Here is a 54,958-nt window from a genome sequence, read left to right as displayed (position 1 = left end):
TCATCATGAACAGCCCCTCCCCTTCCCAGGACGACCTGCCGCTGCAGGACACTCGCTATCGGCGCATGGGCCTGATCATCCTGCTGGTCGCCTTCGGCGGCTTCGGCAGCTGGTCGGTAATGGCCAGCCTGGCGGTCTCGGTGGTGGCTCCAGGCTCGGTGTCGGTAGAGAGCTTCACCAAGACGGTGCAGCATCTCGAGGGTGGCATCGTCGAGCAGATCCACGTCGAGGATGGCAGCCAGGTCGAGGCCGGCGCACCGCTGATCACCCTGGATGACACCCAGGCGATGGCCCAGAGTCGTATCGTCGAGACCGAGTACCTGATCGCCCGCGCCAGCGAAGTACGCCTGCTGGCCGAACAGTCCGGCGCCGAAACGCTGGTCTTCCCCCAGGCCCTGATCGATTCGGACAACGCCCGGGTACAGGCGGTGCTGGAGGTTCAACGACGGCTGTTCGAGGTACGCCGTGACTCGCTGGAGGGCACCCTGGCGGCACTCGACCAGCAGATCCTCCAGCTCGAGGAGCAGATCACCGGCCTCGAGGAGACCCAGGTCATCACCCAGCGACGAATCGACTCCCTCAACGGCGATGTCGCCAACCACCGCAAGCTGTTTCGTGATGGCTTGATCAGCAGCCAGCGCATGCGCGAGATGGAGCGCGAGAGCCTGGAGTACCAGAGCGACAACGCTCGTCACGTCTCCGAGGTGGCCAGGCTCAGGGCCCAGATCAGCGAGAACACCCTGAACAAGCAGATTCGCCTGCAGGAGTTCCAGCAGCAGGTCGGCGAGGCGCTGCGCCAGGTGCAGGCCGAGGTGGCGGACGCTGAAGAACGCCTGGTGGCGCTGAACGATACCTTGAAGCGCACCCAGATCACCGCCCCGGTAGCGGGCACCGTGGTCGGGCTCAAGGTGCATACCCTGGGCGCGGTGGTGCGCGGCGGCGACCCGCTGATGGACCTGGTGCCCATGGGCGACGGCTTTATCGTCGAGGCCAAGGTGGCCAACCACGACGTCGACCATCTGTACCTTGGCCAACCGGCGGAAATCCGCTTCAGCGCCTTCAACCAGCGGCTGTCCAACGTCATCGACGGTGAGGTCGTCCACGTCAGCGCCAACAGTTTCGAGGACGAGGCGACGCGCCAGCGCTACTACAAGGTACGCATCCAGGTCACCGAACTCGGCGAGAAGGACATGACCGAGAATATGCGGCTGATGGCCGGCATGCCGGCAGAGGTGATGATCCGCACCAGCGAAAGAAGCTTCGCCAGCTATGTGGCGAAACCGATCGTGGACATGCTGGCCCGAGCGATGCGGGAAGAGTAACTAGTGAGACCGCCTTTTCACGCGACACCCTTGCGCGCGTGAAAGGCGGAACACCAAGGATCACCGACCTCGCATCAGGCGTTGAAGCGAATCGTCCCGATCCGCGACACCTCGTAGCCGCCAAGGCTTTCCGCCTGGTCCCGTAAACGCTCACCCCGGGCGAAGGCGAACAGCCGCTGCAGGGCATCGCTGAAATAGCTGCGTCGCCGCAACAGCAGGTCGAAGGACTCCTGGTGCAGGGGCAGGAAATGAAGCCCCTGGCGCCTTGCTGCGGCCTCCACACCAAGCCCAACGTCCGCCCTGCCCTGGGCAACGGCAAGCGCCAGGTCGTCCTCGCTTGTCGCCGGATGCTCCAGCATATCCAGCTGTTCCATCTCGATGCCCTGCCGCTCCAGCAGCCAACCCAGCAAGCGGTGGGCGCCGGCACCTTCGGGTCGCCGACCGATACGTAGCCCCGGCCTTGCCAGGTCACCCAGGCCTTCGAGGCCAAGCGGGTTGCCCGGCGCCAGCATCAGCCCCTGGGTACGCCTGGCCCAGTGCACCACCACCAGGTCACGCATGCCACCGAGGCCAAGCTCCGAGGGCACATTGTAGCGCCCCGCCCCGTCCAGCAGATGAGCCCCCACCACCATGGCCTTGCCCGCCATCAGCCGCTGGATGCCGTCGCCGCTGCCCAGGCAAAGGCTCGCCAGGCCACAGCCGCTCTCGCGCATGGCCCAGTCCAGCAGCGGGTCCTGACTACCGGCCATCACCTCCAGCGGCTCGGTCGCGGAAGACTGGTCCCCCTCCAGGTGGTTCATCAGCCACAGGTCGATGGCGTGGCGTGGAAACAGCAGTTTGCCGGTGGCACGGGTGCAGGGAATCTGCCCCTGGCGGACCAGATCGTAGACCTTGCGTGGCTTCAACCGCAGATAGTCGGCCACCTCTGCGGTGGTGAGGTAGCGAGGCAGGACGGGTTCGACCATCGGGTTACCTCCAAAAGGTGTAGAGGGTCACTTTGCAGGAAGTGGTCTATGGCTGCATATATTACGGCCATGGGGTGCGCGCCGCAGTAGATCATCACATCATGCCGGTAGACCGGAAAACGGCAAGCACCCGACGCCCCCAAATCGACCGAGACACGATGACCGACTCTGCCTTCCTTACTGCCCTTGAACTCGTCATCGGTCTGGACGCCGACCTGCTCGACATCGTCGGGTTATCGCTGAAGATCTCGCTGACCGCTGTCGCCATCGCTGCCCTGCTGGCCTTTCCATTGGGGGCGGCGCTGGCGCTGTTTCGCTTTCCAGGCCGAGCCCCTCTTATCGTCACCCTCAATGCCCTGATGGGCCTGCCGCCGGTGGTGGCGGGGCTCGCCGTCTATCTATTGCTGTCCCGGGCAGGGCCGCTGGGTTCACTAGGGCTGCTGTTTACCCCCACCGCCATGGTCGTGGCCCAGGTCATCCTGGTGCTGCCGATCCTGGCGGCCCTGACCCGTCAGAAGGTCGAGGAGCTCCACGGCGAGTACGCCGAACAGCTCGCCTCCATCGGGGTTTCTCGGCGGCGCCGTATTCCGACCTTGCTGTGGGACGCCAGGCTGTCGCTGATCACTGTGGTGCTGGCCGGCTTTGGCCGCGCCAGCGCCGAGGTCGGGGCGGTGATGATCGTCGGCGGCAACATCGACGGCGTCACCCGGGTCATGACGACGGCCATCGTGCTGGAGACCAGCAAGGGCAACCTGCCCCTGGCGCTGGGCCTGGGTATCGTGTTGCTGACACTGGTGGGGGTCATCAATGCACTGGCGCATCTGCTGGGCGAAGCGACGCGGAGGCAGCTCGGATGACCCATCTGACCCTTTCGGTGCCGGCCACGACGCCACGCCTGAACTTCGATCGCGTCAGCTACGCATCCCGTGGGCAGACGCTGCTGGGGCCGCTGTCGCTGAACCTGGAGGGCCATCGCCGCACCCTGATCATGGGGCCCAACGGCGCCGGCAAGAGCCTGCTGATGCGCCTGGCCCATGGTCTGCTGCAGCCGACGTCGGGGCGCCTGGTGTGGGAAGGCGCGGCGCCACGCCAGGCCATGGTGTTCCAGCGCCCGGTGCTGCTCAGACGCTCGGCCCTGGCCAACCTCGAGTATGCCCTGGCGGTGCAGCGGGTGCCGCGGCGTCAGCGTCGCGAACGGGCCAGGGAGGCGCTGGCGCGGTTTGGTCTGGAGGCACTTGCCCGGCGACCGGCCAGGGTACTGTCCGGCGGCGAACAGCAGCGCCTGGCGCTGGCCCGGGCCTGGCTGCTGTCGCCCGAGGTGCTGTTTCTCGATGAGCCCACCTCGGCCCTGGATCCCGCCGCCATTCGCGCCGTGGAGGCCGCCATCGGCGACTTTCACCGCCAGGGGGTACGCATCGTGATGACCAGCCATGACCTTCATCAGGCCCGCCGACTGGCCGACGAGGTGATCTTGCTGCACCACGGCAGGCTGGTCGAACAGAGCCCTGCAGCGACCTTCTTCGACGCCCCGGTCACCGCCGAGGGCCACGCCTTTGTCCACGGCGAGCTGCTCGATTGAGCGGCCTGCCCCATCCAGAAGTCCGATCAACCCACGCAAGGAAGGCCCCCATGACAAGATATCAAGCCTCCACTCCTGCCAGTGCTCTGCTCTCCGGCGCCCTGCTGGTCGCCGGTCTGGCGGTGTGCGCAACCAGTGCCCAGGCCGAGGATGAGCCCCCTTTTATCACCCTGGCCTCCACCACCTCGACCCAGAACTCGGGGCTGTTCGATGCCATCATCCCGAGCTTTACCGAGGACTCCGGCATCGACGTCCGTGTGGTCGCCGTGGGCACCGGACAGGCCTTCGAGATCGCCAGGCGCGGGGACGCCGACAGCCTGCTGGTGCACGACACCGCCGGCGAGGAAGCCTTCGTGGCGGACGGCTACGCCACCGAGCGCGCCGACGTCATGTACAACGACTTCGTGCTGATCGGCCCGGCCGAGGATCCCGCAGGCATCCGTGACGCCGACAGCGCAGCCGAGGCGCTCAACCTGATCGCCGACAACGCGTCGCCCTTCGCCTCCCGTGGCGACGACAGCGGCACCAACCGGGCGGAGCTGCGGCTGTGGGAGTCGGCGGGGGTCGAACCCGGCGGCGACTGGTACCGTGAACTGGGCAGCGGCATGGGGGCCACCCTCAACACCGCGGCGGGCATGGGTGCCTACGTGATGTCGGATCGTGCCACCTGGGTGGCCTTCGACAACCGTCAGGATCTCGAGCTGCTGTTCGAAGGAGACGAGGTGCTGTTCAACCAGTACGGCAGCCTCAAGCTGTCGCCCGAGCGCCATCCGGAGCTCAAGCACGACCTGGCCGACCAGTGGCACGACTGGCTGTTGTCCGAGGCGGGCCAGCAGGCCATCGGCGACTTCGAGGTCAAGGGACAGCAGCTGTTCTTTCCCAACGCCGACGGCGAGTAATCGCTGGCTTGCGCTGAAGCCGGCGGCCGCGCCCGAGGCAGCAACGTCAACTGACCAGGGTCGTAGCGGGGTCATATATCTCGGTCTAGGCTGATACATGGATTGACGCGAGACGGGCGAAGGCACGCGATCGGCGTGCTTCGTTCGTCCCCATGACCGACAAGGACCCTCAATGCGAGCTCGCATCCTCTCTCTGTGCCACTGCCCGATCCCCCGCCAGGACCACCAGCACGGTGACAAGGTCGATGCCAAGATCATCAACCTGACGCCGGTGCTGGGCATGCGCGACCTCGGCTGTCGCCGAGTCACCCTGGCACCTGGCTGCCACGCCTGGCCTTTCCACTTCCATCACAACAATGACGAGATGTTCATCGTGCTCAAGGGCAAGGGCAGCGTGCGTCTGGGTGAGAAACGCTACCCCATCGTCGAGGGGGAGCTGATCGCGGCCCCCGCCGGCGACGCCGACTGCGCCCACCAGATCATCAACGACTCCGACGAACCCCTGACCTACCTGTGTATCAGCAGCATGAACGCACCGGACGTGATGGAGTATCCCGACTCAGGCAAGTTTGGTGTACTGGCCGGCAGCGCTCCGGGCGGCGACAAGGCCGAGCGCAGCTTCGAACACTACGGCATGCGCCAGGACGCGGTGGACTACTGGCAGGACGAAGGTTGATGGGACGGGCGTGCCTGGCGGCAGATGGCTCACCCTCGCCGTATCGCTCCATGCCTCGTGCCAGGCGCGCTTTCTCGGACGTTGCCGGTCTCGTGCCTGAATCTGGCCTGGCATTGAACCACTGCCATTATCCTGATCTCGATCTGAACCGCACGGCCACCCTGTTCACCCCATCGCCCTGACCCGAAGGCGTCGTCTGGCGCTTCTGGTGGCGACCCACTGCCGGGCGAGTGCCGCTCGTCTACCCGCACCTATCTACCAACTTTGGTCGCAAGCATCACAAGCTGCACTTTACGTTAACGTAAACCTTGCCTAGTCTTCTTGTCATCCCGTGAACGCTCACCGCCTGCGGTGCCGTTTCACCTCGTCACCAACACCATCAATAAAGATGGTCCGGCCCCCTCCTGGCGCCGTATCGACCATCAAGGATGCCCCGGAGCCCATCATGTTCAGCCCCTACACGCCTCTCGATTTCGGCCTCGACGAAACCCTGGTCATGCTGCGCGACCAGGTCAATGCCTTCGCCCGCGACGAGATCGCCCCCCGCGCCGGCGAAATCGACGAGAAGAACGAATTCCCCGCCGACCTGTGGCAGAAGTTCGGCGACATGGGCCTGCTCGGCATCACCGTGTCCGACGAGGACGGCGGCACCGGCATGGGTTATCTGGCCCACTGCATCGCCATGGAAGAAATCTCCCGGGCCAGCGCCTCGGTGGGCCTGTCCTACGGCGCCCACTCCAACCTGTGCGTCAATCAGCTGAAGATCAACGCCTCCGCCGAACAGAAGGCCAGGTACCTGCCCAAGCTGATCTCTGGCGAGCACGTAGGGGCGCTGGCCATGTCGGAGCCGGGCGCCGGTTCCGACGTGGTGTCGATGAAGCTGCGCGCCCGCAAGGACGGCGACCGCTACATCCTCAACGGCAACAAGATGTGGATCACCAACGGCCCCGATGCCGACGTGCTGGTGGTCTACGCCAAGACCGATCCCGACGCCGGCTCCAAGGGCATGACGGCCTTTATCATCGAGAAGGGCTTTGCCGGCTTCTCCACCGCCCAGAAGCTCGACAAGCTCGGCATGCGCGGCTCCAACACCTGCGAACTGGTGTTCGAGGACTGCGAAGTCCCCGCCGAGAACGTGCTGGGGGAGGTCGGCAAGGGCGTGCGCGTGCTGATGAGTGGGCTGGACTACGAGCGCACCGTGCTGGCTGCTGGCCCCATCGGCATCATGCAGGCGGCGATGGACGTGGTGGTGCCTTACATCCACGAGCGCAAGCAGTTCAACCAGTCCATCGGCGAGTTCCAGCTGGTCCAGGGCAAGGTTGCCGACATGTACACCACCCTGAACGCCTGCCGCGCCTACCTCTACACCGTCGCCGCCGCCTGCGACCGCGGCCAGACCTCGCGCAAGGACGCCGCCGGGGTGATCCTCTACTGCGCCGAGAAGGCCACCCAGGTGGCGCTGGACGCCATCCAGCTGCTCGGCGGCAACGGCTACATCAACGAGTACCCGACCGGGCGCCTGCTGCGTGACGCCAAGCTCTACGAGATCGGTGCCGGCACCAGCGAGATCCGGCGCATGCTGATCGGGCGTGAGCTGTTCAACGAATCCAAGTAAGGGGAGCCGGTCATGGCGATTCTGGACACCAAGATCAACCCGCGCTCCGAGGACTTCCAGGCCCGGGACGCGGCCATGCGCGCCGAAGTCGGCAAACTGGCCGAACTGACCGCTGCCATCCGCCGTGGCGGTGGCGACAAGGCCCGTAGCCGGCACGAATCCCGCGGCAAGCTGTTCGTGCGCGACCGCATCGACCACCTGCTCGACGAGGGCTCGCCCTTCCTCGAATTGTCGGCGCTGGCCGCCCATGAGGTGTATGACACCGAAGTGCCGGCGGCCGGCATCGTCACCGGCATCGGCCGCGTTTCGGGCGTCGAGTGCGTGATCGTCGCCAACGACGCCACCGTCAAGGGCGGCACCTATTTTCCGCTGACGGTGAAAAAGCACCTGCGCGCCCAGGAAGTCGCGCGCAAGCATCGCCTGCCCTGCGTCTACCTGGTCGACTCCGGCGGTGCCTTTCTGCCGCGCCAGGACGAGGTATTCCCCGACCGCGACCACTTCGGCCGGATCTTCTACAACCAGGCCACCCTGTCGGCGGAGGGAATTCCCCAGATCGCCGTGGTGATGGGCTCCTGCACCGCCGGTGGCGCCTATGTGCCGGCCATGGCCGATGAATCGATCATCGTGCGCGAGCAGGGCACGATCTTTCTCGGCGGCCCGCCGCTGGTCAAGGCCGCGACCGGCGAGACCATCAGCGCCGAGGACCTGGGCGGCGCCGACGTCCATACCCGGATCAGCGGGGTCGCCGACCACTACGCCGACAACGACGCCCACGCCCTGCAGATCGCCAGGCGCTGCGTGTCCCGCCTGAACTGGCAGAAGCGCGGCGAGCTGGCGATGGCCGCTCCGCGCCCGCCCAGCCTCGACCCCGAGGAGCTCTACGGTATCGTCGGTACCGACCTCAAGAAGCCCTTCGAGGTGCGCGAGGTCATCGCGCGGATCGTCGACGGCTCCGACTTCGACGAGTTCAAGCGCTACTACGGCGATACCCTGGTCACCGGCTTCGCCCATATCCACGGTCATCCGGTGGGCATCGTCGCCAACAACGGGGTGCTGTTCTCGGAGAGCGCGGTCAAGGGCGCCCACTTCATCGAACTGTGTGCCCAGCGCAAGATTCCGCTGGTGTTCCTGCAGAACATCACCGGCTTCATGGTCGGCTCGAAGTACGAGCACGAGGGCATCGCCAAGCACGGCGCCAAGCTGGTGACCGCGGTGTCCTGCGCCAAGGTACCCAAGTTCACGGTGCTGATCGGCGGCAGCTTCGGTGCCGGCAACTACGGCATGTGCGGCCGCGCCTTCGAGCCCAACCTTTTGTTCATGTGGCCCAACGCCCGCATCTCGGTGATGGGCGGCGAGCAGGCCGCCGGCGTGCTGTCCCAGGTCAAGCGCGAGCAGATCGAACGCGCCGGCGAGTCCTGGTCCGCCGAAGACGAAGAGGCCTTCAAGAAGCCGACCCGCGAACAGTACGAACACCAGGGCCATCCCTACTACGCCAGCGCCCGACTGTGGGACGACGGCGTGATCGACCCGGCCCAGACCCGCGATGTACTGGGCCTGTCGCTGGCCGCCGCGATGAATGCCGAGATCGAACAGACGCGCTTCGGCGTCTTCCGCATGTAATGCCCTCAAGGATGGATCCCATGTCAGACATGTCCCAACTACGGATCGACGCCCGGGGGGTTGCCTGGTTGACCCTGACCCGCCCCGAGGTGCACAACGCCTTCGACGACGCCCTGATCGGCGAGCTCAACGCCCACCTGGATCAGGTACGCCAGGCCGCCGACAGCGGCGAGGTACGAGTACTGGTGCTGGGTTCAGAGGGCAAGAGCTTCTCCGCCGGCGCCGACCTCAACTGGATGAAGCGCATGGTCGACTACAGCGTCGACGACAACCTGGCCGACTCGCGTGAGCTGTCTCGCCTGATGCACGGCCTCGACAGCCTGCCCTGCGTGACGGTGTGCCGGGTCCAGGGTGCGGCCTTCGGTGGCGCGGTAGGCCTGGCCGCCTGCTGCGACATCGTGATCGCCTCCGACAGAGCCAAGTTCTGCCTGTCCGAGGTGCGCATCGGCCTGTCGCCGGCGGTCATCAGCCCCTACGTGCAGCGCGCCATCGGCAGCCGTCAGATGCGCCGCTACGCGCTCAGCGCCGAAGTCATGGACGCCGACACCGCCCAGCGACTGGACCTGGTCCACCGGGTGGTCGCCGCAGAGGAACTCGACGCCGCCATCGACGCGATGCTCGACACCCTGCTGGCCACCTCGCCCCAGGCCAGTCGAGCGACTAAGGCCCTGCTTGCGGAAGTCGTCAGGGACACCGACAGCGACGCCACCCGCGAGCGCACCTGTCAGGTCATCAGTGAGCTGCGCACCAGCGCCGAAGGCCAGGAGGGACTGGCGAGTTTCCTCGAGAAGCGCCGTCCGGCCTGGACCGACACCTCCTCTTCCGCCAGCCCCCCTTCATCCACCAACAAAAAAGGGAGCGCCTCATGAGCTCGAATCCGTCAGACCGCCAGCCGCGCTTCGACACCCTGCTGGTGGCCAATCGTGGCGAGATCGCCTGTCGTGTCATGGCCACCGCCCGGGCCATGGGCCTGAAGACGGTGGCGGTGTACTCCGACGCCGATGAAGGCGCGCGCCACGTGCGCGAAGCCGATGAGGCGATCCGCATCGGTCCGGCGCCGGCCCGGGAAAGCTATCTCGATGTCGACAAGGTCATCGCGGCGGCCCGCCGCAGCGGCGCCGGCGCCATCCATCCCGGCTACGGTTTCCTGTCGGAAAACGAGGCCTTCGTCAGCGCCTGCGAAGACGCCGGTATCGTCTTCGTCGGCCCGCCCGCCTCCAGCATCAAGGCCATGGGCGACAAGTCCGCCGCCAAGGCCCGCATGATGGACGCCGGGGTGCCGCTGGTGCCGGGCTACCACGGCGATGATCAGGACGACGACCTGCTCAAGCGCGAGGCCGACGCCATCGGCTATCCGGTGCTGCTCAAGGCCAGCGCCGGTGGCGGCGGCAAGGGCATGCGCGTGGTCGAGAACGCCGACGAGTTCCAGGCGGCCCTGGACGGCTGCCGACGGGAGTCCCGCGCGGCCTTCAACGACGACCGCATGTTGATCGAGAAGTACCTGACCCAGCCTCGCCACGTCGAGGTCCAGGTGTTCTGCGACAGCCACGGCGGCGGCGTCTACCTGTTCGAGCGCGACTGCAGCGTGCAGCGTCGTCACCAGAAGGTGCTAGAGGAAGCCCCTGCACCGGGCATGACCCTGCAACTGCGCCAGGCCATGGGCGAGGCGGCGGTGCGCGCGGCCCAGGAGATCGGTTACGTCGGCGCCGGCACGGTGGAGTTTCTGCTCGACGCCTCACCGGGGCAGGACGGCTCCTTCTATTTCATGGAGATGAACACCCGCCTGCAGGTGGAGCACCCTGTCACCGAGATGATCACCGGGCAGGACCTGGTCGAGTGGCAGCTGCGCGTGGCCATGGGCGAGCGCCTGCCGCTGAGCCAGGATGAGCTGACCATCAATGGCCACAGCTTCGAGGCGCGGCTTTACGCCGAGGACGCCGACCAGGACTTCCTGCCCGCCACCGGCCTGCTCAGCCACTTTTCGCTGGACCTCGAGGGCGCCTCGCTGGACCCGGCCAGGGTGCGCCTGGACAGCGGGGTCGAAAGCGGTGACATGGTGTCGATGCACTACGACCCCATGCTGGCCAAGCTGATCACCCACGGCCCCGACCGCGCCTCGGCGCTGGCGACCCTGAACCGCGCCCTGGCGGCGCTGGACGTGCGTGGTGTGGTCACCAACCGCGGCTTCCTGCAGCGCCTGGCCACCCACCCGGACTTCCAGGCGGCCAACCTCGATACCCGCTTTATCGAGCGCCACGAGGACAGCCTGTTCGCCTCCCGCGGCCTCGACCAGGACAGCCTGGCCAGCGCCGCCCTGGTGGCGCTGCATCAGCTGTCTCGGGAGTGCGAGAGCGACTCGCCCTGGGACCGCCACGACGGCTTTCGCCTGAACGGCCCGCGCCAGATCCGTATCGCCCTGTGCGACCCGCGCGAGGCGCTGGACGCCGAGCCTGCGAGCCTGGCGCTGGTCGAGGGACGTCATGGGGCCAGTGACGACGCCTGGCAGCTCAGCATCAGCGGGGCCAATCGCGACGAGGTCCAGCAGGTATCGGCGAGCCTCACCGATCTGCCCGGCGACGCCGTGGCGATCACCCTGGACGGCCACCGCCGCCGCCTGCAGGCGCGCCTGGTGGGCGAAGGCAAGGAGCGCAACGAGATCGTGCTGTCGAGCCCCGAGGGCGAGGTCCGCCTTTACTGGCGGCGTATCGACGCCATCGACCACGGCCAGCACGAGGTCGAGTCGACCCTGACCGCGCCCATGCACGGTACCGTGGTGGCGCTGCTGGTTGCGCCCGGTGCTGCCGTTGCCAAGGGTGACGCCCTGATGGTGATGGAAGCGATGAAGATGGAGCACACCCTCACCGCCCCGGCCGACGGCGCCGTGGCCAGCTTCCACTTCGCCGCCGGCGACACCGTCGGCCAGGGCGACGTGCTGCTGGAGTTCGACGCCGGCGCGTCGTCAACAGAGGCGCAGTCAGAGACACAGCCCGAAACCGAGCAAAAGGAGTCCCGCTGATGGCCCTTCCCGCCAGCGTTCGCATCGTCGAAGTCGGGCCTCGCGACGGCCTGCAGAACGAGCCGGACCCGATCACCACGGCGACCAAGCTCGAACTGGTCGAACGCCTGGCCAAGGCCGGCCACCGCCATATCGAGGCGGCCAGCTTCGTGTCGCCCAAATGGGTGCCACAGATGGCCGACCACCGCGAGGTGATGACCGCCCTGATGCGAGAGGGCAAAGGCCAGCCAGGGGTGCGCTATTCGGCGCTGACTCCCAACCTCAAGGGACTGGAGGCGGCCATCGAGTGCGGCGTCGATGAGGTGGCGGTGTTCGGCGCGGCCTCGGAGTCGTTCTCGCAAAAGAACATCAACTGCTCCATCGCCGAGTCGCTCGAGCGCTTCGCCCCGGTGGTGGAACGCGCCCGCGATCAGGGGATCCAGGTGCGCGGCTATGTTTCCTGCGTGCTCGGCTGCCCCTACGAAGGCGAGATCGCGCCAGAACAGGTGGCGGCGGTCGCCCGGGCGCTGGACGAGATGGGCTGCTACGAGGTGTCACTGGGCGACACCATCGGCACCGGTACCCCAATCAACGCCCGGCGCATGCTCGAGGCGGTGGCCCGTGACGTTCCGGTCGAGCGTCTGGCCGCCCACTTCCACGACACCTATGGCCAGGCGCTGGCCAATCTGGCCGCGGTACTCGAGGACGGCATCCAGGTAATCGACAGCTCGGTGGCGGGCCTCGGGGGCTGCCCCTACGCCAAGGGCGCCAGCGGCAATGTCGCCACCGAGGACGTGGTCTACCTGCTTGAAGGCCTGGGCATCGAAACCACGGTGGACCTCGAGCGCATCGCCGCCGTGGGCGACTGGATCACCCGCGCCATCGGGCGTCCCAATCGCTCCAAGGCCGGTGTGGCGGTGGTTGCCAAGGGCTGACCAATGCCGAGGGGGAAGGCAAGAGAGGAAGGAACGGGGCCAGCGCGGTTCTCTCCTTTCTTTTCTCTCCCTTCCCTCTCTTTCCTCCCCCTCCCCATGCCTTCCGCTTCCTTTCCATCCCGCGACATACATCGCATCGTGCTATTCTCAGTGTCAGTCCATGAGAGGAACAGGACATGAGCGCACAGGGCCAACGCATTCTCGAGCAGATTCAGCAGCAGCTGCAGCAATCTACCGAGGCGGCAGAGACGGCAGGCTGGGATGACGTGGATATCACTGCCTCGGGTACCGTGGTGGTGCGCAGGTACGCCAGCAAGGACGCCGCCGAGCTCGAGCGCCAACGCATCGACCAGAGCTTCCCCCTGGCTTCCCACGAAAGCCAGTAGCAGCGTAGCCGCCCACCATGATCGGGCTGCTCATCTTTCCCGTGCTGGTGTGTGGCTATATCTACCTCAGCGAAAGCCCTGCCGAGCGCATCCGTATCAGCCTCTACCATGGCTGGTCGCTCTACATTCGTGCCGCGCAGTTCGGCATTCTTATTGTCGCGGTGGTCGCCTTGCTGTTCGGCTATCTGCTGCCGTGGCTCGGTGTACTGATCGGCAGGCTGACAGGCATCACCCTCCTTCCTCACACTCACCTGTTCATGCTGCTCGCCCAGCTGATGGCAAGCGGACTCTACTCTGCAACGCCTCCTCCTCCCGCCACCATGGCATCGCTTCAGATTGCGTCCCTGTCACTGTGCTCAATCGCCTTTACCTGGTCCATTGCCTGGTCATGCCAGCGATTCACCTGGCTGGGAGCAACGCGGCTACAACAGGCGCGCCGCCACCATGTGGTGAAGCTGCTGCGAGACCAGGCGCCTATCGAGCACCACCTTGTCACCATCATGACCCAGGCCAAGATCGACCTGGCCCACAACGCGGCTATTCTCGAGGCCCGAACCGGACTGTCCGACAACCTGCGCAAAGGCACGATCGATCGACACGACCGGATGAGCCGGTCGTCCTTGCTGGAGACGCTGAAACAGCTTAAATATCGCAAGATCACCTATGCTCTGGTGACCCTGGAAAATAACAAGGTCTACATCGGCCTACCGACCATCGTGCCGGAACCGGACGAGGAGAGCGTGGTATCCAATGCGATTCGTCTGATACCGCTGCGCTCGGGCTACCGTCATGAACAGAACAAGCAGGTGATCCTTACCACCCAGTATGACTTCGACCTGGCCGCGCCAAGAGCGGAGTTCGAAGTCTCGCTTCAGCGCGACAAGATCATCAGCGTTTCCGGCTTCACGTTCAATCTTCGTCACCCGTCCTCGGCGTCCGTGCGGCCGGCGTCGACCGGCCCGCGGGCTGACGCGAACACTTCCCCGCCCTCGGTAGTGCGAAGGCTCCTTCAATGCCTGCGTGGCGCGGCCCCCTGAGTCTCCGGGCAACTGTGCCGATCGGGTCGCAAGCGTTTACAGGGTTGGTTGTGAATGCAGCGGGCGCCGCCTAGCGTTATGCCTTGTAGGAAAAGTGCCTGCGCTCGCCGACGTTACCTCGCCAGCCTGGCAAGCAAAGCACTGACTGCACCGATTCGACCACAGGGAAGCCCTCATGACCCCCGTTCTCGTCTTCTGCCTGATCGCGGCGCTCGGTATCGGCGCCCAGTGGCTGGCCTGGCGCTGGAAGGTGCCGGCCATCGTTCTGCTGCTGCTGAGCGGCGTACTCATCGGCCCGGTAACCGGTGTGCTCGACCCACGCTCGGTATTCGGCGAGTTGCTCGAACCGCTGATCGCGGTCGCCGTGGCGATGATCCTGTTCGAGGGTGGCCTGACGCTGAACCTGACACGGCTGAAGGGCGCGGAGCTTGCGGTGAAGCGCCTGGTGTTCTTCGGCGGCCCGCTGGTCTGGCTGCTGGCGACCCTGTCGGGTCACTACATCGGTGGACTGACCTGGGCATCGGCCTCGGTGCTTGGCGGCATCCTGATCGTCACCGGCCCCACCGTCATCATTCCCCTGCTGCGCCAGGCCAGCCTCAAGCGGCGTCCGGGGGAAATCCTGCGCTGGGAGGCGATCCTCAATGACCCGGTGGGCGCCCTGGCGGCGGTGCTGGCCTTCGAACTCGCCATCGTTCTCAACTCCTCTCACTCGCTGTCGATGACCCTCGGCCATATGGCGCTGGGCATCGCGGTGGCGAGCGCGGTGGGACTGGCCACCGCCTGGGGCCTGATCCGCGCGATCAAGGGCGGCCATATCCCCGAGTTTCTCAAGGTGCCGGTGATCATCTTCTTCGTCATGGCCACCTACGCCCTGCCCAATGCGCTGCTGCATGAAAGCGGCCTGCTGGCGGTCACCGTGATGGGCGTGGTGATCGGCAATTCGTCGCTGTCGTCGCTGGACGAGATCCGCCGCTTCAAGGAGAACATCACCGTACTGCTGGTCTCCGGGGTATTCATCCTGCTGGCCGCTCAGGTGGACCTGGGCACCCTGGCCACCCTGACGACCCGCGAGATCCTGTTCGTCGCGGTGGTACTGCTGCTGGTCCGCCCGCTGGCGGTCTTCATATCGTTGATCAAGGTCGACCTGCCCTTCGGCGAGAAGCTGATGGTCGGCTGGATCGGTCCACGCGGAGTGGTCGCGGTGGCCATCGCCGGTCTGTTCGGCGCGCGCCTGGTCGACATCGGCATCGAGGACGCCGCCCTGCTGTCGCCATTGGCCTTTGCCATCGTCGCCGTCACGGTGCTGCTTCACGGCTTCTCGCTGCAACCCCTGGCCCGTCGCTTCAATCTTCAGTCCACCGATACCAAGGGGCTGTTGATCATCGGCGCCAACCCCTTCACGGTCGCCCTTGCCGAGGCCATCCAGTCCACCGGGCGCCCGGTGCTGATCGCCGATCGCAACTACAACCATCTGCGCCAGGTCAGAGGCCGCGACATTCCCACCTACTACGGCGAGGTACTCACCGAGGAGGCCGAGCTGACGCTGGAGTTCAGCCGCTTCGACAGCATGGTGGCGCTGACCGACAACGACGACTACAACGCCCTGCTGTGCATGCACTATGCTCCCGAATTCGGCCACCATCAGGTGTACCGCTTCGCCCCGGGGGGCGGTGCCGGTGGCGATCATCTGGAGCAGACCCTGGGCGGGCGCTTCTTTGCCAAGGAACTCGACTTCGAACAGGCCACCAACTACATCCGCGAGGGCTGGTGCGTCCGTCTGACGCGCCTCAGCGAGAGCTATTCGTTCGAGGACTATCGACGCGACAACCCCGACGCCCGGGTGATCTCGACCTACGACGAGGATGGCGAAGTACGCGTCATGCACAAGGATGAAAGCTTCGATGCCGGTGACGGCGAGACTCTGCTAGCCCTGGTGCCCGACGACACCCATCGCGACAAGGCAGAGCGCCACGCCAGACGCCAGGAGCAACAACCGACGGATGTCAGCGTTGACGACGGGGCCCATGACGATAACGACGGCGACTCCCGCGGCAACACGACTCCCGGACGCGAACCGCCTGAGCAGGGCTGATCCGGCGAGGTATCGTGGCGGGTGCGGAACTTGTGTAGCCTGGGAAGGCCTAACGCCAGGCGAGCCTTTTCCACGGCTCCCTTCATATGACAAGGAGATGTTTCATGAACGCCAGCTGGATCCCTGTTGCCGCCTTCACTGCACTGTTCACCGCCCTGGCCGGCTGTGCCGGCGGCAGTGGCCATGATGACAGTGCCGACGCCGCAGCCTCGCCCTCCGCCGACTACATCTGCCAGGATGGCAGCCAGTTCACCATCGTCTTCGACAGTCAGGACAGCGCCGAGGTACAGATGCACGGCGACAGCTTCCCGCTCGAACGCCAGCCCGCCGCCTCGGGCATGCACTACGCCTCGGAAAACGGCCAGCACGTCTTCCGTGGCAAGGGCAACGAGGCCACCTGGACCATCGGCCGGCGCATGCCGGTGCAGTGCGAAGTCAGCAGCTGACGCCCGCGCTATTCCCGGACGCTCTCCGCAGTCAACCGACAAACGCATTTCCGCCGCCTGCTTTCCGCAAGGAAAGTCGGCGGCATTCGCCAGACATTTCTCCAGCGGCACAACGACCAAGCCGCAGCAGGAGGCAAGATGGCACGCTACTTCAACGACCCCACCCTACCCAGCCCCGAGTTTCCGGGCTCCCATCTGGTCATGGACGAACACTACGTCCATCTGTCGGGGCTGACCGCCGCCGATATCCAGGGCAGTGACGCCATTCTCGGTGACGCCGCCGAAGAAACTCGCTGGATCCTCAGGCGACTGTCTCACCTGCTCGAGCAGGCGGATTGCACCCTGGCCGACACCGTGCGTGTTCAAGTGCACCTCACCGACCTGTCGCTGCAACAGGCGGTGGATGATGTCTATTCTGAGTGGTTCGAGGCTGCGCGCTATCCGGCGCGTACCTGCACCGTGTCGCCACGACTGCATGGCGGCGCCGCCGTGGAGATCACCCTGACCGCCCGTCGGCCCGAGGGTGCATCGCCTGATGAGCCCAGCGAGGGCTGAGTCTTGTCGACCAAGCCTTAGGCGCTGTCCGAAAAGTCGACGAGCGAAGGTTAGACAAGGCAAAATCGGTGAGAAAGCGCAGTTTACGGGGTGTAAATGAGCATTTTGACCGGGCTGGCGCACCAGCCGATTTTTAACGCCGTATTACCGAGCGCAGGCACTTTTCAGACAAGCCCTAAGCTCCGATCGCGCCAGGCTGAAAGGTTCAGGCCAGGATCATCACCACGCAGGCCGCGGTGAGCGCCCCCATCACCCCATTGAACACCCGCCAGGATCGGTCGCTCTTCAACAGGCGGCCGATGGCGGTGCCAAACCCTGCCCACAGAGCGATGCAGGGTAGCCCCACCAGTTCCGCCACGCCCGCCAGCAACAGGGCGTTGACCCAGGGGTTGCCGCCGTCCGGCAGGAACCCCGCCATCAACGCGATACCCATGACCCACGCCTTGGGGTTGGCAAACTGGAACGCCGCCGCCTGCACGAAGGACAGCGGGCGGGCATCGCCTACCCGCAGGTCCGGCGGCGGGGCCGTCGCGATCTTCCACGCCAGGTACAAGAGGTACAGGCTGCCGACCAGCTTGAGTCCGCCCTGCACCACCGGATAGCGCTCGAACACCACCCCGAGCCCGAGCGCGATCGAGGCGAACAGCACAAAACAGCCGCCCAGGATGCCGAACAGGTGTGGCAGGGTACGCAGGAAGCCGTAGTTGGCGCCGGAGGCGGTCAGCATCACGTTGTTGGGACCCGGCGTGATGGTCATGGACACCATGAACAGCGCTGCCGGAAGCAGAAAGGCGAGCTGACTAGCGGTCTCTTCCATGATTGTACCCCTACATTTTTTGCATTATGGTGTGAAACCAGGTGAATTGACCCCGGTTTTTAAAGCATACTCAGGCAACAATTGCCGTCAAAGAGTTTATTGTCACCATGACAATCTGGGCTCCCTCCCTCGAATTCGACTCCCGCTCGGCCCGCTATCGCCAGATCGCCTCGGCCATCGGCGATGCCATCGACCAGGGCCAGCTCGCCGCCGGCGATCGACTGCCCCCGCAACGGGCCCTGGCCGACGCGCTGGGCGTCACCGTGGGCACCATCACCCGCGCCTACAGCGAAGCCCAGCAACGGGGCTGGGTATCGTCCCGGGTCGGCAGTGGCACCTACGTCAATGACGCCGCCGCCGGCAACAGCCCCTTCGATGTACACGTCGCAGCCGACTCCGATGGCGTGGTCGACATGAGCCTGAGCTTTGCTCCGCCGCACCCCTGGCGTCATCAGTGTCTGCAGCAGGCCCTGGCGGAGGTAACCGAAGACCCGGCCTGCCTTGCCATGGTCGCCGCCTACCAGCCCGACATCGGCACCCGGCAGCACAGAGAGGCGCTGTCACGTTGGCTTGAGGATCTCGGCTTTCCCCTGCACGAGGTGCTGGCGATCACCCAGGGCGGCCAGCACGGCATCGACCTGTGCCTGAGAGCCCTGACCCGCCCCGGCGACAGCGTGGCCGCCGACGCCCTCACCTATCCGGGGTTCAACGCCGCCACCCGCCACGCTCACCTCAAGCCGATGGCGGTACCCCTGGACGACGACGGCATGGACATCGATGCACTGGCACGCCTGTGCCAGCGCCAGGTGCCCCGCCTGGTCTACCTGACCCCGGACCAGAACAACCCCACCAGCGCGGTGCTTTCGCCGCAGCGCAGGGAACAGCTCGCCGCCCTGGCGCGTCGCCATGACTTCTGGCTGATCGAGGACGCCGTCCAGTACCTGCCGCGGGAGGATCGCGGTGTGTCTCTGCTGGAACTGGCGCCGGAACGCACGCTGCAGGTATTCAGCACCTCCAAGGTGCTTTCCGGTGGCCTCAGGGTCGGCACGCTGCAGATGCCGGCCACCCTGCGCGAGCGCATCGGCAGCCTGCTGCGGGCGCAGTCTTGGATGTGTCCGCCGCTGATGACCGAGGTGGCGCGGCGCTGGATCGCCTCGCCACGCTACCCCGAACTGCTGGCCTGGCAGACCGCAGAGCTGGCCGCTCGGCAGCGTCTGGCACGGGCAAGCTTCGAGGCCCTGACGCCCCGCCATCTCACCCACGGCGCCAACTTCTGGCTACCGCTGCCCGAGGGCCGTCGGGCCAGCGAGGTACAGGCCCTGCTGAAGAGCGAAGGCGTGCTGGTGGCAACGCCTGAACCCTTCTGTACCGGCAGCGAGCCGGCGCCCCAGGCCATTCGCCTGTGCGTGGGCGCCCCCGACAGCCGCGAGTCCCTGCAACAGGCCCTCGCCACCGTGCGACGTGTGCTGGAACAGGGGGACACCAGCCCCTGGGCAACACTGTAGCGACGGTCCGACACCTGCCTGAATTCGCTGACGTTGTGAACCAGGTCCAGACGTCCATCACCCCACCCCTGCGCTAGCCGACCCAGTCGCCCACCCCGCTCATGTCAGTGGCGAAATCTGTATAGAAGATCGGGCACAGTCTGTGACACACATCGTCACTCCCCCCTGGCGATTCCTGCCTGCCGTTCGACGATAGCCGCCTTGACGCCGCGCCATTGCCCTGCTGTTAATGTATATACATTAAAGTTTTCCCATCATGTTCGGCCACGTCTCGGGAGCTCGCCACCATGCATCGACTCGTCATCAGCCCAGGCCAACTCACCCTCCAGGACATGCGCCGGCTCCTCACGTCACCGACAGTGGTGTCTCTGGAGCCCTCGGCATACGCCGCCATCGACGCCTCGGTGGCGACGGTGGCTGGCGTCATCGACGAGGGACGCACCGCCTACGGGGTCAACACCGGCTTCGGCCTGCTGGCCCAGACCCGCATCGAGCGCGAACGCCTGGAGGACCTGCAGCGCTCGCTGGTGCTATCCCACGCCACCGGCGTCGGCGAACGCCTGGACGACGAGCTGGTGCGGCTGATCATGACGCTGAAGGTGGCAAGCCTGGCACGCGGCTACTCCGGCATTCGCGGCGAAGTCCTCGACGCCCTGATCACCCTGATCAACACCGAGGTCTGGCCGGTGATCCCCGCCAAGGGCTCGGTAGGTGCCTCGGGCGACCTCGCGCCACTGGCCCATATGAGTCTGGTACTGCTGGGCGAGGGCCAGGCACGCCACCGTGGCGAGACCCTCTCGGGACGGGACGCCCTGAACGTGGCTGGCCTGTCGCCCCTGACCCTGGCACCCAAGGAGGGATTGGCGCTGCTCAATGGCACCCAGGTCTCCACCGCGCTGGCGCTGCGCGGTCTGTTCGAGGCCGAAGATCTGTTTGCCAGCGCCACCGTGTGCGGCGCCCTTAGCGTCGAGGCGAGCCTGGCCTCGCGGGTTCCCTTCGACGCCCGCATCCACGAACTGCGCGGCCAACCCGGGCAGATCGACGTTGCCAGGGCCTATCGTCACCTGCTCGAGGACACCAGCGAGGTGGGGGCCTCCCACGCCGACTGTGACCGCGTCCAGGACCCCTACTCGCTGCGCTGCCAGCCTCAGGTCATGGGCGCGGTGCTCGACCAGATCCGCCACGCGGCCAGGGTGCTCGAGATCGAGGCCAACGCCGTCACCGACAACCCGCTGGTGTTCGCCGACAACGGCGACATCCTCTCGGGCGGCAACTTTCACGCCGAGCCGGTTGCCCTTGTGGCCGATAATCTGGCGCTGGCGCTGGCGGAGATCGGGGCCCTATCGGAGCGACGCATCTCGCTGATGATGGACACCCACATGTCCCGGCTTCCCCCCTTCCTGGTCGAAAACGGCGGCGTAAATTCCGGCTTCATGATTGCCCAGGTGTCAGCCGCCGCGCTGGCCAGCGAGAACAAGGCTCTGGCCCACCCTCACAGCGTCGACAGCCTGCCTACCTCGGCCAATCAGGAGGACCATGTGTCCATGGCGCCGGCGGCGGGACGGCGACTCAAGGAGATGGCGGCCAATGTTCGCGGCGTGCTGGCCATCGAATGGCTGGCAAGCTGCCAGGGCCTCGACATGCGCGAGGGGCTCGCCTCGACGCCTTTGCTGGAGCAGGCCCGTCAGCGACTGCGTCGCCGGGTGACCCACTATGACCACGATCGTTACTTCGCACCGGACATCGAGGCCGCCACACGCCTGCTGGACGAAGGCGCATTGTGTGACCTCGTTCTCGACGATCTTCTGCCCAGCCGCGCGCCCTGACTCGACAGGCTTCGCTGGTTCGGACTAAACCGAAAGGATCAATGAACTCAGCCCCAGGTGCCATAAACCCGCCACCAGCGAGAGTCAGCCGATGAATCATGACAAGATGGCCGCCAGACCACACGTCGAGCAACAGAGGCCGCTCCCCCACGCCTTCGTCATCCTCTTCTTTCTCGCCCTGCTGGCGGCCATCGTCACCTGGTTCGTCCCCAGCGGAAGCTTCGAACGCATCACCAACGCCGACGGGCGCTCGGTCATCGTCGCCGGCACCTACCAGGCCATCGACTCCCCGGGCATCGGTCCCTTCGAGTTCTTCAACGCCTTCTTCGAAGGGATGAAGAGCGGCTCGTCGATCATCTTCTTTCTGGTCATCGTCGGCGGTACCTTCGGGGTCCTGAGGCGCTCCCGCGCCATCGAAGGGCTGGTCCACTTCCTGCTGGTGAAGCTCAAGGGCCGCGAGATCCTGATCATCCCGCTGATGATGACCTTCTTCGCCCTGTGTTCCGGTACCTACGGCATGATCGAGGGCAGCATCGTCTACATCTTCATCCTGCTGCCGCTGGCGCGACGTATCGGCTACGACGCCGTGGTCGCCGCCGCCATCCCGCTGATCGGCACCGCCATCGGCTACACCGGCTCCTTTCTCAATCCCTTCAACGTCGGCGTCGCCCAGAGCATCGCCGAATTGCCGCTGTTTTCCGGCATGGGCTACCGCTTCGTCTGCTGGCTTGCGTTCGTCGCCCTGAGCATCGGCTACGTGATGTTCTACGCCCGTCGCGTGCAGGCAAGGCCAGAGCGCAGTGTGGTCTACGGCCTGGCCCCGCCCGACGAGGAAGGACCGGGCGATCACGTCGACCTGACCCCTCGCCACCTGCTGATCCTCGGCGCCTTCGCCCTGGCTCTGGTGGCGATCATCGCCGGAGTCAGTGCCTTCGGCTGGTACCTCAAGGAGATGGCCGGCGTCTTCCTGCTGCTGGGTATCGTCACCGGGCTGCTTGCCGGCATGGGGGCCAACACCATCGCCGGGGCCTTTTCCACCGGCTGCAAGGACATGATGGACGGCGCCCTGGCGGTGGGCCTGGCCTTCACCATCGTGGTCATCGTGCAACACAGCGAGATCATCGACACCATCATCCATTCGCTTTCCACGCTGATCGGCGACACCTCGGCGTCGGCCGCAGCACTGGGCATGTTCGCCATGCAAAGCGCGATGAACTTCATCGTCACCTCGGGCAGCGGCCAGGCGGCGCTGACCATGCCCATCATGACGCCCATCGCGGACCTCGCAGAGGTACACCGCCAGGTCGCGGTGCTGGCCTTCCAGTTTGGCGACGGCATCTCCAATGCCTTTACTCCTACCGCCGGCTGGTTGATGGCGGGACTCACCATCGCCGGCATTCCCTGGAGCCGCTGGATGCGTTTCATGCTGCCGCTGATCGCCCTGCTCTATGCCCTCGGCGCTGTGCTCATCCTGCTGGCGACCCTGGTGGTCTGGCCCCTCGCCTGACGGTCTGCACTCACGGAGCCTCGTCTTGACCAGCAACACGCTACCCTTGAGCCTTGCGATGATCGAACGCCTGGTGGCCTTCGACACCACCAGTCATCGCTCCAACCTTGAACTGATCAACGACGTCGCCGGCTGGCTCGAGGCGCGTGGGGCAGCGGTGACCCTGCTCTACAACGACAGCGGCGACAAGGCCAACCTGATCGCCGAATTTGGCCCCCGCGACGCCCCGGCCCTGCTGGTTTCCGGCCACACCGACGTGGTGCCGGCGAGCCCCGCAGACTGGCGTGTCACCGCCCCGTTCACGCCGAAACGCCACGCTGAACGCCTGTACGGTCGCGGTACGGCGGACATGAAGGGATTCATCGGCGTGGCCCTGACCAAACTGGCCGCCTGGCAGGCAGAGCACTCGCGTCACTCGGTGTTGCTGGCGCTGTCCTTCGACGAAGAGGTCGGGTGCCTGGGTGTCCCGCTGATGCTGCCGTTTCTCGAGGCTCACAAGGAACGCCTGCGGGGCATCATCGTCGGCGAGCCCACCGCGATGCGCATCGCCAACGCCCACAAGGGCCACGTCGGCATGCGCGCCACCATCGAGGGTGTGGGAGGCCACTCGGGCTACCCGGGGCGAGGCGTCAACGCCATCGATGTCGGCGCGGGCGTGGTTGCGCAGATCCGCCAGCTGGCACGGGAAAAGCGCCTGATGTCGCTCACCGATCAGCGCTTCGATCCCCCCTACTCCACGGTCCACGTCGGGCTGATCGAGGGTGGCAGCGCGCTGAATCAGATCCCCGAGCACTGCCGCATCGACTTCGAGATGCGCCCGCTGCCCGGGCAGCCCGCCATGGAAATCCTCGAGCGGCTGCGCAAGGACTTTCCCAGCGGCCTGGATCGCGACCTGATCGGCCTCGGCCGTCGCGCCAGACTGACCCTGGAATGCCGCGGCCAGTACCCACCGCTGGACGAACGCCGCCAAGGCTACCTGTCATGGATCGCCGAGCTGGCCGAATGCAGCGTCGAGCCGTTGGCGCTCGGCTTCGGCTGCGAGGCCGGGCTGTTCGCCCAGCTGGGCGTCCCTACCGTGATCTGCGGCCCCGGCAGCATCCATCAGGCCCATCAGCCAGACGAGTTCATCGCCTTCGATCAGATCGCGAAGTGCGAGGGCTTCTTCGACCGGCTGTTGTCACAGCTGTCCTTTCCTCTTCCTGACTTCCACCGCCTGGAGGCCACATGAACCTGCGCATCCATCCCGACATCATGGTCAGCGACGAAGACGTCGCCGCCTTCCAGCGCGACGGCGCCATCTGTCTACGCGGCATCTTCTGCCCCCAGGAGCTCAAGCGACTGGCGGAGGGCATCGAGGACAACCTGCGCGATCCCAGCCCCCGGGCCAAGGTCGCCAGTCGACCCGATGACCCAGGCTGGTTCTTCGAGGACTTCTGCAACTGGCAGACCAACGAAGCGTATCGAGGTTTCATCTTCGACTCGCCGCTGGGGCTTATCGGGCAACGCCTGATGGGCTCGCGCCAGGTACGCCTCTACCACGACCATCTACTGGTCAAGGAACCGGGCACGCGCCAGCGTACCCCCTGGCACCAGGACCAGCCCTACTACAACGTGGAAGGCAGTCAGAACGTCAGCATGTGGCTACCGGTGGATCCGGTATCCCGGGCGGCCACCCTGGAGTTTGTGGCCGGGTCCCACAAGGGGCCCTGGCTGATGCCGCGGACCTTCATGGACCACCAGGCCAGCTGGTTCCCCGAGGGCAGTCTGGCCGAACTGCCTGACATCGAGGCCCAGCGTGAGCGCTATTCCATCCTTGGCTGGGCGCTGGAACCCGGCGACGCCGTATTCTTCAACATGCTGACCCTGCACGCCTCGGGCGGCGTCAGTGGCCCTCATCGCCGTCGCGCTTTCTCGGTGCGCCTGCTGGGTGACGACATGGTCCACGCACCGCGGGCCTGGACCACCTCGCCGCCTTTTCCCGGCCTCGCTGACGAACTGCCCGCGGGCAGCCCCATGGAGCACCCGCTGTTTCCGCTGCTGGCAGGATGATCTTTCGCGCCGGCCAGCTTGGCGGAACATAGTGGCAAGACGACGTCGCCTACCAGCGCGGGAGACGTTCGGTCGCGCCACAGACGTCACTCCACCGGGAAGGCGAACGCCAGCGCGATCCGGTTCCAGGCGTTGATCGAGACCACCAGCGCCGTCACGTTGACCTGCTCTTCGGGGGTGAATTCCGCGGCCAGGCGGGTGTAGTCGCCGCCGCCGATCTCCTGGCCGCTGACCAGCGTCAGCGCCTCGGTCCAGGCCAGCGCTGCCTGTTCACGGCGACTGAAGAGCTGGGTCTCTCGCCACGCCGACAGAACATCCAGACGCGACTGCTGCTCACCGTCCTCGCGTGCTTCCTGGTTGTGCATGCGCAGACAGAAGGCGCAACCGTTCAGCTGGGAGGCGCGCAGCTTGATCAGGTGCACCAGCTCAGACTCGATGCCGGCCTCGGCCACGGCACGCTCGAGTTCCACCAGGGACTTGGCCAGCATCGGCTGGTGGCGAAAGACGTCGGCCCGGGTCAGACGTTGATCTTTCATTCGGGACTCCTCACAGGACGGTAAAGGAGGTAGTCTTTGCGCGTTTGAATTCCTTACCGCTGGCCGCCTGATGGCGCCTGTCTGCCCCGAGCGATGGCCCTGCTGCACAGGGGCTTTCCTGCGCAGGGGCCTTGCCCTGCCATGGCCTCCAGCGTCAACGCCGACAATGAGACCGTCCTAGATGTGGTTCCAGAGCACCCTTCGCCTCGCTGCCCGCCCCCGGGGCTTTCACCTGATCACCGATGAGGTCGTTCAGGCACTGCCGGACCTGCCGAGCATGCGCATCGGCCTGCTCCACGTCTTCATCCAGCACACCTCGGCATCGCTGACCATCAACGAAGACGCCGATCCCACGGTACGTGGCGACTTCGAGCGTCACTTCAATGTGATGGTGCCGGAGGACGCACCCTACTACCGCCACACCCAGGAGGGCAGCGACGACATGCCGGCCCACCTCAAGGCCAGCCTGCTGGGGCCCTCGCTCAGCATTCCCGTCACCGAAGGGCGCCTGGCGATGGGCACCTGGCAGGGTATCTATCTGTGCGAGCACCGCGACCACGGCGGGCCTCGCCAGCTTGTGCTGACCTTGAACGGCGAGCGCACCCGCTGGCGCCCGGAACAGGCGATGCCCGACCCCTACCGCCGTCGCAACTAAGTCACCCTGCTGTCGCCATCAGCGGGTACCGCGTTCGCAGCAACGGCCGCGAACCCTGCACGGCTGTCGCCGGTCATCCTCGCTGCCGCTTCCGCGCCTTCCTTGCCTTCTCGGCTTGCCTGGCCCGGTTCAGGACTTCGCCAGGCGTCGGTAATCCGGTTGTTCGTTGCAGCGCCACAGGTACCAGGACGCCACCGAGCGCCAGGGCCTGCAGGGTTCGCACAGCTCGCGGGTCTCCCTTGGCGTCGGCATGCGTTCCCAGCCGAACAGGTAGCGCGCGCCGTCGCGGATGCCCAAGTCATCCACCGGCAGGATATCGGGACGTCCAAGGGTGTTGATCAGCATCATCTCGACGGTCCAGCGGCCGATACCCTTGATGGCGGTGAAACGCTTGATCAGCTCTTCGTCCTCCATCTCGGCGGCCTGTTCACGGTTAGGGATTCGACCGTCCAGTGCCGCCTCGGCAAGGCCCTGGAGGGTCGCCTGCTTGCGTGCCGAGAAGCCACAGGCTCGGAGCTCCTCCGAGGAGAGTTCGGACAGTTGCCGGGGACTGGGGAAATCCTGCCCCGGGAACAGCGCCGTCAGACGGCCGACAATCGCCGCCGCCGCCTTGCCATGGAGCTGCTGATAGGCCACCGCCCTGGACAACGACTCGTAGGGGCTTCGATCGAGGGCGGTGGTCAGGCCGCAGTCGCCCACCCGATCGATCAGCCCCGCCCAACCGTCATCCAACTGGCGCAGATGGGCCTGGGCAGGCCCCAGGTGTACGGCGATATCGTGTACTTGCATAGAGGTTCCTTGTCGTCAGGGCGCTCGCTTGAACCGAGCGACACACGCCTTTGGTTTCAGACCTTTGTCGTAGACAAGCCAGGCGCCTGTCAATCCTCGCCCATGCGCTTCAAAAAAAGCGACATCCGGGATGTACCCGCACCGCGACCCGCGTATACTTTGTTGCACTGCGAAACGCCGATATAGCCGACTCGCGTCTCACGCGTCGAAGGCCTTGATGCCTGGCTTCAGCGCCTTCGAGCATGACGCCGCAGATGCTGACCGCCGGGACATCCGTATCCAGCGTACAGGCGCTATTCGCAAGCCCAATTTGCAAGACCTGTTCGCAAGCCCTATCCGCTCCCCCTGGCCCAACCGGCCAGGGCGTAGCACACCACGCTCAGGACCGAACTCCCGCGATGGACACGTCACAATCGCCTCCCCCGTCACACCAGCGCCTGACCTCCTCAGGCGATGCGACGGGCCGAGCCGATGTGCCTGCTGCTGCCCCCCTTTTACGGCCTCGAGCCAGCGCTCGAGCCGACACGACTCACCCATCCTACCTAGAGGCCTCCCTCCATGTCGGTGTACGACACCCTTTGCCTGCTCGCCGCGATGGCGATGGTGATCTCCCTGATCAACGGCAAGATCGGAAAATTTCAGACCACCATCGCGATCACTGCTGGCGCTCTGATACTGTCGCTAGCCATCGTCATCGCCGGTCACGCGGGCTGGTTCGCCCTCGACGAAACCGCTAAAACCGCCATCAATCAGTTGAATTTCGAGGATTTCCTGCTGAAGGGCATCCTCGGATTTCTGCTGTTTGCCGGTGCGTTGGGGATCAAGCTCCCCCACCTGCGTGACCAGAAGTGGGAAATCGCCATCCTTGCCATGGGCAGCACCCTGTTCTCGACCTTCTTCATCGGCTACAGCCTGTGGCTGCTGGTGGGCTGGCTGGGTATCGACTTCGATCTGATCTACTGCCTGCTGTTCGGCGCCCTGATCTCTCCCACCGACCCCATCGCGGTGCTCGCCATCGTCAAGAAGATGAATGCACCCCGGCGCATCTCGACCCAGATCGAGGGCGAGTCGCTGTTCAACGACGGCTTCGGTCTGGTGCTCTTCGTCACCCTGTTCGCCGTCGCCTTCGGCGGCACCACCCCCACGGTGACCAGCGTCGGCCACCTGTTTCTGCAGGAGGCGCTCGGCGGCATCGTCTACGGCTTCGTGCTCGGTCAGCTGTTTCATCAGTTGATCCGTCACACCGACGACCACTCCATGGAGCTGATGCTCACGCTGCTGGTGCCCACCACCGGCTACGTGTTCGCCGAGTTTCTCGAGGTCTCCGGGCCCCTGGCCATGGTGGTGGCCGGCATCATCATCGGCAACCGTACCCGTCGCAAGGGCTTCTCCGAGGAATCCCGGCAGCATCTCGACCACTTCTGGGAGCTGGTCGACGAGTTCCTCAATGGCGTGCTGTTCCTGCTGATCGGCATGACCATGCTGTCGTTCAGCTTCCACCCGGAGGACTGGGTGCTGATGATCGCCGCCGTGCCGCTGGTGCTGCTGTCGCGCTACCTGAGCGTGCGCCTGGCCTACCTGGGCTTCCGGCGCTTTCGTCGCTACAACCCCTACTCGGTGCGCATCCTGACCTGGGGCGGACTGCGGGGTGGTCTGGCGCTGGCCATGGCGATGTCGATTCCGTCGGGGATCACCGTGATTCCCGAAAAGAACATCGACGTGCGCGAGATCATCCTGGTAATGACCTACTCGGTGGTGGTGTTCTCGATCCTGATCCAGGGATCCAGCATCACCCCCTTGATCAAGCGCGCCAAGGTCTGGGAAACCGAGCAATTCAGGCGTAGCAAGCGCAGCTGATCCGGCGTGCGGCGCCAGCCGAGCTATCCCCTCCCTTGAAGAAAACACGGCCCCGGACAGTTCAAGTGTCCGGGGCCGTCTCGTCTCGACCACCCGGCAGCGCCAGTACCCGGGTTTTCCGCGCCTGCGGGAACGTCGTGACCGGCTGGTGATCACGCGGCCTTACGCCGGTTGCGCCACCAGGGCAAGATTACGCGGGGTCAGCGCGCGCGGGCAGAACTGGCTCAGACTGACCTCGAAGCCGGCCTCCTCGAGCCACAGGGCCCGGTCCAGCACCAGCCACACCTCCAGTGGCCGGCGAAACAGATGGCGCACCAGCTCGAGTCGATTGACCCGCTGCAGACACGCTTCGCCACGACGTCGATAGGCGTCCCAGTCGATCCCGTCGGGCACTGTCAGTCCCTTCTCCCGGGCGGCCCAACGGCAGAAGTCCTCGAAGCGCTCCGGCATCCTGCCGTAGGCCAGACTCGGCACCGCCAGATAGTCGTCGACTCCGCGCAGCCGGCGCTGAAGAGCATCGAAACCCAGTCGCCAGGCGTTCGCCTGTTCACGCTTGCGTCGCTCTCCCTGGCTGGCGGTCACGGTCTCCTGCACCGACAACGCCAGCGCCTCTCGATCCAGCGACAGACCATGGCGCTCTGCCTGTTGCTGCGCCTGACGCGACAGGGGGCGATAGATCTTGTCACGGGTACGCTGGTAGCAGCAGGGAGCCAGACTGATCGCCACCTTCTGTTCACGTGCCAGCTCCAGCAGGCGCACGTGAAGATCGCCACAGGCATGCAGCGCCACCACCCGATCGGCGTCACCGAGGTGTCGGCTCACGCTGGGCGCCATCACGTCCTGCTCGACCAGCGTCACCTCCAGTCCCTGCCGCTCGGCCAGCGCCTGGCCGCTTTCGCACAGCGCCGGTTGCCACTCCAGCGCGCAAATGGAGCCGTCGTGGCGGCGCGCCAGCAGACGCGAAAGATGTCCCTTGCCGGCACACCACTCGACAAGCCGCTGCCCCTGGCCGACCGCAACCTGGGGCGCAAAGGCCAGCATCTGCTGCCACTTGCGACCTCCCACGTGTGCCGCCCACGCCTCGGGCGCCTGGATCGGCGGCGCTCCATCGGGAACCCTGACCAGGCGCGCCAGTTCATCCACCGGTAGCCAGGCGGCCAGCGGCGAGGCATCGAAGGGGCGTTGCTGCAAGCGCTGGCACCGAGCGTCATCCAGCGCCTGCAGGCAGGCGGCGATATCAGCGGCGGGCGTTCGCTCTGGCCAGGGAGCTCCGGCATGGGTAAAGGGCGCCGGCGACCAGAGCCAGTGCCAGTCGGCGAGCAACCGGGTCAAGGCCTCGAGGCGCTCGGCGTGGGGCAAGGGAGTGTTCATGCAGTCGCGAAGATCATGGTGGCTAAAGGTGGGTATTGGGCGATGGACAGTGGACGGCGTGCGTCATGGTACCAGCAGGGCGCAGGCGGGACATCGATCAAGCGATGGACAGGCCACACTGGATCGTCGGCGCCGGGGCGGCTAGCCTGAACCTTTTCGGCTCTCGCTTCGGTCTGGTTTCGGTCTGGTTTCGGTCTGGTTCCGCGCTGGTTTCGGTCTGGTTCCGCGCTGGTTTCGGTCTGGTTCCGCGCTGGTTTCGGTCTGCTGCTGCGCTGGTTCCGCTCTTGGCTCACTCTTGGCTCTCTCTTGATTTACGCTGGATTCACGCTGGCCCCGCTCATGCCCCTTCTGCGATTTCGACCGTCACATCGCTGCTGCCCCCCACGCCGGTGGACGCCACCGAGGTGGGCCACCCTGGCGGTGCTGCTGGTGCTCGGCCTCGACGCCCAGGCATCCTGCACCAGCACTGCAACAGTCGCTGGCCTGGCGCCCGGCGACTGGATCACGCCCGGCGACTGGATCACGCCCGGTGACGCTCGCGTCCATACGGCGCCGCCGATGGGCTGGCCGATGCTCGCCCGCCAGCAGGTGGTCCTGCTGGGTGAACAGCACGATCGTCCCGACCACCATCGTTTCCAGCTGGCGAGCCTGGCCGCCCTGCACGCCCATCAGCCGAATCTGGCCATTGGCCTAGAGATGCTGCCGAGAGAAAGCCAATCGGCACTGGACGCCTGGATCGCCGGTGACATCGATGAGGCCGCCCTGCTCGAGCAGAGCCAGTGGTACCGCTACTGGGGCTTCGACCCCGAGCTTTACCTGCCGGTGCTGCGCTTTGCCCGGGACCAGGCGCTGCCGCTGAAGGCACTGAACGTCACCCCTGAGCTGCGCCAACGGCTGGTCGAGGATGGCGTCTCCACACTGCCGCCGGCACAACGCCACGGCATACCCGAACCCGTACCGGCCATACCGTCCTACCGTGAACGGCTCGAGGCGAGTCTCGAGGAACACGCCCTGGAACTTGGTGGCGAGGGCTTTGGCCAGGGCTTCGACGACGACATGATCGACGGCTTCGTCTACGCCCAGCAGGTGTGGGACATGGCCATGGCCCAGGGGCTCGCCGCCCTGGTCGAAGATGGCCACCTGGCGGTGGGCCTGGTGGGAATGGGTCACGCCAGCCACGGCGAGGGAATCGAGGCACAGCTTAAGAGCCTGGGTATCGCCGATGTCGCGAGCCTCTTGCCGCTGTCTGCCGACGACGCCTGCGAGGCCGAAGCGGGACTTGCCGACGCCGTCTTTGTGGTACGCGAAGACAAGCACAACGAGGGGCCGCGACTCGGGGTAGGTATCGAATCAAGCGAGGACCGACCAGGCCTGGTGGTAACCGAGGTGGTCCCGAACAGCCCCGCCGAGGCTGCGGGGCTGCGCGTCGGCGACCGCATCCTGAACTTTGCCGGGCATGGCATCGCGCATCCCTACCAGCTCAAGGCACTGGTGCCTCGCGTACTGCCAGGCACCCAGGCCAGCATCACGGTGACGCGCGACCAGCGCCGTCAGACGCTGACGGTGAGTTTCCCGATCGTGGGACCCGCTCTGGACGTCGAGCGAGGTGAAGGGACTCGACAGCACCAGCGACCCGCCCTGCAACAAGAGCAGCAACAAGAGCAGCAACAAGAGCAGGAGCCTCAAGAATAGCGCTCCGGCGTTCAACGCCGCCGGTCGGTATCCAGCTCGACCAGACGGCGAGCCAATTCCTCTAGCTGATGCGGGGCGAAGACCTCGATGCCGGCGTCGCGCAACAGCGCGGCGGTCACGCCTTCACCGGCGATCCTGCTGCCACTGAAGCGGCCATCGTACACCTGAGTGCTGCCACAGGACGGACTGGCGTCGGTCAACAGCGCCAACCGGCAGTGGTAGCGCCTGGCGGTGGCGAGCGCTCGCCTGGCGCCCGCCACAAAGGCCTCGGTGGGATCACCGCCGTCGATATCGACGATCCTGAGTTCGCCTGCCAGCACCTGAGCGCCGCTGCCTCCTGCGATCTCCGCCGCGGGGCGCGGTGTGGGCAGGCCTCCCGCCACCTCGGGGCACACCGGCACCAGCCGTCCCTGATCACGCCATTGGGCCAAACGCTCGTCGCCGAGCCACTTGTGCCCGGCGTCATATCGCACCGGATCCCCGAGCAGGCAGGCGCTGACCAGAAGTGGGGTCAGTTCTGCGGCAGCGGATGATGATTTCGGGTCCATCGTATCTACTCGTTCTACACAAGAGAGGGCGCAAGGGCGGCGACGACAGTCCCATGGTGCACCGGACCTGGACACAAACCAAGCCCGGTGCCGCCTCGGCGGCACCCGTGGTAAGCTCGCGTCTCGCAACATCAGCCAACCTTCAGTGAAGTTCAGGAGTCATCCCATGGTCCAGGCCACCGCCCGCCACATCCTCGTCGACAGCGAAGAAAAGTGCCAAACCCTCAAGACCGAGATCGAGAACGGTCGTGATTTCGCCGAGGTTGCCCGCGAGCACTCCTCCTGCCCGTCCGGCCGCCAGGGCGGCGACCTGGGCAGCTTCGGCCCCGGCCAGATGGTGCGTGAGTTCGACGAGGTCGTCTTCTCCGCCGACCTCAACAAGGTGCAGGGCCCGGTGAAGACCCAGTTTGGTTATCATCTGCTGGAAGTCACCAGCCGCGGCTAGGCTTGCCAGAAAGGCGCCTACGCTCGGCGACCTTGCGACCGAGCCTCAGACCCGCCTGGGTAGCAACGACAACGCCGCGAGAGATCGCGGCGTTGTCGTGTCGGCGTGTCGAATAATCCGCAGGGCACGATCCAAGCGGGGCTATCAGAGCGATACCGTCAGAGCGATACCGTCAGAGCGACACTGACAAGGTCATTCCACCCGGGTCAGGGGGTCGCCACGGGTGTGGATCATCACCACAATCAGTTCCGCCGGTGTGTCGTCGCTGGCATTGACCAGCTGTACGTGGCGCACGCCCTCGGCCTCTCGCCATTCGTCTCCGGGGCCAAAGCGTTCTTCTTCCCCGCCTTCAAGCTGCGAGATCACCTCACCGGTGGCCACCTTGACGTAGGCCGGCCCTGCGTGACGGTGAGGCGGCAGGCTGGCCCCCGGGTCCAGGGTGACCAGCACCATGGTCGAGATCAGGTTCGAGTCATCGGACACCCACTTCTGCTGCATGATGTTCTGGGACACGCTCGGCGTCACCTGCTCGCCCGCCTGCGCCGACGCCTGGGGCGAGACCGCGATCATCAGCGCCAGGCCGAGCCCCAGCAGCACCAGCGATCGCCAGGGGGACTGCGCCAGCGCCACTGCCCTGCTCGCCATTGGCTGACTTGCCAATGCACTGCTTGCCATAGTACCGCTTGCCATAGCACCGCTTGCGATTGCTCTGCTTGCCATTGCTTCAGCCACATTTTTTTTATACGTCAGGGGGGACACTCGAGCCATGAATCGATCCTCTTGCCGAAGACGCCGTCGAATTGGGAATCCTTGAGTAGCGCTACGGCGGCCTTCCTTACACCAGTCTGTCCAACGCACATCGTCGAACACCGTGTTCCACGCGTGACTGCCGGTTCTTGCACAGTCTCTTGGGAGAATTCACCCGCCTGGTGCGCTGGGCTGGGTTAGCCTAGGCAAAAAAACAAGAACCAATGAACCGCGACGCTATCTGTTACCCGATGATGAGGACCCCCCTATGCCGATCACCGACACTCCCGACCGTTACGGCAGCATCAGCCGTTTCTTCCATTGGGCCATCGCCGCGCTGGTGGTGTGGCAGCTCGTTACCGCCAGCGCCAGGTTCCTGTTCGAGGACTCCTGGCTGGATGAACTGCTGTGGGGCAGCCACAAGCCCGTGGGATTGACGATTCTGGTACTGATGCTGCTACGCGTGAGCTGGGCGCTGATCAACCAGCGGCGTCGCCCGGCACGGGTCAACCTGGCGTCGCACCTTGGCCATGTCGCGCTCTATGGACTGCTGATTCTCATCCCCTCCATCGCGCTCCTTCGCCAGTACGGCTCCGGCCGCGCCTTCTCGCCTTTCGGCATCGAACTGATGGCCGGCTTCGAAGGAGACGAGATCGCCTGGATGGAGGCCCCGGCCAACCTGCTCCATGGCTGGCTGGGCTGGGCCCTGTTCGCTCTCGCCCTCGGCCATGTGGTAATGGCAGTGCTCCATCGCGTCAGCCGCCACAGTCCCGACGTGCTGCCGCGGATGACCAACGTCACCCCACGCGACTGAGACGCGCCGGGACGGCGCCCGACTGTGTGCAGATCAGAGCGGTCGCGCTAGGATGGGCGGGGTCAATCGATAAGGACGTCTCCATGCCTCGCCCGCATCCCTCAGCATCTCTACCCGCCCGGGTCGCACCCGGGCGGCCTGTACCTGCCGCCGAAGGGGCCCAGACATGAGCGCCCCGATCATCGACGTCAAGGGACTGACCAAGGTCTACAACGGTGGTTTCGAGGCGCTCAAGGGCATCGATCTTGAGATTCGTCGCGGCGAGATCTTCGCCCTGCTCGGACCCAACGGCGCCGGCAAGACCACCCTCATCAGCGTCATCTGCGGCCTGGTCAATCCGTCGTCCGGGCGTGTGCTGGTCGATGGCCATGACATCCTCGACGACTTCCGCGCCGCCCGCTCGCGCATCGGGCTGGTGCCCCAGGAGTTGACCAGCGAGGCCTTCTCCACCGTCTGGGATACCGTCTCCTTCAGCCGCGGCCTGTTCGGCAAGCCGAAGGACCCGGCGCATATCGAGAAGGTACTGCGCCAGCTGAGCCTGTGGGAGAAACGCAAGAATCGCCTGATCACTCTGTCCGGCGGCATGAAACGACGAGTACTGATCGCCAAGGCGCTGGCCCACGAGCCCCAGGTGCTGTTTCTCGACGAACCCACCGCCGGGGTCGACGTCGAACTGAGGCGCGACATGTGGGAGGTGGTACGTGGACTCAGGCAGAGCGGCGTCACCATCATCCTCACCACCCACTACATCGAAGAAGCCGAGGAAATGGCCGAGCGCATCGGCGTGATTCGCGCAGGCGAACTGGTGCTGGTCGAAGACAAGCAGACACTGATGGCGAGCCTGGGGCGCAAGGAGCTGACCCTGCACCTGCGCGAACCGCTCTCCCAGTTGCCCGAGGCGCTCGCCCACCGCAGCCTGACCCTGGCCGATGACGGCCACGCTCTGGTCTATCGCTACGACGGTGCCGACGACGGCGAAGGCGCCATCGCCGACCTGCTGGGCGAGGTCGACGCCGCCGGCATCACCTTCAAGGACCTGCACACCCGTCAGAGCTCGCTGGAAGAGATCTTCGTCAATCTGGTCAAGGAACGGACATGAACCTCACCTCGGTCAAGACGCTGTATCGGGCCGAAATGGCCCGCAGCCTGCGCACCATCCTGCAGAGCGTGGTCTCTCCGGTGCTGTCGACCTCGCTGTACTTCGTGGTGTTCGGCTCGGCCATCGGGTCACGCATCAGTGAGGTCGAGGGCATTCCCTACGGGGCCTTTATCGTGCCTGGGTTGATCATGCTGATGCTGCTGACCCAGAGCGTCTCGAACGCCTCTTTCGGGATCTTCTTTCCACGTTTCTCCGGCTCCGTCTACGAAATCCTGTCGGCGCCGATCTCGCCGCTGGAGATCGTGCTGGGCTTTGTCGGTGCCGCCGCCACCAAGTCGATCGTCCTGGGGCTTATCGTGCTGGGCACCGCCAGCCTGTTTGTGCCCTTTACCATCGAGCATCCGCTGATGATGCTGCTGTTTCTGGTGCTCACCGCCCTGACCTTCAGCCTGCTCGGCTTCATCATCGGTATCTGGGCCGACGGCTTCGAAAAGCTCCAGCTGGTGCCACTGCTGGTGATCACCCCGCTGACCTTCCTCGGCGGCACCTTCTACTCCATCGACATGCTGCCACCGCTATGGCAGACGGTGACCCTGTTCAATCCGGTGGTCTATCTGGTGTCGGGCTTTCGCTACAGCTTCTACGGGCTCGGTGACGTCAGCGTGTGGATCAGCCTGGGCATGATCCTGTTGTTCATGGCCGTGGCCCTGGTGGTGATCCACGCCATCTTCAGAAGCGGCTATCGACTCAAGCCCTGAATCCAGGGACCCTTTCGACCCAACGGAGCAAGGGAAGCGCTGAAGAAATGTCGCGAGCGAAGAGAGGTCAGCTGCCGCCGGAGCGGAAAGTTTCGATTTTACATATAGTTAAATGAGAAGCTTGAGCACCGCCGGCGGCCGAGATGTCGAGCGCAGCAATTTATGCAGTGGTTCCCAATTGCGTTATCATCTGCCGCCGCCCCCTGCCCACGAGGTCCTCATGCCGATATCCGCCTGTGTCATCCAGCGCCTCGACAAGAGCGCCAGCGACAGTCCGGCAACCCTTGTGCCCGCAAGCGAACTGCATCCCGACAGTGACGCCCTGGACAGCCTGGTCACCCGCCTGACCGATGCCTACCACGGCAAGGCCAAGCGCTGGGGACGGCTCAATGAGCATACTGTCGCGGTGAGCGACGTAGCGCAGGACGCTGTGGGCGCCAGCGAAGCCTCTGTTGACGAGCCCTCTGTTGACGAGCCCCCGCCCTGGGACGACGCCGCGGCTGAATCCACCGGCCCGGTCGCCACGTCCAGCCGCTTCCCGGCCGAGTTCAAGGCCTACCTTCAGGACGAACGCGACCTGCAGACTCTCGCGGCGTCTCTGGGTGAAGCGATCAAGACACTGGTCGACGACCACCTGCCCACCGGTGGGCACCTGATCCTCGCCGACCAGCGCCAGGGCGAAACCCGCCACCTGTTTCTGGCGCTGGTGCACCATCGTGACGGCTTCGTCATCGGTGACGACGGCCGCGTCGCCATTACCGGTCAGGTCAACCACAGCCAGATGTCGCTGGCCTTTCGCCTCAACCTGACCCAATGGCAGGAAGGCGGCCCGTCGAGCCAGTATCTGTCACTGCTGGCCGACCGTGGTGCGCGCAAGCTGGCGGACGACCTGCAGGCGCTGCTCGGCGCCAGCGAAGGGGTCGACCCGAAGAGCGAGACCCGCACCCTGCTCAAGGCGTTCAGCGATTACGTGGAGCGCGAGGACATGGCCGAGGAAACCTCCCGCGAGAAGACCGACGCGCTGATCGACTACGCCCAGGATCAGGCCAGCCGTGGTGAGGCCATGACCCTGGACGAGCTGTCCGCGCTGGTGGACGACGACAAGCCGCGGGCTTTCTACGAGCACATCCGCAACGCCGACTACGGGCTGTCGCCGGAGATTCCGCCGGACAAGCGCACCCTGAACCAGTTCCGCCGCTTCACCGGCCGCGCCGAGGGCGTCTCGATCAGCTTCGACTCCCATCTGCTCGGCAACAGCATCGAGTACGACGAAGAGCGCGACCGGCTGATCATCAAGAAGCTGCCCAACAAGCTCAAGGAACAGCTCCAGGGCGGCTAGTTCAGGCCTGCCGGGATTCCGACTCCGACGCCATGCTCTCGACCTCGACCACACGATCCAGGCGCAGGTCATCCTCCGGGCGCTCGCCGGGATAGCCGCCGGGCACGGCCACCACCCGGGTGTCCCCCACCGTCAGCATCACCGGGTCGTGGACGTGGCCGTGGACCCACAGCGCCACGCCCTCCATCAACGCCTCGAGACGCGAGGCGAAGGCCGGCGACAGCGGGTCGCCCTGATAGTGGGCGGGAATGCTCTCGGCCAGGGGGGCGTGGTGGCTGACCACCACCGTGGCACCGCCAAACGGCCTGGCGAGCTCGGTCTCCAGCCAGGCCCGGTTCTCGCGGTGCAGCTCGACGCTGCGTTCCGGGGAGAAGACCTCACCTTCGGGTTCTTCGATGACCGCGAAGTCGGGCATCTGTCGCAGTGCAGCGGACAGCGTCTCGGTGGGAATGTCCTGCGGGTCGGGACGCTCGTCGTAGAGCGCGAAGTCGGTCCACAGTGTCGTGCCCAGAAAGCGCACGCCGCCGAGTTCCAGGCTGGCATTGTCGAGCAGGTGAATGCCAAGCTCCCCGGCCCGTGTGGCCATCTCCCGGCGCAGGGCGCCCATGCGGTGCTTGTAGAATTCGTGATTGCCGGGCACGTAGATCACCGGCTGATCCGCAAAGCGCCTGGCCGCCCACTCGAGCCCCTTGAGCCCGAGGTGGATATCCCCGGCCAGGATGACCGCGTCGGCCTCGACTTCCGGCAACTCACGATCTCCGTCGAAGTGTTCCAGGTGCAGGTCGGACAGTATTCTCAGGCGCATGGTGTCGCCTCCCGGTTCCCGGCTAGAGGTTACGCTCGGTAAGGGCAAGCCTCGCGCCCAATCCCACGAACAAGGCGCCGAGCCCTCGTTCACACCATAGCCCAAGCCTGCGACTGCCGCGCAGGGCCTTGGCCAGCCTGGCCCCGGCGATCACCAGCGGAGGCTCGACCACGGCCGCCACCAGGATGATGGCCAGCCCGTGCAGCGCCAGCTGCAGGCTGACCGGTCCTGCCCCGTCCACCACGAACTGGGGCAGGAAGGCCAGAAAGAAGATCGCGACCTTGGGATTGAGCAGCGAGATCATGATTCCCTGGCGGTAGATGCGGGTGCCGCTGGCAGGCACCACAGGCGCCGTGGCGGTGTCCTCTGTCCCCCGCGCCAGCAGCGACTTGAGCCCCAGCCACACCAGATAGGCGGCGCCCAGCCACTTCACCAAACTGAAGGCCAGCGCCGAGGTGGCGAGGATCGCCGACAGACCCAGCGCCGCCATGACGACGTGCAGCCCCGCCCCGCTCCACACCCCGAACATGGCGGCAAAGCCACCACGGCGGCCATGGCGTGCGGTCTGGCCCAGCACGTAGGCCATGTCCGGCCCCGGGGAAAGGTTGAGCAGCAGCGCCGCCGACAGAAACGTGACCCAGTGGGCCAGGGAGTACTCGAGCATCGCGGTCTTGGCCTGGATAGAGATAGAGGTGGAGTATCGAATAAAGGAACACGCCAGACGCCCCGATGGGGGCATGGAGTGAATCCCCAGACTAGGTCGCGCGTCCGGGCGCGTCCACACTATCAGTTGAGGGAGCACGACCGACTGACGCATGCTAGACGATTCCCCCCACTCACGCCCCCTGGCACTGGCCAACCGGGGTGTCACGACCACCCGCCCCTGCACAGGAGTTCGTCATGCCGCTTCCCCGCTCGACCACATCATCTGCGCTGCCTCGCCTCGGCTTTATCGGTATCGGCCTGATGGGCGATCCACTCAGCCGCCGGCTGGCCGAGGCCGGGCATCCGTTGACGCTGTATAACCGCACCCGGGCCAAGGCCGAGGCGGTGGCCGCCGACACCGGTGCCCGGGTAGCCGACAGCGTCGCCGAGCTGACCGCGGAGGTGGACGTGATCCTGAGCTGCGTGGCCAATACCGAGGTGCTGCGCGAAGTGATGCTCGGCAGCGACGGCGTCATCGCCCGGGCGCGACCTGGACAGCGCATCATCGACATGACCAGCGCCGACCCCGCCGCCACCCGGGAGCTGGCCCAGGCCGCCAGCGAGGCGGGCGTGAGCTGGGTGGATGCGCCGGTCTCCGGCGGCGTGGCCGGTGCCGAGGCGGGCAGCCTGGCGATCATGTGTGGCGGCGACGCGGCGGACGTGGAGGCGGCCCGAGAGGTCCTCGCCCCGCTGGCCTCACGCATCACCCACATGGGCCCGGTGGGCTCGGGCCAGGTCACCAAGCTGTGCAATCAGCTACTGGTCGGCTGCACCACCGCGGCCATCGCCGAGATGGTGGCGCTGGCCGAGGCCAGCGGGGTCGACGCCAGTCGCTTGCCCGACGCCCTGGCCGGTGGCTTCGCCGACTCGACGCCCTTTCGCATGCTGACCCCGCGCATGGCCAGTCGCGACTTCGAAGCGCCGAGCTGGCACCTGCGCACCCTGCTCAAGGACGTCGACATGGCCACCGCCCAGGGCCATCGTCAGTCCAGCGCCACGCCCATGGCGGCCCTGGCCGCCCAGCTGATGCGCAGCCGGCTCGCCCGCGGCGAGGGTGAAAAGGACCCGGCAACGCTGATTCGCCTGTATCGAGACGACGACGCCCAGCACTGACGCCGAGGATTGTTCCGCCCACGGGGCTACCGTACACTCGTTTGAAATCACTTCGTTGCCACTTCGTTATTCAGGATCCTCGCCCATGGCGTTTGACTCGACTTCCACCTACGTCGCCACGGATGCCCTCAAGCAGGCCGTCAATGCCGCGGTAACGCTGAAGCGCCCGCTGTTGATCAAGGGTGAGCCGGGCACCGGCAAGACCTTGCTGGCCGAGGAGCTCGCCGCCTCGCTCGGCACCCGGCTGGTCACCTGGCACATCAAGTCCACCACCAAGGCCGCCCAGGGGCTCTACGAGTACGACGCGGTCAGTCGCCTGCGCGACTCCCAGCTTGGCGTGGAAGGCGTCGACAACGTCGCCAACTACCTGCGTCCGGGCAAGCTGTGGGAAGCCTTCACCGCCGACGAACGGGTGGTGCTGTTGATCGACGAGATCGACAAGGCCGACATCGAGTTCCCCAACGACCTGCTGCAGGAACTCGATCGCATGGAGTTCTTCGTCTACGAGACCGGAGAGACCATTCGCGCCCGTCACCGGCCCATCGTGGTGATCACCTCCAACAACGAGAAGGAGCTGCCCGACGCCTTCCTGCGCCGCTGCTTCTTCCACTACATCGAGTTTCCCGACCGCGCCACCATGGAGCGCATCGTCGCGGTGCACTTCCCGGATATCGCGCCGCGACTGGTCAGCCAGGCGCTGGAGGTGTTCTTCGAGCTGCGCGAGGCGCCGGGGCTCAAGAAGCGCCCGTCGACCTCGGAACTGGTCGACTGGCTGAAGCTTTTGATGGCCGACGAGGTCGCCCGCGAGGCCCTGAGCCAGCGTGATCCGGCCAAGAGCCTGCCGCCGCTGGCCGGCGCCCTGGTCAAGAACGAGCAGGACACCGCTCTGCTGGAGCGCCTCGCCTTCATGGTGCGGCGTCAGGGTCGCTGATGTTTCTCGATCTGTTCGACACCCTGCGCCGCCACCAGGTGCCGGTCTCGCTGCGCGAGCTGCTGGATCTGCACGCCGCCGTCGAGGCCGGCGTAGTATTCGCCGATATCGACGACTTCTACCGGCTGGCGCGTACCGTGATGGTCAAGGACGAACGCCACTTCGACCGTTTCGATCGCGCCTTTGCCGCCTGGATGGGGTCGGTGGAAGGCCTCGATGCGGCCATCGATGCATTGATCCCGGACGACTGGCTACGCCGTGAATTCGAGCGTCAGCTCAGCGACGAGGAGAAGGCGCAGATCCAGTCGCTGGGTGGGCTCGAGAAGCTGATCGAGACCTTCAAGCAACGCCTGGCCGAGCAGAAGGAGCGCCACGCCGGCGGCAGCAAGTGGATCGGCACCGGCGGCACCAGCCCCTTCGGCGCCTACGGCTACAATCCCGAGGGCGTACGCATCGGCCAGGATGGCTCGCGCCATCGGCGTGCGGTCAAGGTCTGGGACGAGCGGCGCTTTCGCGACTACGACGACGACCAGGCGCTGGGGCCGCGCAACATCAAGATGGCGCTGCGTCGCCTGCGTCGCTTCGCCCGCCAGGGGGCGCTCGAGGAATTCGACATCGACGCCACCATCCGCGATACCGCACGGGACGCCGGTCTGCTCAACCTGCGCATGCGCCCGCCGCGTCACAACGCGGTAAAGGTGCTGCTGTTTCTCGACGTGGGCGGGTCCATGGACGACCACATCCGCGTCTGCGAGGAGCTGTTCTCGGCGGCGCGCTCCGAGTTCAAGCACCTGGAGCACTTCTACTTCCACAACTGCCTCTACGAGGGCGTCTGGCGCAACAACGCCCGACGCCACAAGGAGCGCTTCTCGACCTGGGAATTGATGCGCACCTACGGTGCCGACTATCAGGTGGTGGTGGTCGGCGATGCGTCGATGTCGCCCTACGAGATCACCCACCCCGGCGGCAGCGTGGAGCACTTCAACGAGGAACCGGGCGGGGTCTGGCTCAGGCGCCTGGCCGAGCGCTACCCGCGGCTGGTCTGGCTCAACCCCAACCCACCACGCTATTGGGAGTACACTCCTTCGACCCGGCTGATTCGCGAGCTGATCCACGAGCGCATGTATCCCATGACGCTGGAGGGACTGGATGAAGCGATGCGCGAACTGGCGCGCTGACCATGGTGTCGCTGGGGGACCGGACAGTTGGCACCACCTAGCCGTCGCCCGCAATAACCACATCAGGCAATTTCGTGAGAAAATAGCCGAAAAGAGCTATAAATAGGCGTAATAGGTCTCTAGCGCTATCCGCGCTCACCACGGAGCCATCCGCGTCATGTCCGATCCCATCATCGCTGTACTCACCGGCGACCTGATTGCCTCTCGTCAACGCGATCGCGAGGCCCTCTACCGCTGCCTCGATGACACCCTCGAGGCCCTGGCAAGACGCCACAACGGCGCCTTCCACCGCTTTCGTGGCGATGGCTTCCAACTGGCCATCCGCCAGGGCGACCGGGGCCTTGAGGCGGCGGTGGCATTGCGCGCCAGCCTGATCGGCCAGAGTCCAGCCCACGAACGCTGGGACGCCCGTATCGCCGTCGCCCGGGGCCCGGCGGGCTGGGCCCCGGGAGCCCCCCTGGCCGACGCCGATGATCCCCCCTTCATGGCCTCAGGGCAGGCCCTGGACGGTCTGTCCGCCAATGGCGCTCACCTTGGCTTCGACCAGCCCGAGACCACCGCCGAGGCCTTGCTGATACGCTACCTCGACGAGATGATCGACGCCTGGTCCAGCCCCTCCGCTCAGGTGGTGGCCCTCAGCCTGGCCGAGCCCGAGCTGACCCAGGCCGAGATGGCCGGCCGACTGGGCATCCGCCAGCCCAGTGTCCACAAGCGCCTGAAGACCGCCCGTTGGGCACTGCTGAGCGATACCCTGGCCTGTCTGGCGTCGGCGGCACAGGAGCGCACATGAACACTCTGGTCCTGGATCTCGCACCAGCGTCATCGTCGTCGCTGTCGCTTCTACTGGCCCTGCTGCTGGCGCACCTGCTTGGCGACTTCGTGCTGCAACCGGATCGCTGGGTAGCGGATAGACAGGCCCGCGGCATACGCAGTCCCAGTCTGGCACTGCATGCTCTGGTGCATGCGGCCCTTGCCTGGCTTGCGCTGTGCGCCTTGCGGTCTGTCCCCGGTATCGACGACGGCATCGACGCCACCTTCGCGGCCATGATGCTGGGGCTCGCCCACTGGACGATCGATGCCGCCAAGGCCAAGGCGACGCGACGCTGGCCCTCTCGGCAACTTGGCCTGTTCATGCTCGACCAGGGCCTGCACGGCGCGACCATCGTGGTGGTGTGGCTGTGGCTCGTCGGTAGCCTGACGCCACTGACAGCGATGCTTGCACACCTGAGTACACCGTCCTCGCTGCTCCTGCTGCTCGCCTATCTGCTGGTCACCCGGCCCATGGCGGTCGCCATCGCCCTGGCCATGGCCCCCCTGGCTCGACAACTCAAGGCACCCGGTACGCTGGATCGGGCCGGCGCCCGCATCGGCATCCTCGAGCGCCTGCTGGTACTGACCCTGACCCTGCTCGACCAACTCACCGCCGTCGGCTTTCTGCTGGCGGCCAAGTCCGTGTTGCGTTTTGGTGACCTGAAGGAGAGCCGAGACCGCAAGTTGACCGAGTATGTGCTGCTGGGAACCCTGGCCAGCGTCACCAGCACCCTGGTGCTTGGCCTGCTGGTGCGACTGTGGCTTGGAGGCCAAGGCGGATGACAGAACGGATGCCAAAGTGCATGACAGAACGGATGCCAAAGCGCATGACAAGGTGGCTGATCGGGTGGCTGACCGGGTGGACAGGGAAAGACGCCACGGCCTTCGTGACTGCGCCGGGGCATCTCCGCGATCGACGCAGGCCCGCGCTGCTCGTCAGTACCCTGCTCGTTTCACTGATCGGGCTTGCCGGCTGCGACCTTGCCGGCGGCCTGGCCACCGAGGCGCTGATCCAGCGGGGCCCCGCCCTGGAGCCGCGCGACGGCTATGTGGTGGACCATCGCCACCCGGCTCGGGGCCACAATAGCCGCGTGCACTTCCTGATCCTGCACTACACCGACGAGAACCAGGCCGACTCCCTGCGCGCCCTGACCGGGCCCCGGGTATCGAGCCACTACCTGGTGCCGCTGCCCACACGACGCCTGCAGAATACCCCGGTGGTGTTCCAGCTGGTGCCTGAGAGCCGCCGTGCCTGGCACGCCGGCGCCAGCCGCTGGGGCAATCGCGTGGGGCTCAACGACACCTCCATCGGCATCGAGATCGTCAACCAGGGGCCCGATCGCCCCTGGGTCGGCAGCGAGCTAGATGCCCCCGAGGGCCCGGTGCGCTGGGCAAGCTACCCCGATGACCAGCTCAACGCCTTGATTCCGCTGGCCCGGGATATCATCGAGCGTCACCGGATCGCCCCGGAGCACGTGCTGGCGCACTCCGACGTGGCACCGCTGCGCAAGCTCGACCCGGGGCCGGCCTTTCCCTGGCGCAAGCTTCACGAGGCCGGCATCGGCGCCTGGCCCGAGGCCCCGCGCGTCGCCCACTACCGCAGCCGCTTCGAGCGTGAACCACCGGCGCTGATCGAATGGCAGCGGGCGCTGGCCGCCTGGGGCTACGGGATCGAAGCCAGTGGCGTGTGGGATGACGCCAGTCGCGCCACCCTGCGGGCCTTCCAACTGCACTTTCGACCGGCGAACTTCGATGGCCAGCCAGACGCCGACAGCGCGGCAAGGCTATGGGCCCTGCTCGAGCGCTATCGACCCGAGGCGCTGGAGCAATTGGAACAAGGAGCGCAACGGAAAGCACTCTGACGACGTGACGGGACGAGCTTCAACCGGAACCGTCGCTGGCGGCACCGGGTAGATAGTGGATCACATCGTGAAAGCGCAGCGTCCCCGGCCCCTCATTGCGCATCAGGTGGGGACGATCGGCGAAGAAGCGCAGCCCCTCCCCCGCCTTCAACAGATGCCAGTCGTCGTCGATCGCCAGCACCAGCTCGCCCTCCACCACCACCAGATGCTCCACCACCCCCGGCGCATGGGGACTCGAAGCGCTCTCGGCGCCTTCGGCCAGCTCGATCTCGAACATCTCGAAACCCAGCATGGGATCATAGGGAAACAGCAGCTTGGCGCGCATGCCGGCGCTGTCCCTGCCCCATACCGAATCGTCGATGCTCACGCGCCGTTCTTCCAGGGGGCCGTCCATGGCCCGTGTCGGGCTTCCGAACAGCGACGAGAAGCTGACCCGAAAGCCGCTGGCGATGCGCCATAGCGTGGCGACGGTGGGACTCGACTCACCACGCTCGATCTGGCCGAGCATGGCCTTGCTGACGCCGGTTTCGCGGGCGGCACGCTCGAGACTCCAGCCCTGAGCCTGGCGCAGTCCCTTCAGGGTGGTGGCGATATGGTCGGCAATATCCTGCATGGCGGCCTCCAGAAAGGTCGGCCCAGTATACGCAAGGTTTACGCCCCTGGCCCGCCGTCGCTTGCGGTCAGCACACCACACCTCACGCGCCACGACTCCTGCCTCTTGTTCGTCTTCTCTTGTTCCTCGTTTCTCGTTTCTCGTTTCTCGTCTCTTCTCTCTTCTCTCTTCTCTCTTCTCTCTTCTCTCTTCTCTCTTCTCTCTTCTCTCTTCTCTCACTTCAGCATGCTTGTGCGTTATAACGTCCACTGCTAGCCTTGGACGTTATAACGCACAAACACCAATGTCGCCGTTCCGCGGTTTCCCCCGGCTTTTTTCTGGACCGTCTCATGAAAGCTTCGCCAAGTTCACTGGCCGCCAAGGCTGGCCAGACGCATCGCCCGAAGATGCTCGACGACCTTCATCCCTCCACGCTGGCCGCCGGGTTCGCCGCGGTCTTGATCGGCTACGCCAGTTCCGCCGCGATCATCTTCCAGGCGGCCCAGGCCGCCGCTATCGATCAGGCCCAGATCGGCTCCTGGATGTGGGCCCTGGGCATCGGCATGGGTGTGACATCGCTGGGGCTGTCCTGGCGCTATCGCATGCCGCTGCTGACCGCCTGGTCGACGCCCGGGGCGGCGTTGCTGGTGACCCAGTTGCCCGGCGTGCCCTTCGACCAGGCCGTCGGTGCCTTCCTGCTGTCATCGCTGCTGATGCTCGCCGTCGCCGCCAGCGGCCTGGTCGAGCGCATCATGGCGGTGGTGCCGGCGTCGATCGCCTCGGCCATGCTGGCCGGCATCCTGTTGCCCTTCGTGCTGGAAGTCTTCACCACCGTGCAGACGGACCCCTGGCTGCCGCTGGCTCTGCTGGGTGTATGGATGCTGTGCCGCCGCCTGGCGCCACGCCTGGCCATCGTCACGGTCCTGGCCGCGGGGGTGGCGCTGTGCCTGGGCCGCGGCGACTTGAGTCTGGCGGGTGTTGCCGTGAGTCTGACCCGTCCCGCCTGGGTGACCCCGGCCTTCGATCCTGTGGTGTGCCTGGGTATCGGCATACCGCTGTTCGCGGTCACCCTGACCACCCAGAACCTGCCGGGGTTCGCCATGGTCAGAAGCGCGGGCTTTACGCCGCCGGTGGCGCCAAGCCTGGGGGCCACCGGCCTGGCGTCGCTGCTGATGGCACCCTTCGGTGGCCACGGCGTCAACATGGCGGCGATCAGCGCGGCCCCCTGCCTTGGCGAAGAGGCCCACCGCGAGCCTGGGCGACGCTACACCGCCGGCATTGCGGCGGGAATGGGCTATCTGCTGCTGGGCGCCCTGGGGGCGACGGTGGCGTCGTTGTTCGACGCCCTGCCCAGCGCCATGATCGCGGTGGTGGCGGGACTTGCGCTGATGGCCACCCTGGGCGGTGCGCTACGTACCGCCTTCAGCGACGGCGACAACCTGGACGCGGTGCTGGTCACCTTCGCCATCACCGCATCGCCATTGACCCTGGCGGGCATCGGCTCGGCCTTCTGGGGCCTGGTGGCGGGGCTGATCGTGCTGAGACTGCAGCGCAGGCGCTGAGTCGGGGGCGGTAGAGATTGCGGGAAGGATGCTGCGGGGGCGGCCGCTCAGGCGGCGATGGAAGAATCACAAGACAAGGGAAGAACCACAGGAGCAGCCGCCGGGTGCTGCGCGCGCACCCGGCGTGATCGATCTCAGCCGTCCAGCGACACGCTGTCGGGCGAGGTACTGGCTGGCAAGGCACGGGCTGGCAAACCACGGCCAGCGTGGGTCGCCTCGTCACTGGCCATGCGCACCATGGCCAGGGCCTCATCCAGGCTCTCGACCTGCTCGACACGCACCAGCTCGTCGCTCAGCTTGACCTCGGTACCGACACGTTCGCTGACCAGCCGCTCGAGGCTCGCCAGATCGCGTCCCTCGCCCATGGGCAGAGAATCGACACTGGCGGAGCCCGTGCCCGGCAGGTAGATGGTGCCGTTGGAGAAGTCCACCGCGTAGGCGATCACCCCGGGCACGATAAAGAACAGCAGGCCGACGCCGTTGGCCACCGCCACCACCGGGTCGATGCGACCACTGATCTGCCCCTTGCGTTCAGGGTGAAAGACGGTGCCGCAGCCGACGAGCGAGGTCAGGGTGGTGGCAAGCACCAGGCCGGTAAGCAGACGGGGCGGACGCAGCATGAACAACTTCCTCTTGCAGTAATCTGGCATAAATGACGGAAAGCGGTGCCGACAACGACTCGACCGCTGCCCAGCATGATAAAACTCATGCGCATCCTACCACGTTCGCCACCCTTCGCTCCTTGTCGCCACCAACGGTGGCGGTTGCTTTTGCCGGCATGACACCTTCCCCGTACAATGCACGTCACTTTCATGGCCGGATGCGAGTCGCCGAGGATGCCCCTCGACGGCCATCGACGGGACAGCCTGCTGTCCTGCTCGCCTCCAGCGCTTACCAGACTCGATGTGAAGGAACCTGCGGACCCATGCGCGCCACCGAACTTCTGATCAGTACCCTGAAGGAAACTCCTGCCGACGCCGAGGTCATCAGCCACCAGCTGATGCTGCGCGCGGGCATGATTCGCCGCCTCACCTCCGGCCTGTACACCTGGCTGCCGCTGGGCCTTCGCACCCTGCGCAAGGTGGAGCGTATCGTGCGCGAGGAGATGGACCGTGCCGGCGCCCAGGAGCTGCTGATGCCGGCGGTGCAGCCGGCCGAGCTGTGGCAGGAGTCCGGCCGCTGGGAGCAGTACGGTCCGGAACTGCTGCGCCTGAAGGATCGACACCAGCGTGACTACTGCGTCGGCCCGACCCACGAAGAGGTGATCACCGACCTGGTACGCAAGGAGATCGCCAGCTACAAGCAGCTGCCGGCCAACTTCTACCAGATCCAGACCAAGTTCCGTGACGAGATCCGTCCGCGCTTCGGGGTCATGCGCTCGCGTGAGTTCATCATGAAGGACGCCTACTCCTTCCACCTGGACGAGGCCTCGCTCAAGGACACCTACCAGAAGATGTACGACGCCTACGTGCGCATCTTCACTCGCCTGGGTCTCGACTTCCGTCCGGTGATCGCCGACAACGGCTCCATCGGTGGTACCGGCTCCCACGAATTCCACGTACTGGCCGACTCCGGCGAGGACGATATCGTCTTCTCCACCGAGTCCGACTACGCCGCCAACATGGAAAAGGCCGAGGCCCTGCCTGCGCCCCTGGACAGCGATGCCCGCCGCGCCGAGCCCACCGAGGAGCTGAGGCTGGTCGACACCCCCAACGCCAAGACCATCGCCACCCTGGTCGAGCAGCACGGCCTGCCCATCGAGAAGACCATCAAGACCCTGATGGTGCACGGCCACGAGGGCGGCCTGGTGGCGCTGCTGGTGCGCGGTGATCATGAACTCAACGAGGTCAAGGCCGAACACCTCGAGGAGGTGGCGACACCGCTGACCATGGCCAGCGAAGAAGAGATCCGCGCCGCCGTTGGCGCCGGCCCCGGCTCGCTGGGCCCGGTCGGGCTCGAGATGCCGATCGTCATCGATCGCAGCGTGGCGCTGATGAGCGACTTCGGCGCCGGTGCCAACGTCGACGGCAAGCACTACTTCGGCATCAACTGGGAGCGCGACGTGGCCCTGCCCAAGGTCGCCGACCTGCGTAACGTGGTCGAGGGTGACCCGTCACCCGACGGCAAGGGCGTGCTGTCGATCAAGCGCGGCATCGAGGTAGGCCACGTGTTCCAGCTCGGTCGCAAGTACAGCGAGGCGATGAATGCCACCGTGCTGGGCGACGAAGGCAAGGCGGTTCACCCCTGGATGGGCTGCTACGGCATCGGCATCACCCGCGTGGTGGCCTCTGCCATCGAGCAGAACCACGACCAGGGCGGGATCATCTGGCCCGACGCCATCGCCCCCTTCCATATCGCCATCGTGCCGATGAACGCCCACAAGTCCCAGCGCGTGCGCGAGACCAGCGAGCGCCTGCACGACGAACTCAGCGCCGCCGGCTTCGACGTGCTGCTGGATGATCGTGATCTGCGTCCCGGCGTGCGCTTCGCCGATCAGGAACTGATGGGCCTGCCCCATCGACTGGTGGTGGGCGATCGCAGCCTCGACAAGGGTGAGCTCGAGTACAAGGGTCGCCGTGACAGCGAGGCCACCATGGTGCCCGCCGACGAGATCGTCGAGTTCCTCAAGCAGCGCATCGCCCGTTAAGGCCCCGCGTGGCGCGCCGCGGCTTGTCGCGGCGCGCCGGGCAGGCGGATGGAATTCAGGCGAGTTCAGGTGATCTCAGAAGCAATAAACCAAAAAAAAACCGACCCCGAAGGGTCGGTTGAAAAAGGGGGATGACTCCCCCTCCCCTGACGCTGGTTGACGACTATCGCTTGCGACGGTGAGCGTCGCGGATGATAAAAGCGATCCAGCCGGCCATGAAGGCCACAGAGAGAGCGACGGCACCCAGCCCGAAAATGACGGCGTTGTCGACGTACATGGCGCTGTCCTCCTGTCTCTGTGTCGATGAATTCATGGTACCCGGTCGGCCCTTGAATTGTGCTGACCTGCGTCAAGGGTGACCGCGAGACATCGGCCCGCCATGACGACGAAAAAGCCGCCTTCAAGAGGCGGCTTTTTCGTCGTCTGTGGCACCCTTTCAGCGAGAGCGCCTCCAGCTACCACTGCCGGGACCCTAAAGGACCTTGCGGTCCTCCACCTCGGAGGCCTCGGTGCCGGGCGGCAGCGGGTGCCCCTTGGCCAGTTCGGCGCGGGTCGCCTGGCGAATATCGAGCACCTCGAGGCGATACGACAGGGTCTCCCCGGCCAGGGGATGGTTGGTGTCCACCACCACGCTGTCCCCCTTGACCTCTACCACGCTGACGATCTGTGGGCCGGCATCGCCGGGGGTCTGGAAGCACATGCCGGGGCGCAGATCGGTACCAGGAAAGGCCTGGCGTCCCACCTCGCGCACCAGCGACTCGTCGCGCATGCCATAGGCCTCGGCCGGGGACAGGGTGACACTGAGGCGACTGCCGACCTCGGCGTCGACCAGGGCCCGCTCGAGGCCTTCCATCAGGTTGCCGTGGCCGTGCAGATACTCCAGCGGCTCATCGCGCTTCCAGGAATCATCCAGGACGTCGCCCTGCTGGTTGCTCAGGACATAGTGCAGACGCACCACACACTGGGGAGAAACTCTCATCTCGGGCTCCTTGGGGTCGACATCAGTCCTGGCGCTTGAGCGCGGCGACGGGCATTTCCAGGCGCTGCTGGCGATGCAGCATGTTGAGCAGCACGATCGCCCGCTCTTCGCCCTTGTGGCTCTCGAACACCGCCTTGAGGTCCTTGAAGGGGCCGTCGGTGATCTCCACCGACTCTCCGGCCCGGAAGTAAAGCTGGCCAGGATCGTCGTCCTTGGCTTCGCCGTGCTGGCGCAGCAGGTCGATCAGCTCATCGCTGACCGGCACCGGCATCGACAGCCCGAAGGTCACGATCTTCAACACTCCGCGGGTCGAGCGAATCGGGCGCCAGTTGCTCTCGACCTGGTCGAGCCGCAGAAACAGATAGTAGGGGAACAGCGGCTCCTCGACCCAGGTCAGCTTGTTGCGGCGCTTCTTCTGCACCTCCAGCACTGGATGAAAGAGCTCGTATCCCTGGTTGGCCAGATGCTCGGCGGCCCGGAACGACTCTCCGCCCTTGCACTGGACCACGTACCAGCGCGGGGTGGCATCGCCCCCCAGGCCCGCCTCGATATTGCTGTGACTCATGTGACTCCTTCCAGACTCAACCACCACCAGCCACCAAGCCGGCAGTATCGCCTGTCATTGACGCGGTTCCCGGTGCGTTGCCGACGACCCTTGATGATCACCGCTGGTATCGCCCCTGCGGCTTTGCAACAATTCGTCGAGCCGCACCGAGATGTTGCGCGCATTTTACCATTCGGAAGGCGGCCTGTGGCCGACCAACTGCAAGGAGGCTATCCATGCCCACCTCGTCCGGCCAGCATCCCTGGGTCGACGCCCTGCGCGTCTACCTGCGATTACCCGTGCTGGCCATGCTGTTTCTGGGCTTTTCTGCGGGCCTTCCCTTTCTGCTGGTGTTCTCCACCCTGACCACCTGGCTGCGTACCAGCGGGGTCGAGGTCGCCGCCATCGGTTTCTTCTCGTGGATTGGACTGCTGTACTCGATAAAGTTCTTCTGGGCACCGGTGGTGGACGCCTTCCGCCTGCCGCTGCTGACCCGCCTGCTGGGCCAGCGGCGCAGCTGGATGCTTGCCGGCCAGGCGCTGATCATGGGCGGCCTGCTGGGCCTTTCGTCGCTGGACCCGGCCTCCCAGCTCGGCGCGGTGGCGCTGTTTGCGCTGATGGTGGCCTTCGGCTCGGCTACCCAGGACATCGCCATCGACGCCTTTCGTATCGAGTCGGCCGAGGACGAGGTCCAGGCGGCGATGGCGTCCACCTACATCATCGGCTATCGCGGCGGCCTGATCATGGCCGGTGCAGGGGCGCTGTATCTGGCGTCGGCCTTCTCCTGGCAGGTGTCCTACCAGTGCATGGCGGCACTGACGGCGGTGGGCATGATCACCGTACTGCTGCGTCCCGAGCCGCCGCGCCAACCGCTGGCCAGTCGCCTGGCCAAGGAGCCCCGGGTGCGTGCCTTCCTGCGCGCCAGCCGCGGCCGGCCCGCATGGGTCCGGCGCACCGGCGCCTGGTTGATCGGCTCCGTGGTCTGCCCCTTTCTCGACTTCTTCGGGCGCTTCGGTCTGGGCGCACTGGGACTTTTGCTGTTTATCGGCATCTATCGCATCAGCGACCTGGCGATGGCCTCGATGGCCTATCCGCTGTACGTCGACTTGGGCTTCAGCCTCGACACCATCGCCACCGTGACCAAGGTGTTCGGCGTCATCATGAGCCTCCTCGGCGGGCTAGTCGGCGGGGTGCTAGTGGTGCGCTACGGCATCGGACGCATCCTGGTGCTCGGCGCTACGGCCACCGTGCTGACCAACCTGATGTTCGCCTGGCTGGCGCTCAGTGGCGCCCAGCACTCGCTGCTGGTGCTCACTATCGTCGGCGACAATCTCAGCAATGGCCTTGCAAGCGCGGTGTTCATCGCCTTCCTGTCGAGCCTGACCTCGCGGGCCTACACCGCCACCCAGTACGCCCTGTTCTCGTCGTTGATGACGCTGCCCGGAAAGTTCCTGTCAGGCTTTGGCGGGCTGGTGGTGGAGGGAATGGGCTACCCGAGCTTCTTCGTGCTGGCCTCGGCGCTGGGCGTGCCGGCCATCCTGATGGCGCTGTGGGTCTGGCGACACCATGTGCGCGAGCCAGGGAAACACCCCGTCAGCCTCGACAAGCCATGACGCCATCGATGCAGTGTGCATCACAAAAAGAGGGCCGACGTTGTCGGCCCTCTTTTTCCATGGTGCTTCAGCGTTCGGCCTCGTACCTGGGGGTCTGAGTAGACCTTCGGCGCTACGCGCCCCAAGGCTCAGCCGGAGCCGTCATCCAGCGCAGGCAGCGATCCCCCCCATTGCTGAAGCCGCCTTGTAGTACGCCCTTGAACAGGGCTTGCGATCAACCGCGCCGTCCGCTGCGCTCTTCCAGCCAGGCCAGCGCGCCCGGTGTGCTGCGCCACTGATCGCGCATCAGGGTACGGTACTGCCAGGCCTCGGCGCGGGTGCCGGGCTCGGCCAGCTGGCCATTGCCGGGGATGGCGCCACGTTTGGGGTTGTCGCTGCAGAGAAGCGCCACCGCGTGGGCGTTGTGGCGCTGGGCGCTCTCCAATGCCAGGGCCGCGTCGTCGAGCTGGCCCAGTCGGTACAGCGCCAGCACCTGCCCCATGTACATGCCCAGCAGCGGCGTCTCGTCATCGGCAGGACCGACCTCCAGAGCCTGGCGGCTGATCTCCAGCGCCTCGTCGTCGCGGCCTTCACGCAGCAACTGGTCGAGCACCAGCTCGCGCAGCCCCAGACTGTCCTGCTCGTCCAGCGACAGCAGCAGTTCGGCCAGTTCCCGCGAGTGCTGGCGGGAGCCACGTTCCATACCCACCACCAGCGCAAGCCCCGCCCGCAGCAGCTGGGCGTTGTCTTCCTGGTCCCACTGGAAGGCGCCGTCGCCACTCTGACGAATCTGCAGAAGCCAGCGCTCGAGACGCTCGGCCAGGGGCTCGAACAGACTCGGCGCCATCCACGGCAGACTGCCAAAACGGCTGGTCAGTGCCAGCGACACCGACTGCAGCACCGCCGGTGAATCAAGCTGTTCGGGGTTGGCACACAGCGCCGGCAACCAGGCTGCGGCATTGAACCAGGGATCTCCGAGAAAGCCCATCGGCGCATCCGGGTCCACGTCGACCTGGAAACCCTCCTGGAAGGCGGCGAACAGCGTGTCCTCCCGCGCCGTGGAGCGATACAGCAACTGCCCGTCTTCCTCCACCACCTTGATCGGCGGGGGCGGCGGCAACTCTGCCAGCAGGGTCTGCAGGCCTACCAGGGGCTCGCCGAGATCCTCTTCGGCGCACAGCAGCTGATCGGCCAGGGTGGCGCCGGGGTTGTCGGCCAGGTCCGCCAGGAACTGCAGCTGGTCGGGGTCGAGATCACCCTGGCGGGTCAGCCGCCGCAGCCAGAAGCGCGAGCGCTCCATGGCTTCCTCGTCGTGACCTTCGTGGAGCAGCAGCATGGCCTCGATATAGGCCAGGGTCGGCGAATCGGGAAGGGCCTGCTGGGCACGCACGAAGGCCGAGCGAGCACTGTCGAGATCGTCGTTGTCCAGGTGCATCAGACACAGCCGCTCCAGCGCCACGCCACGCAGGAACATCGGTCCCCGATCCAGCACCTCGTCCAGCAGCGCCTCGCGCTTGCGGTGGAAACCGCGCTCCTGGAAAAGGTCCAGCAGGATCTCGAAGGCGGGCTCGGCCTGTTCCGGCAGGCGCTCCCAGTCGGCATTGTCGAACAGTGACTCGAGGATCTGCTGGGCACGTCCTCGCTGGCCCGATTCGGCGGCGATCAGCCCCGCCTCCAACAGCGCCTGGGCAGGGGCGCGACCACTGGCCAGGGCAGCCTTCAGCGTCTCCCCTTTCCACTCGCGCAGCGACAGCATCCACATCAGATGAGGCGGCAGGTGACCGGGCAGGCTGACGGCACCGCAGCACTGCTTCATCTTGCGTCCAGAGTCGCACCAGCAAGGTTCGTTGCGGCCAGGGCGTGCCAGGGTTTCACAGGCGAAGTCGAGACGTGCCAGGGGCGTCTGGGACCACAGTTCGGGAGCCAGCGCCTGGGCCAGGGCCTTGTCACCGCCCACGCAGGCAGGCCCCTCCTCGCGCGCCCAGCTCATCAAGCTCGGATAGCGTTCATCCTGCCGAATGGCTGCCAGGGCGCCCGCGGCAAAACCCAGCAGTTGATCCACCCATAACGCCAGCATCGCTATCTCCCCGAAATTGAAAACGGCACAGTCTAACAGTGCATGCACCGGCTGGGCAGACCCGCGCCTCAGACGGCGTAGGCAT

The 54,958-nt window shown here is 65.8% G+C and carries 54 protein-coding genes (2 of these 54 cut by a window edge); 38 read left to right on the top strand and 16 right to left on the bottom strand.

All coding sequences use genetic code 11. The features are described from left to right. Positions 1-9: the 3' portion of a type I secretion system permease/ATPase gene (locus C6W88_RS13085; protein ID WP_108132755.1), read on the top strand. Its footprint begins 1,764 nt before the window's first position; 9 of the gene's 1,773 nt are visible here — the last part of the coding sequence; its start codon lies off the left edge, out of view; its stop codon occupies positions 7-9. Further along, entirely contained in the window at positions 6-1,322 is a 1,317-nt protein-coding gene (locus tag C6W88_RS13080; RefSeq protein WP_108132754.1) for an HlyD family type I secretion periplasmic adaptor subunit, read from the top strand. The genes C6W88_RS13085 and C6W88_RS13080 overlap by 4 nt, the downstream gene beginning before the upstream one ends. Positions 1,323-1,396: 74 nt before the next feature. Here the strand turns inward: C6W88_RS13080 and C6W88_RS13075 are convergent, their stop codons facing one another. Further along, the gene (locus C6W88_RS13075) at positions 1,397-2,287 is read right to left on the bottom strand and encodes a substrate-binding domain-containing protein (protein ID WP_108132753.1); all 891 of its coding nucleotides are present in this window, start codon (positions 2,285-2,287) and stop codon (positions 1,397-1,399) included. Positions 2,288-2,445: 158 nt separating this feature from the next. Between C6W88_RS13075 and C6W88_RS13070 the strand changes: the two genes are divergently transcribed. From C6W88_RS13070 to C6W88_RS13005, 14 genes are all read left to right on the top strand, one after another. Further along, a complete protein-coding gene (locus C6W88_RS13070; protein WP_108132752.1) occupies positions 2,446-3,144 on the top strand; it encodes an ABC transporter permease in 699 nt (232 codons plus the stop codon). Then, the gene (locus C6W88_RS13065) at positions 3,141-3,866 is read left to right on the top strand and encodes an ABC transporter ATP-binding protein (RefSeq protein WP_045994994.1); all 726 of its coding nucleotides are present in this window, start codon (positions 3,141-3,143) and stop codon (positions 3,864-3,866) included. Before C6W88_RS13070 ends, C6W88_RS13065 begins: the two co-directional genes overlap by 4 nt. Positions 3,867-3,916: 50 nt before the next feature. Beyond that, a complete protein-coding gene (locus C6W88_RS13060; protein ID WP_108132751.1) occupies positions 3,917-4,765 on the top strand; it encodes an ABC transporter substrate-binding protein in 849 nt (282 codons plus the stop codon). A 172-nt stretch (positions 4,766-4,937) separates the two neighbouring features. After that, a complete protein-coding gene (locus C6W88_RS13055; RefSeq protein WP_045994996.1) occupies positions 4,938-5,441 on the top strand; it encodes a cupin domain-containing protein in 504 nt (167 codons plus the stop codon). A 445-nt stretch (positions 5,442-5,886) separates the two neighbouring features. Then, complete coding sequence (locus tag C6W88_RS13050; RefSeq protein WP_108132750.1) at positions 5,887-7,056, top strand: isovaleryl-CoA dehydrogenase; 1,170 nt, start codon at positions 5,887-5,889, stop codon at positions 7,054-7,056. 12 nt (positions 7,057-7,068) lie between these two features. Then, on the top strand, positions 7,069-8,676 hold the full coding sequence (locus C6W88_RS13045; protein ID WP_108132749.1) for a carboxyl transferase domain-containing protein: 1,608 nt from the start codon (positions 7,069-7,071) through the stop codon (positions 8,674-8,676). Positions 8,677-8,696: 20 nt separating this feature from the next. Beyond that, on the top strand, positions 8,697-9,545 hold the full coding sequence (locus C6W88_RS13040; RefSeq protein WP_108132748.1) for an enoyl-CoA hydratase-related protein: 849 nt from the start codon (positions 8,697-8,699) through the stop codon (positions 9,543-9,545). Then, entirely contained in the window at positions 9,542-11,692 is a 2,151-nt protein-coding gene (locus tag C6W88_RS13035; RefSeq protein WP_108132747.1) for an acetyl/propionyl/methylcrotonyl-CoA carboxylase subunit alpha, read from the top strand. Before C6W88_RS13040 ends, C6W88_RS13035 begins: the two co-directional genes overlap by 4 nt. After that, complete coding sequence (locus C6W88_RS13030; protein ID WP_108132746.1) at positions 11,692-12,606, top strand: hydroxymethylglutaryl-CoA lyase; 915 nt, start codon at positions 11,692-11,694, stop codon at positions 12,604-12,606. The genes C6W88_RS13035 and C6W88_RS13030 overlap by 1 nt, the downstream gene beginning before the upstream one ends. A gap of 176 nt (positions 12,607-12,782) precedes the next feature. Next, positions 12,783-12,992 (top strand): hypothetical protein, encoded by a 210-nt coding sequence (locus C6W88_RS13025; protein ID WP_108132745.1) that lies wholly within the window; start codon positions 12,783-12,785, stop codon positions 12,990-12,992. A gap of 17 nt (positions 12,993-13,009) precedes the next feature. Next, complete coding sequence (locus C6W88_RS13020; protein WP_108132744.1) at positions 13,010-14,029, top strand: hypothetical protein; 1,020 nt, start codon at positions 13,010-13,012, stop codon at positions 14,027-14,029. 175 nt (positions 14,030-14,204) lie between these two features. After that, on the top strand, positions 14,205-16,121 hold the full coding sequence (locus tag C6W88_RS13015) for a cation:proton antiporter (RefSeq protein ID WP_197037113.1): 1,917 nt from the start codon (positions 14,205-14,207) through the stop codon (positions 16,119-16,121). 104 nt (positions 16,122-16,225) lie between these two features. Then, positions 16,226-16,567 (top strand): MliC family protein, encoded by a 342-nt coding sequence (locus C6W88_RS13010; protein WP_108447738.1) that lies wholly within the window; start codon positions 16,226-16,228, stop codon positions 16,565-16,567. 138 nt (positions 16,568-16,705) lie between these two features. Then, on the top strand, positions 16,706-17,122 hold the full coding sequence (locus C6W88_RS13005; RefSeq protein ID WP_108132742.1) for a RidA family protein: 417 nt from the start codon (positions 16,706-16,708) through the stop codon (positions 17,120-17,122). A 205-nt stretch (positions 17,123-17,327) separates the two neighbouring features. Here C6W88_RS13005 and C6W88_RS13000 read toward each other — a convergent pair whose 3' ends face one another. Further along, positions 17,328-17,939 (bottom strand): LysE family translocator, encoded by a 612-nt coding sequence (locus tag C6W88_RS13000; RefSeq protein WP_045994283.1) that lies wholly within the window; start codon positions 17,937-17,939, stop codon positions 17,328-17,330. A gap of 107 nt (positions 17,940-18,046) precedes the next feature. Here C6W88_RS13000 and C6W88_RS12995 point away from each other — a divergent pair, with 107 nt between their 5' ends. From C6W88_RS12995 to C6W88_RS12975, 5 genes are all read left to right on the top strand, one after another. Further along, positions 18,047-19,444, top strand: a complete 1,398-nt coding sequence (locus C6W88_RS12995; protein ID WP_108132741.1) for an aminotransferase-like domain-containing protein — start codon at positions 18,047-18,049, stop codon at positions 19,442-19,444. A 287-nt stretch (positions 19,445-19,731) separates the two neighbouring features. Then, positions 19,732-21,270, top strand: a complete 1,539-nt coding sequence (hutH, locus tag C6W88_RS12990) for a histidine ammonia-lyase (protein WP_108132740.1) — start codon at positions 19,732-19,734, stop codon at positions 21,268-21,270. 91 nt (positions 21,271-21,361) lie between these two features. After that, on the top strand, positions 21,362-22,777 hold the full coding sequence (locus C6W88_RS12985) for a YfcC family protein (protein ID WP_108132739.1): 1,416 nt from the start codon (positions 21,362-21,364) through the stop codon (positions 22,775-22,777). Positions 22,778-22,802: 25 nt separating this feature from the next. After that, positions 22,803-24,005: an acetylornithine deacetylase gene (gene argE, locus C6W88_RS12980; RefSeq protein WP_181248636.1), complete on the top strand. Its 1,203-nt coding sequence runs from the start codon at positions 22,803-22,805 to the stop codon at positions 24,003-24,005. Continuing rightward, on the top strand, positions 24,002-24,826 hold the full coding sequence (locus tag C6W88_RS12975) for a phytanoyl-CoA dioxygenase family protein (protein WP_108132737.1): 825 nt from the start codon (positions 24,002-24,004) through the stop codon (positions 24,824-24,826). The genes argE and C6W88_RS12975 overlap by 4 nt, the downstream gene beginning before the upstream one ends. A gap of 86 nt (positions 24,827-24,912) precedes the next feature. Here the strand turns inward: C6W88_RS12975 and C6W88_RS12970 are convergent, their stop codons facing one another. Then, complete coding sequence (locus C6W88_RS12970) at positions 24,913-25,362, bottom strand: carboxymuconolactone decarboxylase family protein (protein ID WP_108132736.1); 450 nt, start codon at positions 25,360-25,362, stop codon at positions 24,913-24,915. A gap of 181 nt (positions 25,363-25,543) precedes the next feature. Here C6W88_RS12970 and C6W88_RS12965 point away from each other — a divergent pair, with 181 nt between their 5' ends. Beyond that, positions 25,544-26,017 carry a secondary thiamine-phosphate synthase enzyme YjbQ gene (locus tag C6W88_RS12965; protein WP_108132735.1) on the top strand — a complete coding sequence of 158 codons (474 nt, stop codon included), beginning with the start codon at positions 25,544-25,546 and terminating at the stop codon, positions 26,015-26,017. A 129-nt stretch (positions 26,018-26,146) separates the two neighbouring features. On the opposite strand, the gene C6W88_RS12960 is transcribed toward C6W88_RS12965, so the two are convergent. Continuing rightward, positions 26,147-26,806, bottom strand: a complete 660-nt coding sequence (locus C6W88_RS12960; RefSeq protein WP_108132734.1) for a DNA-3-methyladenine glycosylase family protein — start codon at positions 26,804-26,806, stop codon at positions 26,147-26,149. Between the two features lie 558 nt (positions 26,807-27,364). On the opposite strand from C6W88_RS12960, the gene C6W88_RS12955 reads away from it, so the two are divergent. Continuing rightward, positions 27,365-28,663: a cation:proton antiporter gene (locus tag C6W88_RS12955; protein ID WP_045994275.1), complete on the top strand. Its 1,299-nt coding sequence runs from the start codon at positions 27,365-27,367 to the stop codon at positions 28,661-28,663. Positions 28,664-28,825: 162 nt separating this feature from the next. On the opposite strand, the gene C6W88_RS12950 is transcribed toward C6W88_RS12955, so the two are convergent. Next, on the bottom strand, positions 28,826-30,034 hold the full coding sequence (locus tag C6W88_RS12950; protein WP_108132733.1) for a methyltransferase: 1,209 nt from the start codon (positions 30,032-30,034) through the stop codon (positions 28,826-28,828). 339 nt (positions 30,035-30,373) lie between these two features. Between C6W88_RS12950 and C6W88_RS12945 the strand changes: the two genes are divergently transcribed. Continuing rightward, entirely contained in the window at positions 30,374-31,726 is a 1,353-nt protein-coding gene (locus C6W88_RS12945; protein ID WP_108132732.1) for a ChaN family lipoprotein, read from the top strand. 11 nt (positions 31,727-31,737) lie between these two features. Here the strand turns inward: C6W88_RS12945 and C6W88_RS12940 are convergent, their stop codons facing one another. After that, a complete protein-coding gene (locus C6W88_RS12940) occupies positions 31,738-32,274 on the bottom strand; it encodes a 2-thiouracil desulfurase family protein (RefSeq protein WP_181248637.1) in 537 nt (178 codons plus the stop codon). Between the two features lie 166 nt (positions 32,275-32,440). On the opposite strand from C6W88_RS12940, the gene C6W88_RS12935 reads away from it, so the two are divergent. Next, complete coding sequence (locus C6W88_RS12935) at positions 32,441-32,719, top strand: peptidylprolyl isomerase (RefSeq protein WP_045994272.1); 279 nt, start codon at positions 32,441-32,443, stop codon at positions 32,717-32,719. Between the two features lie 192 nt (positions 32,720-32,911). Here C6W88_RS12935 and C6W88_RS12930 read toward each other — a convergent pair whose 3' ends face one another. Next, on the bottom strand, positions 32,912-33,364 hold the full coding sequence (locus C6W88_RS12930; protein WP_181248638.1) for a cupin domain-containing protein: 453 nt from the start codon (positions 33,362-33,364) through the stop codon (positions 32,912-32,914). A gap of 370 nt (positions 33,365-33,734) precedes the next feature. On the opposite strand from C6W88_RS12930, the gene C6W88_RS12925 reads away from it, so the two are divergent. The 4 genes from C6W88_RS12925 to C6W88_RS12910 all read left to right on the top strand — a co-directional run bounded on the left by C6W88_RS12925 (position 33,735) and on the right by C6W88_RS12910 (position 37,476). Further along, the gene (locus tag C6W88_RS12925; protein WP_045994270.1) at positions 33,735-34,280 is read left to right on the top strand and encodes a cytochrome b; all 546 of its coding nucleotides are present in this window, start codon (positions 33,735-33,737) and stop codon (positions 34,278-34,280) included. Positions 34,281-34,446: 166 nt separating this feature from the next. Next, positions 34,447-35,379 carry an ABC transporter ATP-binding protein gene (locus tag C6W88_RS12920; protein ID WP_108132730.1) on the top strand — a complete coding sequence of 311 codons (933 nt, stop codon included), beginning with the start codon at positions 34,447-34,449 and terminating at the stop codon, positions 35,377-35,379. Beyond that, complete coding sequence (locus C6W88_RS12915) at positions 35,376-36,137, top strand: ABC transporter permease (protein ID WP_108132729.1); 762 nt, start codon at positions 35,376-35,378, stop codon at positions 36,135-36,137. The genes C6W88_RS12920 and C6W88_RS12915 overlap by 4 nt, the downstream gene beginning before the upstream one ends. A gap of 220 nt (positions 36,138-36,357) precedes the next feature. Continuing rightward, positions 36,358-37,476 carry a nucleoid-associated protein gene (locus tag C6W88_RS12910; RefSeq protein ID WP_108132728.1) on the top strand — a complete coding sequence of 373 codons (1,119 nt, stop codon included), beginning with the start codon at positions 36,358-36,360 and terminating at the stop codon, positions 37,474-37,476. A gap of 1 nt (position 37,477) precedes the next feature. Here C6W88_RS12910 and C6W88_RS12905 read toward each other — a convergent pair whose 3' ends face one another. Both C6W88_RS12905 and C6W88_RS12900 read right to left on the bottom strand, forming a co-directional pair. Further along, positions 37,478-38,281 (bottom strand): metallophosphoesterase family protein, encoded by an 804-nt coding sequence (locus tag C6W88_RS12905; RefSeq protein ID WP_108132727.1) that lies wholly within the window; start codon positions 38,279-38,281, stop codon positions 37,478-37,480. A 22-nt stretch (positions 38,282-38,303) separates the two neighbouring features. Further along, positions 38,304-38,945, bottom strand: a complete 642-nt coding sequence (locus tag C6W88_RS12900) for a LysE family translocator (RefSeq protein WP_108132726.1) — start codon at positions 38,943-38,945, stop codon at positions 38,304-38,306. Positions 38,946-39,181: 236 nt separating this feature from the next. Between C6W88_RS12900 and C6W88_RS12895 the strand changes: the two genes are divergently transcribed. From C6W88_RS12895 to C6W88_RS12870, 6 genes are all read left to right on the top strand, one after another. Then, complete coding sequence (locus C6W88_RS12895; RefSeq protein WP_108132725.1) at positions 39,182-40,099, top strand: NAD(P)-dependent oxidoreductase; 918 nt, start codon at positions 39,182-39,184, stop codon at positions 40,097-40,099. Positions 40,100-40,184: 85 nt separating this feature from the next. After that, entirely contained in the window at positions 40,185-41,030 is an 846-nt protein-coding gene (locus C6W88_RS12890) for an AAA family ATPase (protein ID WP_108132724.1), read from the top strand. Further along, positions 41,030-42,208: a vWA domain-containing protein gene (locus C6W88_RS12885; RefSeq protein ID WP_045994263.1), complete on the top strand. Its 1,179-nt coding sequence runs from the start codon at positions 41,030-41,032 to the stop codon at positions 42,206-42,208. Before C6W88_RS12890 ends, C6W88_RS12885 begins: the two co-directional genes overlap by 1 nt. A gap of 157 nt (positions 42,209-42,365) precedes the next feature. Then, a complete protein-coding gene (locus C6W88_RS12880; RefSeq protein ID WP_108132723.1) occupies positions 42,366-42,998 on the top strand; it encodes a hypothetical protein in 633 nt (210 codons plus the stop codon). Next, positions 42,995-43,801: a DUF3307 domain-containing protein gene (locus tag C6W88_RS12875; RefSeq protein WP_108132722.1), complete on the top strand. Its 807-nt coding sequence runs from the start codon at positions 42,995-42,997 to the stop codon at positions 43,799-43,801. Before C6W88_RS12880 ends, C6W88_RS12875 begins: the two co-directional genes overlap by 4 nt. A 44-nt stretch (positions 43,802-43,845) precedes the next feature. After that, entirely contained in the window at positions 43,846-44,880 is a 1,035-nt protein-coding gene (locus tag C6W88_RS12870) for an N-acetylmuramoyl-L-alanine amidase (RefSeq protein ID WP_108132721.1), read from the top strand. A 19-nt stretch (positions 44,881-44,899) separates the two neighbouring features. On the opposite strand, the gene C6W88_RS12865 is transcribed toward C6W88_RS12870, so the two are convergent. After that, positions 44,900-45,493: a helix-turn-helix domain-containing protein gene (locus tag C6W88_RS12865; RefSeq protein ID WP_045994260.1), complete on the bottom strand. Its 594-nt coding sequence runs from the start codon at positions 45,491-45,493 to the stop codon at positions 44,900-44,902. Between the two features lie 329 nt (positions 45,494-45,822). Here C6W88_RS12865 and C6W88_RS12860 point away from each other — a divergent pair, with 329 nt between their 5' ends. Beyond that, a complete protein-coding gene (locus C6W88_RS12860) occupies positions 45,823-47,034 on the top strand; it encodes a benzoate/H(+) symporter BenE family transporter (RefSeq protein WP_231498638.1) in 1,212 nt (403 codons plus the stop codon). 134 nt (positions 47,035-47,168) lie between these two features. Here C6W88_RS12860 and C6W88_RS12855 read toward each other — a convergent pair whose 3' ends face one another. Then, the gene (locus C6W88_RS12855) at positions 47,169-47,654 is read right to left on the bottom strand and encodes a hypothetical protein (RefSeq protein ID WP_231498637.1); all 486 of its coding nucleotides are present in this window, start codon (positions 47,652-47,654) and stop codon (positions 47,169-47,171) included. A gap of 305 nt (positions 47,655-47,959) precedes the next feature. On the opposite strand from C6W88_RS12855, the gene C6W88_RS12850 reads away from it, so the two are divergent. Beyond that, complete coding sequence (locus C6W88_RS12850) at positions 47,960-49,681, top strand: proline--tRNA ligase (protein WP_108132720.1); 1,722 nt, start codon at positions 47,960-47,962, stop codon at positions 49,679-49,681. A gap of 163 nt (positions 49,682-49,844) precedes the next feature. On the opposite strand, the gene ccoM is transcribed toward C6W88_RS12850, so the two are convergent. From ccoM to rfaH, 3 genes are all read right to left on the bottom strand, one after another. After that, positions 49,845-49,958 carry a cytochrome c oxidase subunit CcoM gene (gene ccoM / locus C6W88_RS22045; RefSeq protein ID WP_286985057.1) on the bottom strand — a complete coding sequence of 38 codons (114 nt, stop codon included), beginning with the start codon at positions 49,956-49,958 and terminating at the stop codon, positions 49,845-49,847. Positions 49,959-50,153: 195 nt separating this feature from the next. Continuing rightward, positions 50,154-50,660: an FKBP-type peptidyl-prolyl cis-trans isomerase gene (locus C6W88_RS12845; protein ID WP_108132719.1), complete on the bottom strand. Its 507-nt coding sequence runs from the start codon at positions 50,658-50,660 to the stop codon at positions 50,154-50,156. A gap of 22 nt (positions 50,661-50,682) precedes the next feature. Further along, positions 50,683-51,225 carry a transcription/translation regulatory transformer protein RfaH gene (gene rfaH / locus C6W88_RS12840; protein ID WP_045994239.1) on the bottom strand — a complete coding sequence of 181 codons (543 nt, stop codon included), beginning with the start codon at positions 51,223-51,225 and terminating at the stop codon, positions 50,683-50,685. Between the two features lie 215 nt (positions 51,226-51,440). On the opposite strand from rfaH, the gene C6W88_RS12835 reads away from it, so the two are divergent. Next, positions 51,441-52,817: an AmpG family muropeptide MFS transporter gene (locus tag C6W88_RS12835; RefSeq protein ID WP_108132718.1), complete on the top strand. Its 1,377-nt coding sequence runs from the start codon at positions 51,441-51,443 to the stop codon at positions 52,815-52,817. 214 nt (positions 52,818-53,031) lie between these two features. Here the strand turns inward: C6W88_RS12835 and C6W88_RS12830 are convergent, their stop codons facing one another. Both C6W88_RS12830 and C6W88_RS12825 read right to left on the bottom strand, forming a co-directional pair. Then, on the bottom strand, positions 53,032-54,873 hold the full coding sequence (locus C6W88_RS12830) for an SEC-C metal-binding domain-containing protein (RefSeq protein ID WP_108132717.1): 1,842 nt from the start codon (positions 54,871-54,873) through the stop codon (positions 53,032-53,034). A gap of 68 nt (positions 54,874-54,941) precedes the next feature. Then, positions 54,942-54,958, bottom strand: the 3' portion of a protein-coding gene (locus C6W88_RS12825) for an ABC1 kinase family protein (protein ID WP_108132716.1). It continues 1,228 nt past the right edge of the window; the window shows 17 of its 1,245 coding nt (coding positions 1,229-1,245); its start codon lies beyond the right edge, outside the window; its stop codon occupies positions 54,942-54,944.

This window comes from Halomonas litopenaei (assembly GCF_003045775.1).
Taxonomy (GTDB): Bacteria; Pseudomonadota; Gammaproteobacteria; order Pseudomonadales; family Halomonadaceae; genus Halomonas; species Halomonas litopenaei.
This window is presented reverse-complemented; position numbering and strand designations above follow the sequence as displayed.

What these genes read in the sequence shown, in the direction of transcription:
- C6W88_RS13080 (WP_108132754.1), top strand. Translation starts at nt 6, where the DNA reads ATGAACAGCCCCTCCCCTTCCCAGGACGACCTGCCGCTGCAGGACACT.
- C6W88_RS13075 (WP_108132753.1), bottom strand. Translation starts at nt 2,287, where the DNA reads ATGGTCGAACCCGTCCTGCCTCGCTACCTCACCACCGCAGAGGTGGCC.
- C6W88_RS13070 (WP_108132752.1), top strand. Translation starts at nt 2,446, where the DNA reads ATGACCGACTCTGCCTTCCTTACTGCCCTTGAACTCGTCATCGGTCTG.
- C6W88_RS13065 (WP_045994994.1), top strand. Translation starts at nt 3,141, where the DNA reads ATGACCCATCTGACCCTTTCGGTGCCGGCCACGACGCCACGCCTGAAC.
- C6W88_RS13060 (WP_108132751.1), top strand. Translation starts at nt 3,917, where the DNA reads ATGACAAGATATCAAGCCTCCACTCCTGCCAGTGCTCTGCTCTCCGGC.
- C6W88_RS13055 (WP_045994996.1), top strand. Translation starts at nt 4,938, where the DNA reads ATGCGAGCTCGCATCCTCTCTCTGTGCCACTGCCCGATCCCCCGCCAG.
- C6W88_RS13050 (WP_108132750.1), top strand. Translation starts at nt 5,887, where the DNA reads ATGTTCAGCCCCTACACGCCTCTCGATTTCGGCCTCGACGAAACCCTG.
- C6W88_RS13045 (WP_108132749.1), top strand. Translation starts at nt 7,069, where the DNA reads ATGGCGATTCTGGACACCAAGATCAACCCGCGCTCCGAGGACTTCCAG.
- C6W88_RS13040 (WP_108132748.1), top strand. Translation starts at nt 8,697, where the DNA reads ATGTCAGACATGTCCCAACTACGGATCGACGCCCGGGGGGTTGCCTGG.
- C6W88_RS13035 (WP_108132747.1), top strand. Translation starts at nt 9,542, where the DNA reads ATGAGCTCGAATCCGTCAGACCGCCAGCCGCGCTTCGACACCCTGCTG.
- C6W88_RS13030 (WP_108132746.1), top strand. Translation starts at nt 11,692, where the DNA reads ATGGCCCTTCCCGCCAGCGTTCGCATCGTCGAAGTCGGGCCTCGCGAC.
- C6W88_RS13025 (WP_108132745.1), top strand. Translation starts at nt 12,783, where the DNA reads ATGAGCGCACAGGGCCAACGCATTCTCGAGCAGATTCAGCAGCAGCTG.
- C6W88_RS13020 (WP_108132744.1), top strand. Translation starts at nt 13,010, where the DNA reads ATGATCGGGCTGCTCATCTTTCCCGTGCTGGTGTGTGGCTATATCTAC.
- C6W88_RS13015 (WP_197037113.1), top strand. Translation starts at nt 14,205, where the DNA reads ATGACCCCCGTTCTCGTCTTCTGCCTGATCGCGGCGCTCGGTATCGGC.
- C6W88_RS13010 (WP_108447738.1), top strand. Translation starts at nt 16,226, where the DNA reads ATGAACGCCAGCTGGATCCCTGTTGCCGCCTTCACTGCACTGTTCACC.
- C6W88_RS13005 (WP_108132742.1), top strand. Translation starts at nt 16,706, where the DNA reads ATGGCACGCTACTTCAACGACCCCACCCTACCCAGCCCCGAGTTTCCG.
- C6W88_RS13000 (WP_045994283.1), bottom strand. Translation starts at nt 17,939, where the DNA reads ATGGAAGAGACCGCTAGTCAGCTCGCCTTTCTGCTTCCGGCAGCGCTG.
- C6W88_RS12995 (WP_108132741.1), top strand. Translation starts at nt 18,047, where the DNA reads ATGACAATCTGGGCTCCCTCCCTCGAATTCGACTCCCGCTCGGCCCGC.
- hutH (WP_108132740.1), top strand. Translation starts at nt 19,732, where the DNA reads ATGCATCGACTCGTCATCAGCCCAGGCCAACTCACCCTCCAGGACATG.
- C6W88_RS12985 (WP_108132739.1), top strand. Translation starts at nt 21,362, where the DNA reads ATGAATCATGACAAGATGGCCGCCAGACCACACGTCGAGCAACAGAGG.
- C6W88_RS12975 (WP_108132737.1), top strand. Translation starts at nt 24,002, where the DNA reads ATGAACCTGCGCATCCATCCCGACATCATGGTCAGCGACGAAGACGTC.
- C6W88_RS12970 (WP_108132736.1), bottom strand. Translation starts at nt 25,362, where the DNA reads ATGAAAGATCAACGTCTGACCCGGGCCGACGTCTTTCGCCACCAGCCG.
- C6W88_RS12965 (WP_108132735.1), top strand. Translation starts at nt 25,544, where the DNA reads ATGTGGTTCCAGAGCACCCTTCGCCTCGCTGCCCGCCCCCGGGGCTTT.
- C6W88_RS12960 (WP_108132734.1), bottom strand. Translation starts at nt 26,806, where the DNA reads ATGCAAGTACACGATATCGCCGTACACCTGGGGCCTGCCCAGGCCCAT.
- C6W88_RS12955 (WP_045994275.1), top strand. Translation starts at nt 27,365, where the DNA reads ATGTCGGTGTACGACACCCTTTGCCTGCTCGCCGCGATGGCGATGGTG.
- C6W88_RS12950 (WP_108132733.1), bottom strand. Translation starts at nt 30,034, where the DNA reads ATGAACACTCCCTTGCCCCACGCCGAGCGCCTCGAGGCCTTGACCCGG.
- C6W88_RS12945 (WP_108132732.1), top strand. Translation starts at nt 30,374, where the DNA reads ATGCCCCTTCTGCGATTTCGACCGTCACATCGCTGCTGCCCCCCACGC.
- C6W88_RS12940 (WP_181248637.1), bottom strand. Translation starts at nt 32,274, where the DNA reads ATGGACCCGAAATCATCATCCGCTGCCGCAGAACTGACCCCACTTCTG.
- C6W88_RS12935 (WP_045994272.1), top strand. Translation starts at nt 32,441, where the DNA reads ATGGTCCAGGCCACCGCCCGCCACATCCTCGTCGACAGCGAAGAAAAG.
- C6W88_RS12930 (WP_181248638.1), bottom strand. Translation starts at nt 33,364, where the DNA reads ATGGCGAGCAGGGCAGTGGCGCTGGCGCAGTCCCCCTGGCGATCGCTG.
- C6W88_RS12925 (WP_045994270.1), top strand. Translation starts at nt 33,735, where the DNA reads ATGCCGATCACCGACACTCCCGACCGTTACGGCAGCATCAGCCGTTTC.
- C6W88_RS12920 (WP_108132730.1), top strand. Translation starts at nt 34,447, where the DNA reads ATGAGCGCCCCGATCATCGACGTCAAGGGACTGACCAAGGTCTACAAC.
- C6W88_RS12915 (WP_108132729.1), top strand. Translation starts at nt 35,376, where the DNA reads ATGAACCTCACCTCGGTCAAGACGCTGTATCGGGCCGAAATGGCCCGC.
- C6W88_RS12910 (WP_108132728.1), top strand. Translation starts at nt 36,358, where the DNA reads ATGCCGATATCCGCCTGTGTCATCCAGCGCCTCGACAAGAGCGCCAGC.
- C6W88_RS12905 (WP_108132727.1), bottom strand. Translation starts at nt 38,281, where the DNA reads ATGCGCCTGAGAATACTGTCCGACCTGCACCTGGAACACTTCGACGGA.
- C6W88_RS12900 (WP_108132726.1), bottom strand. Translation starts at nt 38,945, where the DNA reads ATGCTCGAGTACTCCCTGGCCCACTGGGTCACGTTTCTGTCGGCGGCG.
- C6W88_RS12895 (WP_108132725.1), top strand. Translation starts at nt 39,182, where the DNA reads ATGCCGCTTCCCCGCTCGACCACATCATCTGCGCTGCCTCGCCTCGGC.
- C6W88_RS12890 (WP_108132724.1), top strand. Translation starts at nt 40,185, where the DNA reads ATGGCGTTTGACTCGACTTCCACCTACGTCGCCACGGATGCCCTCAAG.
- C6W88_RS12885 (WP_045994263.1), top strand. Translation starts at nt 41,030, where the DNA reads ATGTTTCTCGATCTGTTCGACACCCTGCGCCGCCACCAGGTGCCGGTC.
- C6W88_RS12880 (WP_108132723.1), top strand. Translation starts at nt 42,366, where the DNA reads ATGTCCGATCCCATCATCGCTGTACTCACCGGCGACCTGATTGCCTCT.
- C6W88_RS12875 (WP_108132722.1), top strand. Translation starts at nt 42,995, where the DNA reads ATGAACACTCTGGTCCTGGATCTCGCACCAGCGTCATCGTCGTCGCTG.
- C6W88_RS12870 (WP_108132721.1), top strand. Translation starts at nt 43,846, where the DNA reads ATGACAAGGTGGCTGATCGGGTGGCTGACCGGGTGGACAGGGAAAGAC.
- C6W88_RS12865 (WP_045994260.1), bottom strand. Translation starts at nt 45,493, where the DNA reads ATGCAGGATATTGCCGACCATATCGCCACCACCCTGAAGGGACTGCGC.
- C6W88_RS12860 (WP_231498638.1), top strand. Translation starts at nt 45,823, where the DNA reads ATGAAAGCTTCGCCAAGTTCACTGGCCGCCAAGGCTGGCCAGACGCAT.
- C6W88_RS12855 (WP_231498637.1), bottom strand. Translation starts at nt 47,654, where the DNA reads ATGCTGCGTCCGCCCCGTCTGCTTACCGGCCTGGTGCTTGCCACCACC.
- C6W88_RS12850 (WP_108132720.1), top strand. Translation starts at nt 47,960, where the DNA reads ATGCGCGCCACCGAACTTCTGATCAGTACCCTGAAGGAAACTCCTGCC.
- ccoM (WP_286985057.1), bottom strand. Translation starts at nt 49,958, where the DNA reads ATGTACGTCGACAACGCCGTCATTTTCGGGCTGGGTGCCGTCGCTCTC.
- C6W88_RS12845 (WP_108132719.1), bottom strand. Translation starts at nt 50,660, where the DNA reads ATGAGAGTTTCTCCCCAGTGTGTGGTGCGTCTGCACTATGTCCTGAGC.
- rfaH (WP_045994239.1), bottom strand. Translation starts at nt 51,225, where the DNA reads ATGAGTCACAGCAATATCGAGGCGGGCCTGGGGGGCGATGCCACCCCG.
- C6W88_RS12835 (WP_108132718.1), top strand. Translation starts at nt 51,441, where the DNA reads ATGCCCACCTCGTCCGGCCAGCATCCCTGGGTCGACGCCCTGCGCGTC.
- C6W88_RS12830 (WP_108132717.1), bottom strand. Translation starts at nt 54,873, where the DNA reads ATGCTGGCGTTATGGGTGGATCAACTGCTGGGTTTTGCCGCGGGCGCC.